The 57,671-nt window shown below is 65.7% G+C and carries 36 protein-coding genes (2 of these 36 running past the window's edge); 17 read left to right on the top strand and 19 right to left on the bottom strand.

Annotation, left to right across the window (positions count from 1 at the left end; genetic code table 11):
• Nucleotides 1-855, top strand: the 3' portion of a protein-coding gene (locus tag HWX07_RS33420; RefSeq protein WP_175879217.1) for a transglycosylase SLT domain-containing protein. It extends 372 nt beyond the left edge of the window; only the last 855 of its 1,227 coding nucleotides appear in the window; the start codon falls outside the window, past its left edge; the stop codon is at nt 853-855.
• 137 nt (nt 856-992) lie between these two features.
• Here the strand turns inward: HWX07_RS33420 and HWX07_RS33425 are convergent, their stop codons facing one another.
• Entirely contained in the window at nt 993-1,328 is a 336-nt protein-coding gene (locus tag HWX07_RS33425) for a hypothetical protein (protein ID WP_175879218.1), read from the bottom strand.
• Nucleotides 1,329-1,591: 263 nt separating this feature from the next.
• Nucleotides 1,592-2,338 carry a MipA/OmpV family protein gene (locus tag HWX07_RS33430; RefSeq protein WP_175879219.1) on the bottom strand — a complete coding sequence of 249 codons (747 nt, stop codon included), beginning with the start codon at nt 2,336-2,338 and terminating at the stop codon, nt 1,592-1,594.
• Between the two features lie 245 nt (nt 2,339-2,583).
• On the opposite strand from HWX07_RS33430, the gene HWX07_RS33435 reads away from it, so the two are divergent.
• Together HWX07_RS33435 and HWX07_RS33440 are read left to right on the top strand one after the other, a co-directional pair.
• The gene (locus HWX07_RS33435; RefSeq protein ID WP_011545135.1) at nt 2,584-3,309 is read left to right on the top strand and encodes a response regulator; all 726 of its coding nucleotides are present in this window, start codon (nt 2,584-2,586) and stop codon (nt 3,307-3,309) included.
• Nucleotides 3,310-4,695: an ATP-binding protein gene (locus tag HWX07_RS33440; protein ID WP_124467938.1), complete on the top strand. Its 1,386-nt coding sequence runs from the start codon at nt 3,310-3,312 to the stop codon at nt 4,693-4,695.
• 34 nt (nt 4,696-4,729) lie between these two features.
• Here HWX07_RS33440 and HWX07_RS33445 read toward each other — a convergent pair whose 3' ends face one another.
• The 6 genes from HWX07_RS33445 to HWX07_RS33470 all read right to left on the bottom strand — a co-directional run bounded on the left by HWX07_RS33445 (nt 4,730) and on the right by HWX07_RS33470 (nt 12,605).
• The gene (locus HWX07_RS33445) at nt 4,730-5,770 is read right to left on the bottom strand and encodes an iron ABC transporter permease (RefSeq protein ID WP_175879220.1); all 1,041 of its coding nucleotides are present in this window, start codon (nt 5,768-5,770) and stop codon (nt 4,730-4,732) included.
• A complete protein-coding gene (locus HWX07_RS33450) occupies nt 5,767-6,759 on the bottom strand; it encodes an ABC transporter substrate-binding protein (protein ID WP_175879221.1) in 993 nt (330 codons plus the stop codon). The genes HWX07_RS33445 and HWX07_RS33450 overlap by 4 nt, the downstream gene beginning before the upstream one ends.
• Entirely contained in the window at nt 6,756-7,541 is a 786-nt protein-coding gene (locus HWX07_RS33455) for an ABC transporter ATP-binding protein (protein ID WP_034174179.1), read from the bottom strand. The genes HWX07_RS33450 and HWX07_RS33455 overlap by 4 nt, the downstream gene beginning before the upstream one ends.
• A gap of 11 nt (nt 7,542-7,552) precedes the next feature.
• Entirely contained in the window at nt 7,553-9,652 is a 2,100-nt protein-coding gene (locus HWX07_RS33460) for a TonB-dependent siderophore receptor (protein ID WP_175879222.1), read from the bottom strand.
• 439 nt (nt 9,653-10,091) lie between these two features.
• Nucleotides 10,092-10,532 (bottom strand): nuclear transport factor 2 family protein, encoded by a 441-nt coding sequence (locus HWX07_RS33465; RefSeq protein ID WP_074800251.1) that lies wholly within the window; start codon nt 10,530-10,532, stop codon nt 10,092-10,094.
• Nucleotides 10,533-10,580: 48 nt separating this feature from the next.
• Nucleotides 10,581-12,605, bottom strand: a complete 2,025-nt coding sequence (locus tag HWX07_RS33470; RefSeq protein WP_175879223.1) for an NADPH-dependent 2,4-dienoyl-CoA reductase — start codon at nt 12,603-12,605, stop codon at nt 10,581-10,583.
• Between the two features lie 151 nt (nt 12,606-12,756).
• On the opposite strand from HWX07_RS33470, the gene HWX07_RS33475 reads away from it, so the two are divergent.
• On the top strand, nt 12,757-13,308 hold the full coding sequence (locus HWX07_RS33475) for a PadR family transcriptional regulator (RefSeq protein WP_012328275.1): 552 nt from the start codon (nt 12,757-12,759) through the stop codon (nt 13,306-13,308).
• Nucleotides 13,309-13,468: 160 nt separating this feature from the next.
• On the opposite strand, the gene HWX07_RS33480 is transcribed toward HWX07_RS33475, so the two are convergent.
• The 6 genes from HWX07_RS33480 to wecB form a co-directional block, all read right to left on the bottom strand.
• Nucleotides 13,469-14,449, bottom strand: coding sequence for an NADPH:quinone oxidoreductase family protein (locus HWX07_RS33480; RefSeq protein ID WP_034174594.1), 981 nt, complete (start codon nt 14,447-14,449; stop codon nt 13,469-13,471).
• 140 nt (nt 14,450-14,589) lie between these two features.
• Complete coding sequence (locus HWX07_RS33485) at nt 14,590-16,419, bottom strand: acyl-CoA dehydrogenase (RefSeq protein WP_175879224.1); 1,830 nt, start codon at nt 16,417-16,419, stop codon at nt 14,590-14,592.
• Nucleotides 16,420-16,528: 109 nt separating this feature from the next.
• Nucleotides 16,529-17,296, bottom strand: coding sequence for a class II aldolase/adducin family protein (locus tag HWX07_RS33490; RefSeq protein ID WP_175879225.1), 768 nt, complete (start codon nt 17,294-17,296; stop codon nt 16,529-16,531).
• Between the two features lie 72 nt (nt 17,297-17,368).
• Nucleotides 17,369-19,693, bottom strand: coding sequence for a xanthine dehydrogenase family protein molybdopterin-binding subunit (locus HWX07_RS33495; protein WP_175879226.1), 2,325 nt, complete (start codon nt 19,691-19,693; stop codon nt 17,369-17,371).
• Nucleotides 19,690-20,151: a (2Fe-2S)-binding protein gene (locus tag HWX07_RS33500; protein ID WP_012328270.1), complete on the bottom strand. Its 462-nt coding sequence runs from the start codon at nt 20,149-20,151 to the stop codon at nt 19,690-19,692. The genes HWX07_RS33495 and HWX07_RS33500 overlap by 4 nt, the downstream gene beginning before the upstream one ends.
• A 453-nt stretch (nt 20,152-20,604) precedes the next feature.
• A complete protein-coding gene (gene wecB, locus HWX07_RS33505) occupies nt 20,605-21,822 on the bottom strand; it encodes a UDP-N-acetylglucosamine 2-epimerase (non-hydrolyzing) (protein ID WP_175879227.1) in 1,218 nt (405 codons plus the stop codon).
• A gap of 1,179 nt (nt 21,823-23,001) precedes the next feature.
• Between wecB and HWX07_RS33510 the strand changes: the two genes are divergently transcribed.
• From HWX07_RS33510 to glmS, 7 genes are all read left to right on the top strand, one after another.
• Entirely contained in the window at nt 23,002-24,564 is a 1,563-nt protein-coding gene (locus tag HWX07_RS33510) for a glycosyltransferase (protein ID WP_175879228.1), read from the top strand.
• 3 nt (nt 24,565-24,567) lie between these two features.
• Complete coding sequence (locus HWX07_RS33515) at nt 24,568-25,563, top strand: polymer-forming cytoskeletal protein (RefSeq protein ID WP_175879229.1); 996 nt, start codon at nt 24,568-24,570, stop codon at nt 25,561-25,563.
• Nucleotides 25,564-25,573: 10 nt separating this feature from the next.
• Nucleotides 25,574-26,587, top strand: coding sequence for a YaiO family outer membrane beta-barrel protein (locus tag HWX07_RS33520; protein WP_012328267.1), 1,014 nt, complete (start codon nt 25,574-25,576; stop codon nt 26,585-26,587).
• A gap of 13 nt (nt 26,588-26,600) precedes the next feature.
• A complete protein-coding gene (locus tag HWX07_RS33525) occupies nt 26,601-27,371 on the top strand; it encodes a hypothetical protein (protein WP_175879230.1) in 771 nt (256 codons plus the stop codon).
• A gap of 334 nt (nt 27,372-27,705) precedes the next feature.
• Complete coding sequence (locus HWX07_RS33530; protein WP_175879231.1) at nt 27,706-29,847, top strand: polysaccharide deacetylase family protein; 2,142 nt, start codon at nt 27,706-27,708, stop codon at nt 29,845-29,847.
• A gap of 92 nt (nt 29,848-29,939) precedes the next feature.
• Nucleotides 29,940-31,028, top strand: a complete 1,089-nt coding sequence (locus tag HWX07_RS33535; protein ID WP_027813716.1) for a hypothetical protein — start codon at nt 29,940-29,942, stop codon at nt 31,026-31,028.
• Between the two features lie 49 nt (nt 31,029-31,077).
• On the top strand, nt 31,078-32,895 hold the full coding sequence (glmS, locus tag HWX07_RS33540; protein WP_175879232.1) for a glutamine--fructose-6-phosphate transaminase (isomerizing): 1,818 nt from the start codon (nt 31,078-31,080) through the stop codon (nt 32,893-32,895).
• A gap of 191 nt (nt 32,896-33,086) precedes the next feature.
• Here glmS and HWX07_RS33545 read toward each other — a convergent pair whose 3' ends face one another.
• Nucleotides 33,087-33,872, bottom strand: a complete 786-nt coding sequence (locus tag HWX07_RS33545; protein ID WP_012328264.1) for a helix-turn-helix transcriptional regulator — start codon at nt 33,870-33,872, stop codon at nt 33,087-33,089.
• Nucleotides 33,873-34,091: 219 nt separating this feature from the next.
• Between HWX07_RS33545 and HWX07_RS33550 the strand changes: the two genes are divergently transcribed.
• The 6 genes from HWX07_RS33550 to HWX07_RS33575 all read left to right on the top strand — a co-directional run bounded on the left by HWX07_RS33550 (nt 34,092) and on the right by HWX07_RS33575 (nt 45,980).
• On the top strand, nt 34,092-35,774 hold the full coding sequence (locus HWX07_RS33550; protein ID WP_175879233.1) for a cyclic peptide export ABC transporter: 1,683 nt from the start codon (nt 34,092-34,094) through the stop codon (nt 35,772-35,774).
• On the top strand, nt 35,771-36,601 hold the full coding sequence (locus HWX07_RS33555; protein WP_175879234.1) for an ATP-binding cassette domain-containing protein: 831 nt from the start codon (nt 35,771-35,773) through the stop codon (nt 36,599-36,601). Before HWX07_RS33550 ends, HWX07_RS33555 begins: the two co-directional genes overlap by 4 nt.
• Nucleotides 36,598-37,569, top strand: coding sequence for an iron-siderophore ABC transporter substrate-binding protein (locus tag HWX07_RS33560; RefSeq protein WP_175879235.1), 972 nt, complete (start codon nt 36,598-36,600; stop codon nt 37,567-37,569). Before HWX07_RS33555 ends, HWX07_RS33560 begins: the two co-directional genes overlap by 4 nt.
• Nucleotides 37,562-39,586 (top strand): Fe(3+)-hydroxamate ABC transporter permease FhuB, encoded by a 2,025-nt coding sequence (fhuB, locus tag HWX07_RS33565; RefSeq protein WP_244130064.1) that lies wholly within the window; start codon nt 37,562-37,564, stop codon nt 39,584-39,586. The genes HWX07_RS33560 and fhuB overlap by 8 nt, the downstream gene beginning before the upstream one ends.
• Nucleotides 39,587-39,766: 180 nt before the next feature.
• Entirely contained in the window at nt 39,767-41,941 is a 2,175-nt protein-coding gene (locus tag HWX07_RS33570) for a TonB-dependent siderophore receptor (protein WP_175879236.1), read from the top strand.
• Nucleotides 41,942-42,317: 376 nt separating this feature from the next.
• Nucleotides 42,318-45,980, top strand: coding sequence for a CheR family methyltransferase (locus HWX07_RS33575; RefSeq protein ID WP_175879237.1), 3,663 nt, complete (start codon nt 42,318-42,320; stop codon nt 45,978-45,980).
• Nucleotides 45,981-46,225: 245 nt separating this feature from the next.
• Here HWX07_RS33575 and HWX07_RS33580 read toward each other — a convergent pair.
• From HWX07_RS33580 to HWX07_RS33595, 4 genes are all read right to left on the bottom strand, one after another.
• Nucleotides 46,226-47,352 (bottom strand): IS3 family transposase gene (locus tag HWX07_RS33580; protein ID WP_175879238.1). Its coding sequence is split into 2 segments (ribosomal slippage): nt 46,226-47,094 and nt 47,094-47,352, totalling 1,128 coding nucleotides; the frame shifts between segments, so codons are not numbered across the junction.
• Between the two features lie 924 nt (nt 47,353-48,276).
• Nucleotides 48,277-50,037 (bottom strand): ShlB/FhaC/HecB family hemolysin secretion/activation protein, encoded by a 1,761-nt coding sequence (locus HWX07_RS33585; protein ID WP_175879239.1) that lies wholly within the window; start codon nt 50,035-50,037, stop codon nt 48,277-48,279.
• Between the two features lie 29 nt (nt 50,038-50,066).
• Nucleotides 50,067-50,504 (bottom strand): Imm6 family immunity protein, encoded by a 438-nt coding sequence (locus tag HWX07_RS33590; RefSeq protein ID WP_244130065.1) that lies wholly within the window; start codon nt 50,502-50,504, stop codon nt 50,067-50,069.
• Nucleotides 50,494-57,671, bottom strand: the 3' portion of a protein-coding gene (locus HWX07_RS33595) for a hemagglutinin repeat-containing protein (RefSeq protein ID WP_175879240.1). 2,842 nt of this gene lie beyond the right edge of the window; only the last 7,178 of its 10,020 coding nucleotides appear in the window; the start codon falls outside the window, past its right edge; the stop codon is at nt 50,494-50,496. The genes HWX07_RS33590 and HWX07_RS33595 overlap by 11 nt, the downstream gene beginning before the upstream one ends.

The raw sequence follows: 57,671 nt of genomic DNA on the forward strand, positions 1-57,671 counted from the left end.
ATCGGCGCGTACAACTCCGCGTCGCCCGACAAGCGCCTCGCCTATGCGCGCAAGGTCTATGATGCAATCCGGACCATGCCGGATTCGCCGGATACTCCCATGCCCATCCTTCCACCGTCCTTCACGCCGCCGCAACAGGCGCAGACGTACAACCCGTTCGCGAGCCTGAGCGTGTCGGCGCCGCCCGTCACGCGCGCACGCACGATCTCGCCGGCCTCGCCGCCGGCGCCGCCGCAGGGCGGCCCCGCCGGCCCGGCCGGTACGTACAACTTCGGATGGACGGTCACCGGCGCCGATCAGGCCAAGCCGACCCAGGTGTTCGACGACGGTGCGCGGGTCTACGTGCAGTTCAGCGACATGAAGCACGTGCCGGCGATCTTCACCGAGACGTCGGCCGGGCGCGTGCTGATGTCGTGGGAACTGCAGTTTCCCTATGCCGTCGTGACGCGTCCCGCGCAAACGTTGATCTTTCAGCTCGGGCCGTTCGAAGCGCGCGCGCAGCGCAGTTCGGCGGCGGCAGGCATGACCGCGCAGGCCGGGACGGCGGGCACGGCGACGGCCGGCGCATCGGCCCCGGCATCGAAGAAACCGGCCGGTGCGGCAGCGAATGCCGCGACGAACACGGCCGCCAACACGACAGCGAAACGCACGGCCTCGGCCGATGCGCTGTGGTACGTGAATACGCCGTCCACGTCGGGAACGGCGGCGGCCTCGCCTTCGACCGCGAATATTCCCGCCACGCTGCCGACGGCCATCACGTCGAATACGCCGCCACCCGCGCCGGCTCAAGCACCGGCCGCGGCCGTTCAGCCGTCGCGCGCCAGCGCCGACGCGCTGTGGTACATCTCGAAGTAACGCGTGTCCGATCGCACGCGTATCGCGGCGATCGTTTCCGTGCGGTCCGCGGCAGTTGGGACGCGCCGCGCTTCATGACATACCCGCGCAGATAGCGGGAGGTCGACGATTCCGGTGACGCAATCGTCACACGGCCGTCACCCGCGCCGCACCCAGATCACCTTGCCGTCTCGAATGCCGAGATTGCGGCGCTCCTGCCGGTAGTCCATCGTACCCGGCAACGACTTGCCGTCGCGCTCGAGCACGCGCCACAGGCAGCCGTCGAGCAGCGCGGTCGCATCGGCCTCGGTCTTGCCGACCAGCGCATCGTCCGGCGCGGCATCCGCCTTGCATGCCTGCGCGGCGCCCGTCTGCAGAGGGGGCCTGACCGTGCCGCCCGCGGTGGCGTTGGGGTGTTTCGTATCCATGTCCGCACATCCTGCAAAAGTTGCGCTCGCAACGAGTGCAACGAGCATCGCGATCGTGTTCTTCATCGGTTTCTCCCTGTCGCGGCCCGGCGGTCCATGTGCGGCACTCGTGCACGACCGGGCATCGCATGCGTGATCGATGCCGCGCGCTGCCGGCCGTTTCCTGACGGAGCCGGCCAGCGCATGGCGGCCTTTCGCGACCCGGCCGAGCCGCCTCGGCGCACCCGCGTCGCAGGCCCGGCCTGACGCCGAACCCGAGCGCATGTTACCGCACGCGGTTCGCGGCGATGGCGCGACACCGACGCATCGCATGGTCCCCCGCAATCCGTTCAGAACTTGTACGTCACGCCCGCGATGCCGTAGTAGTTGCTGCGCGACTGCACGATCGGGCTGTCGCCGGCGCGGCCGAGCAGCCGCGTCACGCCGCCGGTCGCGAGCACCGACCAGTGCCGCGACAGCGTCCAGTTCCACGCGACCGCCATCGATGCGCTGTCGATCCCGCCGCTCACCGAATACGGCCGGAACCGGCTCGTCATCGACTGCGTGTCGGTCACGCCGTAGAAGGTCTGCATGTAGCGTCCCGAGCCCGCATGCACGGTGCCCGTCACGATGATCTCGTGTTGCGACGTCTTGAGCACCGGTACCGCGAGATCCACGTGCCCCGACACGCCGCGCGACGTGTGCGTCACGGGGGTATCGATCGTGACGCTCAGCTCCGCCGCGTCGAAGAGCGTCACGCCGGCACGCACGCCGACCAGCACCGAACCCGGAATCCGCCCCATTCCCTTCAGGTAGTCGGAGCCCGGCAGGTCGAAGCGGTTCTCGTCCGCGCGGCCCGCGTCGTAGCTCACCGCCGCCGACACGAACGCCCCGTGCGGCAGGTCCAGCCGGTAGCCGGCACCCTCCGTGCTGTCGACGAAGAAGCCATTGCCGAACTTCGCGGAAAACGACGGCGCAACGACGCCGCGATACTGTTTGCTGCCCTGGTAGCGCGGTGCGAACCCGCCGCCGAGCGACAACGAATACTGGTTTTCCGCGTGAGCGGCGGCGGCGAGGGTCAGGCCGGCGAGCGGCATGCAATAGCGGTAGCGGCGAAGTAATGGGCGCACAATATTGAGATAAGGGTGACGAAGCCCGCAGTCTAGGTGCCGCCCCGCGCCGAGACTGTCCTGAATGTGCGGCGAATCTGTGCGCAATTGTGTTCGATTGTTCGAGATTGTCGCCCGGCTGCCCCGGCGGTCGATCGGCCGGATAGAATTCGCGTGCCGCGCCGCGTACCGGTCTGCCGGGTGGGAGATGGCGCGTGCATCCCGAGGAGTCCATGAACGAAGTTCCACTCAAATACCGTGTGCTGCTGATCGAGGACGACGATCGCCTCGCGCAGCTCGTCCGCGAATACCTCGACGGCTATGAATTCGCGGTGACGGTCGTGCGGCGCGGCGACCTCGCCGTCGCGGCGGTGCGCGAGCACCAGCCGGCCCTCGTGATACTCGACCTGATGCTGCCGAATCTCGACGGCATGGAAGTCTGCCGGCGCATCCGCGCGTTCACCAACGTCCCCGTGCTGATCCTGACCGCGCGGGCGGACGTGTACGACCAGGTCGCCGGGCTCGAGACGGGCGCCGACGACTACGTGACGAAGCCGATCGAGCCGCGCGTGCTCGTCGCGCGCGCCCGCGCGCTGTTGCGCCGCGCGCAGCCGGCCGCGGCGGAAGCGCCCGCGGTCGCGCCCGACGCGCTCGTCTTCGGCGAACTCGCCATTTCGCCGCCGAACCGCACCGTCACGTGGCGCGGCGAGCCGGTCGAGCTGAAGACCGCCGAATTCAACCTGCTGCTGATCCTCGCGCGCGCGGCCGGCACCGTGCTGAGCCGCGACGACATCCTGAAGCAGTTGCGCGGGATCGAATTCGACGGGCTCGACCGCTCGGTCGATTCCGGCATCTCGAAGCTGCGCCGCCGCTTCGAGGATGCGTCATCGGAGCCGCACAAGATCAAGACGATCTGGGGTCGCGGCTACCTGTTCAGCCCTTCTGCGTGGGACGAGTAAATGCTGCGCCCGTTGCTCCGGTTGTACCTCGTCGTGATCCTGTTCGTCGGCGCGTCGATCATCTTCATCCAGCTGTCGTTCGACCGGATCTTCTACGAGCGCGGCGCGCAGGCGCAGCGCGATTCGCTGACCACCTATTCGTTCGTGCTGAACGACTACCTCGAACGCCATCCGGGCGCGCAGCGCGAGCTCGCATTGCGCGAACTCGCGCTGCACGGCCGCGAAGGATTCGGCTTCATGTCGATGGCCGACGCGCGTGCGCAACTGAGCGGCGCGCCGTTGCGCGATCTCGATGCCGGCAGGATCGCGATCAGCTACAACGGCAAGGATTACTACATGCCGCTCGCGGACGGCTCGGTGCTGCATGCCCGCCCGATCGAGGCGCCCGACCTCGACATCCGGATTTATGCGTACATGCTGCTCGCGCTCGCGACGCTGTTCGCGGTGGTGCTGTGGATTCACTATCACTGGCGCGACATTCGCCGGCTGCAGGATGCCGCGCGCGCGTTCGGCGCCGGAATGCTGTCGACGCGCGTGAAGCTGTCCGGCAAGTCGAACATCTACGAGCTGTCGCAGCAGTTCAACGACATGGCCGCGCGTATCGAGGCATCGATCAAGCAGCAGCGCGAAATGATGCACGGCATCTCGCATGAACTGAAAACGCCGCTCGCCCGACTCGAATTCGGGCTCGCGCTGCTCGCCGACGCCGACGAGACGGGCCGGATGCGCGAGCGCCGCGACGCGCTGCGGCGCGACGTGCGCGAACTCGACGAGCTCGTCACCGAGCTGCTGACGATCGGCCGGCTCGAACAGGGGGCGAGCGAGCTGGCGCCGATGGAGGTGGTCGTCGATGCGCTGATCGACAGCGTCGCCGGGAACGTCGCGGACGACATCGCCGATCGCGGCATCGCGCTCGACGTGTCGACGCTCGACGCGCCCGCGACCCACGTCTGCGACCCGAAGCTCGTCGCCCGCGCGCTGCTGAACCTGATCCGCAACGGCGCCCGCTATGCGTCGCGCAAGGTCGTGCTGGCCGCGACCCGCGACCCGTCCGGCGCGCTCGTGCTGAGCGTCGACGACGATGGTCCCGGCATTCCGGCCGCCGAACGCGCCCGCGTGTTCGAGCCGTTCCAGCGGCTGGATTCGAGCCGCGACCGTCAGACCGGCGGCTTCGGGCTCGGCCTCGCGATCGTGCGGCGTGTCGCGCAGGTGCACGGCGGCGACGTCCGGCTCGAGGATTCGCCGCTCGGCGGCGCGCGCTTCGTGATCACGCTGCCCGTGCGCGCGCTGCCCGACAGCCTCTTCGACGTCGCGCAGCACGTGGAAAGCACGCATGCCGATGCGCGCCGCCGCAGCGGCACGGGCACGGTCGTCCCGCTTCGTTGAAACAGGCGGTGGGCACCGCCCCCCTCGCCTTCGCTCAACGCCGGCGCAGTAGCGCGACGAAGAACAGGCTGCCGAACAGTGCGGTCACGATGCCGATAGGCAGATCCTCCGGCGCCGCGAGCGTGCGCGCGGCGACATCGGCCCACACGAGCAGGATCGCGCCGGCCAGCGCGGCGACCGGCAGCAGCCGGCCGTGCTCCGCGCCGACCACGCGACGGCACAGATGCGGCGTCACGAGCCCGACGAAGCCGATCGCGCCGCTCACCGCGACCATCGCGCCCGTCGCGAACGACGCGACGACGAACACCTCGCGCCGCATCCGCGCGCTCGGCACGCCGAGCGACGCGGCGGCGACGTCGCCCGACATCAACGCATTCAGTTCGCGTCGGCGCGCATGGAGCGCGCCGCCGGCGAGCACCGCGCACACGGCCGGCACCGGCAGCAGGTCCCAGCGCGCGAGCCCGACGCCGCCGAGCATCCAGAACAGCACCGACGACGCAGCGCGCTGGTCGCCGAGATACAGCAGCAGGTTGCCGAACGCGGCCATCATGAACGACACCGACACGCCGGCGAGCAGCAGCCGGTCCGATTCGAGCCGGCCGCTCCGGTAAGCGAGCGCGACCACGCACGCGGTCGCCGCAAGCGCACCGGCAAACGCGGCGGCCGACAGCGTGAACGGGCCGAACGCCGCGCCGGCCACCACCGTGACCGCGATCGCGCCGAGCATCGCGCCCGCGCTCACGCCGAGCAGGTGCGGATCGGCCAGGCGGTTCGCGGTCGCCGCCTGCAACGCGACGCCGACCGTCGCCAGCGTCGCGCCGACGAGCGCGGCCAGCAGCGCACGCGGCATCCGGATCAGCCACACGATGCTGTCGTCGCCCGGTGCCGCCGCAAACGCATCGGCGCCGCCGAACGCCGACGCGACGTGCGCGGCGACGATCCGCACCGCGGCCGCCATCGCGATCGGCGCGGGACCGAACGCGGCCGACACGACGATCGACACGATCAGCAGCACGGCCAGCCCCGGCAGCACCACGCGCATGTCGAGCCGCGCCGCCTGCCCGCGCACGCTCATCGTGCCGCTCCGGCAAAGGCGGCCGGATACAGCGCGCGGGCCAGCGTCTCGACCGCCGCGACGTTCTCCGGGCCCGGCGTCGCGGCATCGTACGGAATCACGACGAAGCGCCGGTCGCGAATCGCGGCCACGCGCGCGAGCGCCGGCTGGCTCGACAGGAACTGCTGCTTCTGCGCGGCCGTGACCGCCGAATAGTCGACGATCACGATCACCTGCGGATCGCGCGCGACCACGCTTTCCCAGCTCACCTGCGTCCAGCTGCGCGGCAGGTCGTCCATCACGTTGCGCGCGCCCGCCGCCGCGAGCAACGCGGTCGGCATCGCGAGCCCGCCGGCCGTCATCGGCTTGTCCGTGCCGCTGTCGTACACGAACACGCGCAGCGGCGCCGGGCGCCCGATCGCGCGCGACACCGCCGCGAGCCGCGCGCGCATCCCGGCGACGACCTGCGCGGCGCGCGCATCGACACCGAAGATGCGACCGAGATTGGTCAGGTCGCGGAACACGTCGTCGAACGACGCGGCCGACTGCTTCATCACGTGCGAACACGATTCGGTCAACTCGTAGGTGCGGATGCCGAACGGCGCGAGCGTCGCCGGTGTCACCGGCCCGCCAACGTGCATCCCGTAGTTCCAGCCCGCGAGATAGAAGTCGGCGCGCGCGGCGGCCAGCACTTCCAGCGACGGATACTGGCTCGCCAGTTCGGGCACGCCGCGCAAGGCGTCGCGCACGCGCGCGGTGCCCGTCTTCCAGCCGCCGATGCCCGTATAGCCGACGAGCCGATCCTTCAGGCCGAGCGCGAGCATCATCTCGGTCAGGTTCACGTCGTTGCTCACCGCGCGCGTCGGCGCGCGCTCGAACGTCACGTCGCGATCGCAACTGCGCACGGTGACGGGATAGGCGAGCGCGTGCACGGCCGCGCCGCCGAGCGCGGCAACAGCGACCAGCCGGCGGGCGACGAAAGACAGGAGAGGAAACGGCATGGTGGTCATTCCGGATGAAGCGGCGTGATGCGCGGGCGGCCCGTGGCGGGATGGCGATCGACGAGCGCGGCGACGCCGAACACATCGCGCAGCAGCGCTTCGGTCAGCACGTCGTCCGGCATGCCGGATGCGACGACGCGGCCGTGCGCGAGCACATGGAGGCGGTCGCAATACGCGGCCGCGAGATTGAGGTCGTGAATCGTCGCGAGCGTCGCGATGCCGAGGCGGCGCACGCGCGCGAGCAGTTCAAGCTGGTGACGCAGATCGAGATGGTTGGTCGGTTCGTCGAGCAACAGCAATTCGGGCTGCTGCGCGAGTGCGCGGGCCAGCAGCGCGCGCTGCTTCTCGCCGCCCGACAGCGACGCGAAGCGCTGCGCGCGGCGTTCGACGAGGCCCACATCGTGCAGCGCGGATTCGACGATCCGGCGATCATCGGCCGACTCCGCATCGAACGCCCGCTTGTGCGGCGTGCGGCCCATGCCGACCAGCTCGTCGACCGTCAGCCCGAAATCGTCCGGCGTCTCCTGCTGCAGCACCGCGATGCGCTGTGCGACCGCGCGCGGCCGCATGCGCCACACGTCCTGCGCGTCGAGCGCGACGCGGCCCGCGTCGGGCCGCGCGTAGCGGAATACGCAGCGCAGCAGGCTCGTCTTGCCGCTGCCGTTCGGGCCGACCAGCCCGACGAACTCGCCTTCGGCCACCGTCAGCGTCACTGAATCGAGCACGTCGATCGCGCCGCCGGGAGACCAGCTCAAGCGCTCGATCTCGAGCATGTGTTTGACGGGACGCATGTCGTGCCGCCCTAGAAGCGCATCGTCGCGACGAGCTCCGCCGAGCGCGACGGGCCGAGCAGCCATTGCTCGCCGCCGTTCGACGTCGTCACCGCGTACATGCGGTTCGCGAGATTGCGCAGATACAGCGCGAGCTCGGTGCGCGACGTCGGCTGCCAGCGCAGCGACGCATCGAACACCGTATACGACGGCACCTGCACGCGATTCGCATCGTCGCCGTAGGTCGCGCCGACGTAACGCACGCCCGCATTCGCGTGCCAGCGCTCGGCGAATGCCCAGCCGAGCCACAGGTTCGCGGTCTGCTGCGGCACGTTGGACGGCACGTTGCCGGCCCGCGACACCGTCGCGCCGCCGACCGCCTGGTTGAATGCGTCGTAGCGCGCACGCAGCAGCGCGACGTTCGCATCGATCGTCCAGCCGTGCGACAGCCGCGCGCCGCCGGCCAACTCGACGCCGCGCGACGACTGCCGGCCGACCTGCTGGCGCAGCGCCGGATTGAACGGATCGGTGCTGAGCAGGTTGCGCTTCGTGATGTCGTACACCGCGACCGTCCAGTACGCGCGACCGTCGAGCAGCGTCTGCTTGAGCCCGGCTTCCCACTGTTCGCCGGTCGCGAGCCGTACGTTTATCTGCGACGCGGACAGCGTCACGAGCGAGCCGACGCCCTCCGCGCCCGTCGTGTACTGCGCATAGGCGGTAAACGTCGGCGCGATATCGAACACGAAACCGGTGCGCCAGCCGACGTTCGCGAACCGCTTGTCGAAGCCCGCGCCGGTCGCCGCCTGCTCGCGGCTGAATGCGATGTGGTCGTAGCGCAGGCCGCTCACCCACGCGAGCCGCGGCAGCACCTCGAGCCGGTTCTCCGCGAATACCGCCGCCTGCCGTGCGCGCGTGCTGAACTGCGGCACGGTCGGGTCCGGGCTCGTGAACACGCCGGGATCGAAGCCGTGCGCCGGTACCGTCGTTTCGCCGCCATACGGCGAATTGTTGGTACCGCTGAACGTGGTCTGGCTGAATTCCGTGCCGACGACGAAACGGTTCGCGCGACCGAACAGCATCCCGTCGAAACGCGCGCTCAGCCGATCGCCGATCTGCCGCTGATGGTGGCCGATGTCGAGATAGTCGCCGCGCGTGACGCGCGCGATCGCAGGATCGAGCACATACGACTCGGCGTTACGCCAGTGACGGTTCGATGTCAGGTAGTAGAGCTGGTTGTCGATCGTCACGCCGGGCGCGGGCCGGTAGCGGGCCGACAGGCGCGTCCACTGGTCGTAGTACGAAATCGTCGCATCGCCGACCGTGTAGTTCAGCTTGCGCAGCGACGGATCGGGCACGCCGTTCGGTGCCGGCACACCATAGTATGTCGCCGGCATCTGGCGCCCGTAGTCGTAGTCGAGCGTCAGCGTGAGCTGCGCGCTCACGTCGAATGTCAGCGCGCCGCCGATGGCCGTCGTATGGGTGTCGGCCCGCTCGGCGAGACCGTTCGCGCGTGCGTCGCTCGCATGGAAGCGGTACGACAGCCGCGGGCCGAGCGCGCCCGTCGTATCGAACGCGAAGCGCTTCGCGCCGTCGGGGCCGACGCCCACCTGCAGCGTCGTCTCGCGCGTGCGCCGCGGCCGCTTCGGCACCACGTTCACGACCCCGCCGATCGCCCCTTCGCCGTACAGCACCGATGCCGGCCCGCGCAGCACCTCGATGCGCGCGACCGACCACGTGTCGAACGGAAACGTGATCGTGCCGGCCGCCGGCATCAGCCGCACGCCGTCGAGCAGCGTCATCACCGATTCCTGCCCGCTGAAGCCGCGCACGCTCAGGGCGGTGCCGCCGGTGCCCGGTGCGATCGCGCTCGCAAAGCCGGCCGTGCGCGTGACCGCGTCGAGCACCGTGCGATCGCCGCGTGCGTCGATCGTATCGGCCGTGACGGTTTCGACGCTCGCAGGCGTGTCGAGACTGGCGAGCCCGAGCCGCGAGCCCGTTTCGAGCGGTTGCGTCAGCGGATCGGCCGGTGCGGATGAAGCAGACGATGCAGTGATGTTGATCGCCGGCAGCGCGTGCCGGTCGTCCTGCGTCGATGCGGCGGCTTCGGCTGCCAGCGCGCCGGTCGTGGCCATCGCGCAGCCCAGCAAGGTCGTGCAACTGCATGCCGCGCGCGTGCGCCAAGCGCCTGTGGTCCGGCGCGATGCGGCATGGCGCCGCTCCCCGCGCGCCGGGGTGTGTCCGGTTCTCGTCACGTCGTATCGATCTTCGTTGGATGTCGTCGCACGCGAGCGGCCCGGGCACCCGGCCGTCCGGCGACGAAAACGTCAGATGATACAATATATCAACTTGATCCGTCGGGATTTTGACAGCTTGAGTGGCCGCTCCGCGCGTCTACGGCGGGCAACCGAACTCCTCCCACGGATTGTCGGCTGCGGCTCGTTGCGTGCCATGAACGCATGAACGCCTGCAGCGCACGCGCGCTTGCCGCGCCTCATCGAAGCCGCGCACGACCGCACGCGCCGGGCCCGGCAACACGGCCGCAAGCCGGTTGCACGCCAGCCGCCACCCCGCTCACCCGCCGGTCTTGAACGCCGGCAACTGCTGCCCGAGCCGCGCGCCCATTTCAGCACCGAGCGCCTGCAACGCATTGAACGGCCGGATCATCACCTCGAATTCGACGATCCGGCCGTCGTCATCGAAGCGGATCATGTCGATCCCCTTCAGCGCCTTGTCGCCGATGGTCGCACCGAACTCCAGCACGACGCTCTTGCCGTCGTCGGTCGCGAACTGCCGGTGATACGTAAAGTTCTCGAGGATCGTGATCACCGTGCGCAGCGCCATCAGCAGCGCGGGCGCCGGCCCGTATGGCTTGAACGCCATCGGCGAACGGAACGTGGCGTCCGGATGGACGATCGATTCCAGCGCGCCGAAATCCTTGCGTTCGACCATCGCGTGCCATGCGTCGAGCGATTTCGCGACGGCGGGATGTACATTCAGCGGCGAGTGCGTCATCGCAGTCTCCAGTAACGTTGTTGGGTGGAACACAGAAACGAATCGGTATCAAAGGGTCGCGGCCAGCGTCGTGCCCTGGTGAATCGCGCGCTTCGCATCGAGTTCGGCGGCCTCGCATGCGCCGCCGATCAGATGCACGCGGCATCCGGCTGCCTGCAGTTGCTCCGCCAGTTCCCGCGACGGCTCCTGCCCCGCGCAGATCACCACGTTGTCCACCGGCAGCGTCTGCTCGACGCCGTCGATCGTCACGTGAAGACCTTCATCGTCGATGCGCCGGTACGTGACCGCCGACGACATCCCGACGCCGCGTGCCTTCAGCGCCGCGCGGTGAATCCAACCGGTGGTCTTGCCGAGCCCGTCGCCGACCTTCGACGCCTTGCGCTGCAGCAGATGCACGTGCCGCGCCGCCGGTTCGGGCCGCGCGTCGCCCAGCCCGCCGGCATTCGCATACGACCGGTCGACGCCCCATTCGCTGAAGAACCGGTTTGCGTCGACACGTTCGCCGCCGTCGCGGTGAACGAGATATTCGGCGACGTCGAAGCCGATGCCGCCCGCGCCAACGATCGCGACGCTGCGGCCGACGGCCTTGTCGTCGCGCAGCACGTCGAGATAGCCGAGCGCTTTCGGATGCCCGATACCGTCGATCGGCGGCGTGCGCGGCACGACGCCCGTCGCGATCACCACTTCGTCGAATTCGCCCTGCAGCAGCATCTCGGCGGTCGCGCGCGTGTTGACGTGCAGCGCGATGCCGCGCAATTCGATCTGCCGGCGGAAATAGCGCAGCGTCTCGTTGAACTCTTCCTTGCCGGGCACCTTCTTCGCGATGTTGAACTGGCCGCCGATCTCGGCGCCCGCTTCGTACAGCGTGACCGCATGACCGCGTTCGGCCGCCGTGACCGCGAAGCCGAGGCCGGCCGGCCCGGCGCCGACCACCGCGATCCGCTTGCGGCGCGGCGCGGGGTGGATCACGAGCTCGGTTTCATGGCACGCACGCGGATTCACGAGGCACGACGTGATCCTGCCGCTGAACGTATGGTCGAGGCACGCCTGGTTGCAGCCGATGCACGTGTTGATTTCGTCCGCGCGCCCTTCCCGCGCCTTGCGGACGAACTCGGCATCGGCGAGGAACGGCCGCGCCATCGACACCATGTCGCAATAGCCGTCGGCGAGCAGTTGCTCGGCGACTTCCGGCGTGTTGATCCGGTTGGTCGCGACGAGCGGGATGCCGACCTTGCCCATCAGTTGCCGCGTTACCCACGCATACGCGGCGCGCGGCACCTTGGTCGCGATGGTCGGAATGCGCGCCTCATGCCAGCCGATGCCGGTATTGAGGATCGTCGCGCCGGCCGCCTCGATCGCCTGCGCGAGCCGGATCACCTCGTCGAGCGTCGAGCCGCCTTCGACGAGATCGAGCATCGACAGCCGGTAGATGACGATGAAGTTCGTGCCGACACGCTCGCGCACACGCCGCACGATCTCTACCGCGAAGCGGATACGGTTCTCGTACGCGCCGCCCCATGCGTCGTCGCGATGGTTCGTGCGCGCGGCGATGAATTCGTTGATCAGGTAGCCCTCGGACCCCATGATCTCGACGCCGTCGTAGCCCGCATGCTGCGCGAGCGCCGCGCATCGCACGAAATCGGCGATCGTCTCGTCGACCTCGTCGCTCGTCAGCGCATGCGGCGTAAACCGGTTGATCGGCGCCTGCAGCGCACTGGGCGCCGCGAGCGCCGGGTGATACGCGTAGCGCCCGAAATGCAGGATCTGCAACGCGATCCTGCCGCCCTCCGCGTGCACCGCGCGCGTCACGACGCGATGGCGTTCGGCTTCCGCTTCGGTCGTCAGCATCGCGCCGCCGGGCGCCGGACGGCCGCGCTCGTTCGGCGCGAAACCGCCCGTGACGATCAGGCCGGCCTCGCCGCGCGCACGCTCCGCATAGAACGCGGCCATCCGCTCGAAACCGTTCGGCGCTTCCTCCAGGCCGACGTGCATCGACCCCATCAACACGCGGTTCCTGAGCGACGTGAACCCGAGTTCGAGCGGGGTCGTCAAATGCGGATAACGGGAAGCCATCGGGTGTCTCCATGTTTATGCAACAAGTTGCATTGATGGTAGCTCGTCAGCCTTGTTTATGCAACATGTTGCATAAAAGCACCCGCGTCGTTTGTGCTGCGGCCCCGATATGGCAAGATGCGGATCATTGCGCCGCCTCCTTCGATCCGACATGTCCCTGCCGCACGCGCTTCTCACCGCCCTCGCCGAACGCCCCGGTTCGGGGTCCGAGCTCGCCGATCGCTTCGATCGCTCGATCGGTTATTTCTGGCAGGCGACGCACCAGCAGATCTATCGCGAACTGGGGCGCCTGGAGGAAATGGGCTGGATCGAATCGCTGCCCGCCGAGTCCGGTCGCGGCCGCAAGCGTGCGTACCGAATCCTGCCGGCCGGCAAGAAGGAATTGCGACGCTGGATCGCCGAACCGGAAGATCCGACGCCGCTGCGCGAAGCGTTGATGGTGCGCCTGCGCGCGGAAGCCGTGCTCGGGCCGGCCGGCCTCGAGGACGAGATCCGGCGGCGCATCGCGCTGCATCAGGAGAAGCTGGATTTGTATCTGCAGATCGAGGCGCGTGACTTTGTGGCGGCCGGCGACCCGGCGGCCGGCGATTCACGCACGAAGCGCCTGCAGCATCTGGTGCTGCAGGCCGGCATCGCGAACGAGCGGTTCTGGGTCGAGTTTTCGCAGCATGCACTCGACACGCTGCGTTTGCCGAAGGATTGAATCGACTGACGAAGGCGGCGCGTTGTCCGTTTCACCGCCGATCGACATTGCGCGCCGGTGTAGTGAATCGCAACGCTCTACACCCGCTCGCGCGCCGCGCCCGCCGTCGTGAAAAACCCGCCGCCCGGCCTGCATCGAATCGCCGCGCGGCGAATCCGGATCACGCGTCCGGAAAAATCACCACCTTGCCCTTCACCTGCCGGTTCGCCATCCGCGCGATCGCGTCGGCCGCGCCGTCCAGCGACACGCGCTCGGTGATCGCGGGCCGCACCTTGCCGGCCGCGAACCATTCGGCGAGCAGCCGCATGTTCGCGGCATGCTGTGCCGGGTCGCGCCGCACCGCATCGCCCCAGAACACGCCGAGAATGTCGCGCTCCTTCAGCAGTGCAAGGTTCAACGCGATCTTCGGAATCTCGCCGGCCGCGAAACCGACCACGAGGAACCGGCCGCGCCACGCGGTCGCGCGCAGTGCCGCTTCGCTGTACGCGCCGCCCACCGGATCGTAGACGACGTCGGCGCCGCGCCCGCCGGTCAGTTCGTCCACGCGGCGGCGAAGGTCCTCGGTCGCGTAGTCGATCGTCTCGTCCGCGCCCGCTTCGCGGCACAGTGCGAGCTTGTCCGCGCTCGATGCCGCCGCGATCACGCGCGCGCCGAGCGCTTTCGCGATCTCGATCGCGGCGATCCCGACGCCGCCGGCCGCACCCAGCACGAGCAGCGTCTCGCCCGCCTGCAGGCGCGCACGCTGCTGCAACGCATGCAGCGACGTGCCGTACGCAAGCACGAGCGCCGCGCCCTGCTCGAACGTCATGCCCGGCGGCAGCGCGGCGAGCTGATGCACGTCGGCCACGCACTGCTCGGCGAACCCGCCGTGGCCCGTGAACGCCATCACCGAATCGCCGGGCCGCCACGCGGTGACGCCCGCACCGACCGCGTCGATCACGCCCGCAAACTCGGCGCCCGGCGAAAACGGCAGCGCCGGTTTCACCTGATACAAACCTTGAACGATCAGCGCGTCGGGAAAATTGAGCGACGCGGCCTTCACCTGGATCCGGACCTGCCCGGCGGCCGGTTCGGGAATCGCGACGTCCTCGATACGCAAGCGGTCGATCGGGCCGAATGCGGTACACAACAGGGCTTTCATGCGCTTCTCTCCTTGCGCGGCGTGGCCGTGCATCGGTACGGTGTGCGGGATATCCCCGCGCGGCCGGTTCACGATGAGCATACGATGGCCATCGGCCTCGGCAAGATCGTCGGTATTCCGGAATGTCGTTGAAGCCACGGTCAGAACCACGCGTCGCGCATGTCGAGCGTCGTCGTGTCGACGCTCGACAGCAGGTCGAGCTGCGCATCCACCTTCGGCAGTTCCCAGCGGAAGAAGTAACGGGCCGCCGCACGCTTGCCGTCATGGAAATCGCCGTCGTGCCCGTGCGCGGCGAGCGTCACGTCGAGCCACAGCCACGCGACGACGAGATGGCCGAACGCTTCGAGATACACGCTCGCGTTCGCGAGCCGTGTCTGCGGATCGCCGATCGCGCTCAACTGATGCGTCACATCGCACAGTCTCGCCCAACGCCGTGCCAACGCATCCGCCTGCTCGCACGCGCCGGCATCCAGTGCTCGCGCGCGCTCGACGGTCGCGCCGATCCCCGCATCGAGCGCGCGCAGCGACGCGCCGTCGTCCTGCGTCACCTTGCGGCCCAGCAGATCGAGCGCCTGGATGCCATGCGTGCCTTCGTGAATCGGATTCAGGCGGTTGTCGCGATAGAGCCGTTCGACCGCGTAGTCGCGCGTGTAGCCGTAGCCGCCATGCACCTGGATCGCGAGATCGTTCGCGGCAAGACACCACTGCGACGGCCAGCTCTTCGCGATCGGCGTCAGGATGTCGAGCAGGCGCGCGGCCTCGGCGCGCACCGCCGCATCGTCGTGCGCGCGCGCTTCGTCGACCAGCCTCGCGCAGTACAGGATCAACGCGAGCCCGCCTTCGACATAGGCCTTCTGCGCGAGCAGCATGCGCCGCACGTCCGGATGGTCGACGATTGGTGCCTGGGGCGCGGCCGCATCCTTGCCGGCCGGCCCGAGCGGGCGCCCTTGCGGACGGTTGCGCGCGTAGTCGAGCGCGTGCAGATAACCGGTGTAGCCGAGCGCCACCGCGCCCGCGCCGACCCCGATACGCGCCTCGTTCATCATATGGAACATGTGGGCGAGGCCATGATTCGGCCGGCCGACCAGATAACCGATCGCACCCGCGCGCCCTTCCGGCCGATAACGCGTGCCTTCGCCGAAATTCAGCAGGCAGTTGGTCGTGCCGCGATAGCCCATCTTGTGGTTCAGCCCGGCGAGCACGACGTCGTTGTGCTCGCCGTTCGCGTCGCCATCGGTACCGGTCAGGAACTTCGGCACGATGAACAACGAGATGCCGCGCGTGCCGGGCTGCAGCCGGCCATGTTCGTCGGGGATCTTCGCGAGCACGAGGTGAACGATGTTTTCCGCCAGCTCGTGCTCGCCGCCGGAAATCCACATCTTGTTGCCGGTCAGCCGGTAGCGCGGACCGAGCGGCGAATCGCCTTCGAAATCGGCGCGCGTCGCGATGTCGGACAGCGACGAGCCGGCTTGCGGTTCGGACAGGCACATCGTGCCGAGGAAGCGCCCTTCCAGCTCCGGGCGCGCGAACGCGTCGATCTGCGCGGCGCTGCCGTGCGCGACGAGCAGGTTCGCGTTGGCGACGGTCAGGAACGGATATGCGGCGGTCGCGATGTTCGCGGCCTGGAAGAACAGGAACGACGCGGCTTCGACCAGCTTCGGCAAGCGCATTCCGCCGAGCGCTTCGTCGTGACCCGCGGCGATCAGGCCGGCGTCCGCGAACGCGCGCACCGCCGGTTCGACTTCGGGAATCAGCGTCACGCGTTCGCCGTCGAACCGCGGCTCCTCGCGATCGCCGCGTGCCGCGTGCGGCGCGAACAGGTCTTCGGCGATCCGCTCGCTGGTGTCGAGCACCGCGTCGAAAGTCTCGCGACTGTGCTCCGCGTAGCGCGGCAGCGCGACGAGCGCTTCGGCGTCGAGCCAGTCATACAGCAGGAACGCGAGATCGCGTCGCGACATCAACAGACTCATCGTGCTGCCTCCCGGGGTGCCGGCCGTGTCAGCCGAATGATGGGTTGCGTGACTGCAAGCGCTGGCAGGAATTTAGCACGGTCGTTCGCAAACGACAACGACGCGCAAGCTAGTCCGCGTATCCGGGATTACGCCGATCGAGCCGGCGCAGCAATCCGGGCCAGACGAGCGCCCCGGCGCCCATCCCGCGCGTGACCGCGGCGATCTGCTGTTTGATGCCGTCGAGAATCGGCTGCGCGATCGGCAGCAGCGTCGAGCCGCCCGCCTGCGCGCGTACCTGGATCATGCAGGCCGTTTCGAAGAAGTACATCGCGACGAACGCATCGGCCGGCGTCGCACCGACGGTCAGCAACCCGTGGTTGCGCAACATCAGGTTCGTGTTGCCGCCGAGGTCGCGCACGAGGCGCGCCTTCTCGCCCTCGTTGAGCGCGATGCCCTCGTAGTCGTGATAACCGAGCGACGCCAGCACGCCGAGCGATTGCTGCGACAGCGGCAGCAAGCCCCCTTCCTGCGCCGAGACGGCCACGCCGTTGATCGAATGCGTGTGCATCACGCATTGCGCATCGTCTCGTGCCGCATGCACCGCGCTGTGGATCGTGAAGCCGGCCGGGTTGATCTCGTACGGCGATTCGGACACCTTGCGTCCGTCGAGATCCACCTTGACCAGCGACGACGCCGTGATCTCGTCGAACATCATCCCGTACGGGTTGATCAGGAAGTGGTGCTCGGGGCCCGGCACGCGCGCGGAAATATGAGTAAACACGAGATCGTCCCAGCCGAACAGCGCGGTGAGGCGGTACGCGGCCGCCAGGTTGACTCGTGTATCCCATTCGGCGGGAGAAATCGTCTGTTCCAGACTGACATCGGATGAGGTCACGTCATGCTCCTCGTTCAGGGCTCGAAGTGAGCCGGGCCACACGATGCGGCCCGGCGCGGGACAGATGCTGCGTCAACCGGCCTGCGATTTCGCGAGCTGATCGGCCACCGGCAGGCTGCGGATGCGCGTGCCGGTTGCCGCGAAGATCGCATTGGTCAGCGCCGGCGCGACGGGCGGCAGGCCCGGTTCGCCGACACCGCCAAGCGGCGTCGCGTAATCGTCCGGCGCGACGAGATGCACGCGGATTTCGCGCGGCGCCTCATTCATTCTCAGCACCTGGAAGCCGTTGAAGTTGCTCTGCTCCGGGCGGCCGTCCTTGAACGTGATCTCGCCGTGCAGCGCGATGCCGAGCCCCATCACCACCGCGCCCTCGAGCTGCGAACGCACGCGCTCCGGATTGACCTGCGGCCCGCAGTCGATCGCGATGTCGACGCGCGGCACCGAGATCTTCCCGTCCGCCTCGACCTGCACTTCACACACCGCGGCCGTGTACGACACGAAGCTGCGATGCGCGGCGATCCCGAGCCCGTGCCCCTTCGGCAGTTTGCGCCCCCACCCGGCTTCGCGCGCGACCGTCTCGACCACGCGCCGCAGTCGCCCCGTATCGACCGGATACAGCGCGGGGTCCTCGCCGTAGTTCACGTTTTTCACCGTGATGTGCGGCTCGAAACGCCGCGCGGGCCCGATCAGGTCGAGCAGGAAATCCTTCGGATCGCGGCCGGCCGCATGCGCGAGCTCCGACACGAAACTCTGGATGCCGAACGCATGCGGGATGTTGTACACCGAGCGGAACCAGCCGATCCGCGTGTGCGCTTGCGCGGCCGGATTCTCGATCCGCACGTTCGGAATCGCGAACGGCAGATCCGCGATGCCTTGCGCGAGCTCGCCCGGCTGCTCGTGCACGACGCCGGGCCGGAACGTCGACTGGATCGACGGCGCGACCGTGCGATGCTGCCACGCGACCACCTTCCCCGACGCATCGATTCCGGCGTCGAACGCTTCGAGCGACACGGCGTGGAAGTAGTCGTGCGCGATGTCGTCCTCGCGCGTGAAGGTCAGCTTCACGGGCGCGCCGGCCGCCTTCGACAGCAGCGCGGCTTCCACCACGTAGTCGGGCTTGGACTTGCGGCCGAACCCGCCGCCGAGCAGCGTCACGTTGACCGTCACGCGCTCCGTCGGCAAACCGAGCGCCTTCGCGATTTCGTCGCGCGTGGTCTGCGGCGCCTGCGTGCAGGTCCATACTTCGCAGCGGCCGTCGGCCACCCGCGCGACGGCCGCTGGCGGCTCCATCGTCGCGTGCGCGAGATGCGGAATGTAGTACGTCGCGCGCACGCGTTTCGCCGCGCCGGCGAGTGCCGCCGCCGCGTCGCCGTCGTTGCGGATCACGTCGCCCGGCTGCGCGGCGGCCGCTTCGAGCGCCTTGCGATATTCGGCCGAATCGTAGCCCGCGTTGGGTCCGTGCTTCCAGTCGATCTTCAACTGCGCGCGTGCCTGGATGGCCGTCCACGTATCGTGCGCAATCACGGCCACGCCGCCAAGCGGCTGGAAGCCGGAAGGCAGCGGCGTCGACGTCAGTTGCACGACCTTCACGACGCCCGGCAGCTTCTCGGCAGCCGATGCATCGAACGACGCCACCGTATCGCCGTAGACCGGCGGGCGCGCGACGACCGCGTACAGCATGCCGTCGAGCCGCGTATCGATCCCGTACTGCGCCCGGCCGCCGACGATGTCGCGTCCGTCGATCAGCGCCGTCTTGCCCTTGCCGATATAGCGGAATTCGGCCGGCGCCTTCAACGCCACGCTTTTCGTATCGGGCACCGGCAGCGCGGCGGCTTTCGTGGCCAGTTCGCCGAAGCCGAACTTGCGTCCGGTTTTCGTGTCGACGACCTCGTGCACCGTCGCCTTCACCTGTCGCACGTCGACACCCCACGTCGCTGCCGCGGCCTGCTCGAGCATCGTGCGCGCGGCCGCGCCCGCGCGGCGCAACGCGGCGAAGCTCTGGCGCAGGCTGCGCGAACCATCGGTGTTCTGGTTGCCGTAGCGAGGCTCGTCGCCCACCGCTTGCGCGACCTTCACGCGCGCCCAGTCCGCGCCGAGCTCGTCGGCCACCACGAGCGCCACGCTCGTGCGCACGCCTTGCCCCATCTCGGAGCGGATGCAGGTCACCGTGACGGTGCCGTCCGGTGCGATCGCCACGAACAGGTTCGGATCGTCGCGCAAGCCATGCGGCATCCCGGCGCCGCCATACTGCGGATTCGCACTGACGGGCGGCTGCACCGGCGCGGCCGCCTGTGCGAGCGACGGCACGCCGAACGCGAGCAACAGCCCGCCCGATGCGAAGCCCAGCAGCAGCGCGCGACGACTTGCGTTGTGCACGGAGAGGTCGGGCGCGCTCATGCGGCACCTCCGCGGCGCACGGCCAGCCGGATCGCCGCGCGAATGCGCGTATAGGTGCCGCAGCGGCAGATGTTGCCGGACATCGCATCGTCGATGTCGGCGTCGGTCGGATGGGGATTCGTCTTCAGCAGCGACGCGGCCTGCATGATCTGCCCGGACTGGCAGTAGCCGCATTGCGCGACGTTCAGTTCCTGCCACGCCTGCTGCAGCGGGTGCGTGAGGTCCGTCGACAAGCCTTCGATCGTCGTCACGCGCTTGCCGGCGGCGACGGCGACGGGCGTGATGCACGCGCGGATCGCCACGCCGTCGAGATGCACGGTGCACGCACCGCACAGCGCCATCCCGCAGCCGAACTTGGTGCCGGTGTGGCCGAGCACATCGCGCAGATACCAGAGCAACGGCATGTCGGGATTGCCGTCGAAGTGCTGCTCGCTACCGTTGACGGACAGCGTGATCATCGTTCACCTCCTGGTTGCGATACCCGCCGGGCAGGCATCGAGTGGGGATTCGAACGGCGCGGCGCATTCCGAACGATCAGGCAGGCGTGGCGCCGTTTCGTCGACCGTGTCGCATGCAGGCACGGCCGGGCTGATGCTGCGAACGATGCTGTCGGCCGGTTGCCCGCGCAACCTTTCAACGTCACGCCGGCCAGCCGCTCGTCCGCATGGATCGCCGTCCGCATTATCGAACCATTTCGGATTTGACGTCGGATCGACGCGATTCGGGAGTTTTAGGCAAACGGGGGAGAAAATATGGCGGGGAACGGGACGTGTCGACGGCGTGACTTTCGAATGCATCGGGACCGTGCGTTCCGGACCGCCCACGTGCAAACATCCGGCCGACCTCGCGGCCGGACCGGATGTTTGACGCCTGCGTCGAACGCGCCGGAAGGCGCTACCGCTCGCCCTTCTTCACGGCGAGCGCAGCGCCTGCAATCCGAGCGTGAGCGCGTTGAACGGCATTTCCGCGGCGCCCATCGAGAAACTCGTCGTCTTCGTGGGCACGCCGGGCGTGCGCATCAGCGCATGAACGATCCGCTCGCTCGCATGGCCGTCGCCGTACGGGTTGCTTGCGCGCGACATTTCCTCGTAAGCGCTCTCGCTGTCGAACAACCTCGACGCCTCCCACACGATCCGCTCCTGGTCGGTGCCGACGAGCCGCGCGGTGCCGGCCTGAATCGCTTCGGGCCGCTCGGTCGTCTCGCGCGTGACGAGCACCGGCTTGCCGAGCGCCGGCCCCTCTTCCTGAATGCCGCCCGAATCCGTGATGATGAAATACGCGCGCGACATCAGGAATACGAACGACAAATATTCCTGCGGCTCGATCAGATAGATGTTGGGGACGCCGCCGAGCCGTGCGCGTGCCGGCTCCCGCACGTTCGGGTTCAGATGCAGCGGATAGACGAATTGCGCATCGCGATAGCGGCTCGCCAGCGTGCACAGCGCGTCGCAGAAATGCCGGAACGGTTCGCCGAAACTCTCGCGGCGATGGCCTGTGATCAGCACGACGCGCCGCGACGGTTCAAGGAACGGGAAGTAGGCGGCGATCCTGGCCGACAGCTCGGTGGTGCGATCCAGCATGCGCTTGACCTCGTGCAACGCATCGATCACGGTATTGCCGGTCAGCGAAACCGCCCCGCCCGGCACGCCTTCGCTCAGCAGGTTGTCGCGCGCCTGCCCGGTGGGGGCGAAATGCCATGACGACACCGCATCGGTCACGCGGCGATTCAGTTCCTCCGGCCACGGCGACCAGATATCGCCGCTGCGCAAGCCGGCTTCCACGTGACCGACCGGCAGATAGCGATAGAACGCCGCCAGGCTCACCGCGAGCGTGGTAGTCGTATCGCCGTGCACCAGCACGATGTCCGGCCGCAATTCGTCGAAGACCATGCCGATCGCCTGCAGAATGCCGGTCGTCACGTCGGTCAGCGTCTGGCCTTGCCGCATCAGGTTGAGATCGTAGTCGGGCTTGATGTCGAACAGCGTCAGCACCTGATCGAGCATTTCGCGATGCTGCGCGGTCACGCACACCCGGGCGTCGACATCCGCCTGCGCCTTCAGCGCGCGCACCAGCGGCGCCATCTTGATGGCCTCCGGCCGAGTCCCGAACACAAGCAAGATCTTCTTCATCGTTATCCTCGTTTAGCCACTTCGCGCCTGGCGATCCGGCACGTGGCGCGAAGCATGTATTCGGGCGGCGCATCCCGTACTCGCACGCGATCAACACGCGGCGGTGTTGCGGGGCGAGCGCACCACCTCGTTCGCACGATCGAAGCCGCGCGAATCGTCGTACTACCGGCGTCCCGTCGTCCTGGATCGTTCACGTCATGAGCCGTTCCTCGCTGCGTCGAGCATCAGGTCCTCCCACTACAGCAATATTCAAACCAGCCGGCCCGCCTCCCGGCCCGCTTCGTTCCGCGGCCTTCGCGTGCAAACCTCACGTCGCGGAATGTTTCACAACTGCTACGGGCACGCGCATCGCCGGATCGGCGCGACAACGATAAACAGCCGGACGCGCGCACGATCCGTCTGACGACGTCGTCCGAGGAATCGTGCATGCATGTCGAGCGCACGCGACATGGCGAATGGCGTGCATCTTTCGACGCGCGTTGCGTCGTCTCGATTCGCCGCTTTCGTCTGTACAGCGTGCAGCGCGCACGCGACCGTCGTCCACCATCGCGCACACCGGATTTCCCTGGCACACGACGGTGCTTGCCTCACACGAATCGGTGCGCGGGAAATGTTGCGAATGTGTAACGCCACGCCCAAACCGGCAAATACATCGGACTCCCGTCCATTTGTCTCATGTGAAAGCGGCGTTCGTTCAGCGCGCCGGGCCGACGCGCACACGACGCACGACACACGACGGTCAGCCATGCCAAGCCGCACCGACAATGCGGCACGACAAGTTGGACCGCCCCGGTCGCCACGCAACATGTTCGAATGCGTGCGACCGCCCCCGCGGGGTCGAATGCGGCGCGCGCGCTGATTCGTCAGTGAATCAAAACACGCCGCCCGCGCGCCTTCCGCATTCGCCTGCGGCGCTCGCCCCCTTGTCGCGCGGGGCATGCCGGCAGATGGCGCACGCCTTGCTTAATGTCAGACAGGTGCGTCCCGAAGCACTCGCACGTCAGCAAACAGACGGGACGCCAAAGCAACGAAGCCGGGAGGCGACGCGACGCGTCCGTCCGGGGCACCGACAACCGCCCCTGTGCGACGAACGCGTCACCGCCTTCCATTGACAACCGCGCGATCCACGGAGCGCCTTCAGCTCTCATCGGTCGTCGTCGCGGGCACGGGGACCAGGACATGACGAAAACGCGGACGGCGTCACTCTGCGAGCAAGGCATCCTGCTGCTGATCGTGCTGACCTGCTCGCTGGTCGTGCGCGACACCGGATTGCGGGCGATTGCCGAACCGGCCCAATTCAGCGTGCCCGCCGCCAACACCGCGAACGCCGCGAACCTCGCGATCGCGATGGAGCGCACCGCGCTCGATAGCGTCACGCTTTCGCTCGCCGCACAGGCCTCGACCGACACGGACGCGTCGCTCGAACCGCCGCCCGCCACCGCGCCGGGCATCACGTTCGATCCCGAGCTGCTGCTGATGCCGTGCGTGGCGTACCTGTGGCTGTTCACGCTGCTGACGTGCGCGTATGCCGCGCGGCATTACGTATTCAGCCTCGACCGCCTGTTCAAGCCGCAACATGCGCCTTACCGGACGATGACCCACGGCGATTGGCCGCGGCTCACGGTATTCGTCGCCGCCCACAACGAGGAAACGGTCATCGTCGATTGCCTGATGGCGCTGCTGGCCACGACCTACCCGCGCGACCGGCTCACGATCATCCCGGTCAACGACCGCTCGACCGACAACACGCGTGCGCTGATCGACGAGGTCCGGGCACTCGCGCCCGAGCTGATCCAGCCGTTTCACCGCGAAACCGGCAAGCCGGGCAAGGCAGCCGCGCTGAAGGACGCGCTGCGGTTCATCCGCGGCGACATCATGGTGGTATTCGACGCCGACTACCTGCCTCGACCGGGGCTGCTGAAGGAACTCGTCGCGCCGTTCTTCGATCCGGAAGTCGGCGCGGTGATGGGCCGTGTCGTGCCGCAAAACGCCGACAGCAACCTGCTCGCGCGGCTGCTCGATCTCGAGCGCGCGGGCGGCTACCAGGTCAACCAGCAAGCCCGCAACAATCTCGACCTGGTGCCGCAGTACGGCGGCACGGTCGGCGGCATCCGCAAGGGTGCGCTCGATGCCGTGGGCGGCTGGTGCGACGACACGCTCGCCGAAGATACCGACATGACCTACCGCCTGCTGCTGAGCGACTGGCGTACGGTCTACCTCAACCACGCCGAATGTTATGAGGAAGTGCCGGAGCGCTGGGCCGTCCGCGCCCGGCAACTGACCCGCTGGGCGAAGGGCCACAACCAGACGATGCTGCGCTATCTGGTGCCGGTGCTGCGCAATCCGCTGATCTCGCGGCGCTGCCGGCTCGACGGCGCACTGCTGCTCGGCGTGTTCACGATGCCGGCGCTGCTCGCGATCGCGTGGAGCGCCGCGCTCGCGCTCTACCTGTTCAACGGCGTCAACTCGACCGCGCTCGGCCTGCTTCTGTCGCTGTTCGCGCTCTTCTCGTTCAGCACCTTCGGCAACTTCGGCGTGTTCTTCGAGATCGTCGTCGCCGCGCGGCTCGACGGCCGCGCGACACGCCTGCGGCTCGTGCCAATCAACGTCGTCGGCTTTTGCGTGACGATCGCGGCGGTCGTCTCCGCGCTCTGGGGACTCGCGCTCGATGCCGCGTTTCGCCGCGAACTGAAATGGGACAAGACCGAGCGTTTTCGCCGGCAGTTGAAACCGGAGCGATGAGCGATGACGACCTTCAATGTGATGGTGCCGGTGGCCGGCGTACTCGCCCTGCCGTTCCTGCCGATGCTGCATGAACTGATCCGGCGCAGCGACGTCGCGGCGCTACCGATCGGCGACGGGCCGTTCGTCGATCAGGCGCTGCTCGCCGCGCGCTGGCACGACGCGCTGCGCGCGCACGTGGCCGGCACGCCGCCGGCGGATGCGTCGGCCGCGCCGCCGTGGCAAACGCTCGGGCTGGCCGTGCAGCATGCGGACGCGATCCACGTCGCACGTGACGCGCATCGCGACGACGTGCTCTACGCCGATCGCACGATCACGCTCGACGAAGGTGCGCAGGCCGGGTACGCGTTCGCCGACGAGTACATCGACATCCATGCCGGTGCGACGATCGGCACGCTCGCGCATGCGCCGCTGATCGACGTCGACGACGCGGTACTGCGCGGCGTCGTGGTCGGCGACACGGTACGCCTGCGCGGCGCCGGCGGCTTCGCGTGCCTGTATGGCGAGCCGCTCGTCTTCGGCGCGGCGCCCGGCCCGCGACCCGCGGACACACCGGCCGCCCCGCGCCGCGCGATTTCGCTCACCCGCCACTTCGCATCGCTGCCGCATCGCTTCCTGCACGGCCGTTACCTGCTGCCGTGCGACGTTCGCCTGCCCGCGCACACGGTCGTGCAGGGCAACCTGATCGTCGAAGGCGCGCTCGTCCTCGGCGAAGGCTGCGTGCTGCGCGGCAGCGTCAAGGCGCATCGCGTCGAACTCGAACGTCATGCGTTGCTGCACGGCGCGGTATTCGCGCGCGACGACGTGTTGCTCGCCCACGCGAGCTGCATCGACGGCGTCGTGTCGGCCGGCGGTCTGCTGCGACTGACGGGGGCGCGCATCGGCGTCGCCGGTCATCCGGTCAGTGCGTGCGCGCGCGACGTCTCGGTCGTCAATCATGCCTGCGTGCATGGCGACCTCGTGGCGTGGCGCAGCGGCTGGTTCCATACATCCCGTTAAGGAGCGCCTCATGTCCGATCGCCCCAGCCATCGCGGCTCGCGCGTGCCGGTTGCCACCCTCGCGATGCTGTGCGGCGTCGCCTTCGGCGCGCCCGCGGCGCTGGCGGAGCAGCCTGACGATGCCGCCGCCACGCCGGCCGTGCAGCCTCCGGACCCCGCGACCGTCATCACGCCACGGATGCGCGACGAGTCGATGTTCGTGCGCGTGGACGCCGAAGGCCTGCCGGACGGCGTGCCGCTCGCCGAGTTCACGCCCGAGGATACGAACCGGCCGCCGCTGCCCGATGCAGTCGTCACGCATGTGCAGGCGCCGCAGGAATCGCACACCGAATTGACGCTCGGCTATTCGAACGCACACCTGACGCACGGCTACGGCGACTGGTACGGCGTGCATCTGCGCGGCGTCTACCAGGATGGCGGCCGTACCGTGCTAGGCGAACTGGCGCAACTACACCGCTTCGGCGAGAACACGCAGCTCGGCGCGCTGACCTACGTGCAGGACCTCGGCCCCGACTGGTTCGGCGGGATCGGCTTTTCCGGCACCACATCGGGCACGATCCTGCCGAGTGCGCGCGTCGACGTGTCGATCAACCGCAAGCTATTGTCCGATCGTTCGCTGGTCGTGTCGCTCGGCGCCGGCTACGCATGGAACCGCAGCGGCCACCGCGATCAGCTGTATCACGCCGGCGTGATCTGGTATGCACTGCCGAAGTGGATTTTCGAGGCGGGCGCGAACTATACGGTCGATTCACCCGGATCGGTGAAGGCGCCGGCGTACTACGGCGCCGTCACCTACGGCGAAGTCGGCAAGAGCGTGATCGTGCTGCGCGGCGGCGTCGGCCGCGAGGCGTATCAGGTCACCGGGTCCGGCACGCAGATCGCGGATTTCCGCAGCCACGAGATCACCGCGAAATGGCGCTACTGGTTCACGCGCAAGTGGGGAACGCAGCTCGAATTCGACTATTACCACAACCCTTACTACTCACGAATCGGCGGCGAGCTCAGCGTCTTCTATCGCTGGTAACCGGGCGGGCGCCATGCAGACGCATCCCGTCCGTCCTCCCGTCGATCGTTCGCTGCGCACCCACGCGCATCCGCAACGCTGGCTGACGTCGATCGCGCTGCTAACGCCCGCGCTGTACGCGTCGCTGTGGTTCGGCTTGCCGCTGGCATGGCGCTACTGGCGCGCGGTCATGGCGTGGGGCGCGCACCAGCTCGATCCGGCGCTTCACGTGATCGTGATCGGTTACCCGTCCGACGCACCGCGCGTGCCGCTGCTGTCGATCGACGTCGCGGCCCGCATGCCGGGCGGCATGCTGCTGGCCGCCACCGCCGCGCTCTGCGCGACCGGCTTCGCCGCATCGTTCATCCGGCGGGCAAGCTGGTTGCCTGTTGCATATCTGTTACGTATCGCGAGCTTCACCCAGCTGCTGATCTGCGCGTACTTCTGGCTCGCGCCCGGCACGTTTCCGTATGTCCCGCAATTGCACCTGCGCGACATGTTCGTGCTGCACGGCGCGGCGATCGCACTGATCCCGCTGGTGATGGCCGCGCTGTACTACCCGCTCGATTTCTCGCTGCTGCAAAAAGCCGTCGCGTCGCTGCTCGTGCTCGGCTACTTCGTGTTCGCGCTGCCGTTCGTGATGCTGCTGCATGCGACGATCATTCATCACGGCTCGCTGCTGTTCTTGCCGTTCTGCTATTTCCTGCTCGGCGGGCCGCTGCTGATCGGCCTGCTGGTCACGCTCTATACCTACTGCGCAAGCTGGCCCGGCGCACTGACGCGCGATCGCGATTCCGTCTGCTGATAGCGCGTCCAAACGCGCCGTATCAGCGATGAAACGAATCCGCCGCGTTTCCGGCCCTGCCGCCCGGCCCGCATCGCAGGAAGCCAGCAGGACCGGGCCTCCTGCGCCAATGGCACGTTGTTCGCTTCTTTCGATACGTCGCATCGAGTCCTCTCATCGGCGAAGGCAGCGCGGCACCCCGGCGCCCTGGCGCAATCCGTCCGCCGTCGACATGCACCGCTCGATACCCGACGAACCGGACAGCCGCACACACCTACGGGGCTGGATTGGTCGACCTCGCGGCACGCGCGTTCCGGCTGCCGCACGCCCCCATTCCTTGAGCGAGGAGCACACCATGTTGGCAAAGTCAGGCAAGTTCTTGCGGATCCTGTTCGCGCTGTTCGCGCTCGCGTTCGCATTCAGTCCGGGCGGCGTTCAGGCGGCCACCAACCAGCTTCTCCTGTTGGTGCCCGATACGCTGACGCTGCCCGATTCGCGCGTGTCCGCATGGCTCGACAGCGCGCAGGAAGAAGGGCTGCAGATCACGGTGATGACCGACAGCCAGTTCATGGCGGCCGGCGCGTCGCTGTCGCAGTATCCGGGCCTGATCCTGCCCGACCAGGTGCATACGACAGCCGCCGACGCGCTCGTGACGGCGATCCAGAACTACGCACTGAACGGCGGCAAGGTGATGCTCGTCTACGATTTCGGTGTACTGAATTCGGCCGGCTTCTACGTCAGCCCGAAATCGCGTTTCAGCAGCATGGCCGGTGTGGACTATGTGCTGTATGACCAATACGGCGGCAACATGATCGGCCTCGGCAACGTGACCGGCATGAGCAGCTGGCTGCGCACGCTCCAGGTGCCTCCCGGCAAGTCGATGGCATGGACCACGGCTTCGTCGAGCACCACGACCGCGACCGCGCTCGCTTCGACGAGCACCTCCTCGGGCACGTCGACGAACGCGTCGTCGGGCAGCGCGCAGTTCCTGGCCGCCAGCCCGTCGAACCCGGGCGGCCTCGCCAATTACAACCACGACGCATGGTTCAAGTACACGACGCCGCCCACGGGCAGCGGCGTGCTGAACGAAACGGCCCCGAAGCTGACCGGCACCGTGACCGGCAAGCTGAAGAAGACCACGACGTATACCGCCAATTCGCTCCTGAGCACGTCGACCGGCAAGACGGCCAACACGCTCGCGTCGACGCTGGCCACCACCAGCGACACGCTCGAAGGCATCTCCGGCTACGTGTACGGCTTCCTCACCTATCCGAGCTTCGTCACGCAGGGGACGTACACCGGCACGACGATCCTGACCTCGCCGACCTTCGGGCTGGTGTCCGGCTACAACACGTACGGCAACGGCGGCGTGCTGTTCGTCAACCTGCCGCTCGCCTACCTCGACGGCCAGACCGACGGCATGCTGATTCACGGCTACCTGCATTATTTCGGTACGCAGATGCTGAACCTGCCGTCGCTGTCGCCGCTGCCGAAGGCAATGGCCGGGCTCGTGTTCAACTGGCACTTCTGCGCGGGCGACCAGATCCAGCCGGCGCTGCAACTGAAGAACCTCGGCGTATGGAACAACGGACCGTTCTCGCTCGTGATCACGGCCGGCCCCGATGAAGCGACCTTCGGCGACGGCAACGGCGTCAACCTCGCGAACAACCCGACCGCGCAAAATCTCGTCAAGTATTTCCTGACCAAGGGCCATCGCGTCGGCAGCCACGGCGGCTGGATTCACGATTACTGGGGGGCGAATGCGAGCGAAACGAACGCGAGCACGTTCACGCAGTACCTCGTGATGAACCATCAGGCCGTCCAGGCCGCGACCGGCCAGCCGGACGTCGAGTACGCGGCGCCGGAAGGCAACACGCCGACCTGGTCGGTCAACTGGCTCGAAAGCAACGGCTTCAACGGCTACTACTTCACCGGCCACACCGGCTCGGCACCGACCCGCGCATACCGCAACGGCGCGCTGCTGAACCCCGGCCTGTGGGCGTACCCCGTGATGCCGTTCGGCAAGTACGCGACGTTCGAGGAGTTCCAGCAATACGCGGTGCCGACCGCCGACGTGAACAACTGGTACGCATCCCTGATGAACTTCGTCGTCGCGAACCGCACGAGCCGGCTGATCTACGCGCATCCGCTGGGCGCGTCGTCCTACACGTCGACGTTGTCCGCGATCTTCTCGCAAGCCAATACGCTGAAACTGGCGGGTCAGTTCAAGTGGTACACGATGAGTGACATCACGACCTTCGATCGCGCACGCCTGAACGTCACGTGGTCAGCCACCGACACGGGCAGCGGCTGGACGTTCGCCGCCAGCCATCCGACCAGCCTCGCGAACATGACGTGGCTGCTGCCGAAGAAGGGCTTCGCGCTGCCGGTCATCACGCAAGGCTTCGGCAGCGTCGTCATCACCGACTCGACGTACTGGCTCGTGACCGCGAACAGCGGCACCAGTCTCAAGTTCACCAGCGCCAAGGTGCACTGAGCCGCGACATCGACACCCCCGCCGGCGCGCGACGCGGCCAACGCCGCGCCCGGCGGGATTTGCGCAGGACCATCGCGCAGGAGCCCCCCATCATGAACCGGCCCGCGCTTTTCCCGGCCGCACGCGCACGCGTGGCGGCCACCGCCCGGCTATGCCGCCTCTGGTGCGTCGCCTGCTGTGTCGCCGCGTGCGGCGTCGCGCTGCAGGCGAGCGCCGCCGAACTCCAGCTCAACGGACTCTACCAACGCCCCGACGGTGCGATCACCGTGCGCCTGAACGGCGCCGGCATCGATCCTTACTTCGCGGCGAAGGCGTTGCTCGGCGCCGCCGATGCGGGGCTCGACGCCCATCAGGCCGCACTCGCCTGGATCGCGTGGCTGCTGCCGCGCCAGCGCCCGGACGGCGGGTTCGATCGCTACTGCGTGAAGAGCGGCCAGTACAGCTCATGCGCCGAAGCCGACGCCGACGATGCGATGATGGCGACCTGGATCGAACTGCTCGCCCGCTTCGCGCCGCCCGAGGGCCTGCCCGCCGCATGGGAACTCAGCCTCGATCGCGCGGCCGCGCACCTGGACGCGCTGCTCAGCAAGCCCGCGGGCGTCTATCAGATCTCGTCGACGCTGCACGTCGCGCTGCTGATGGACAACGTCGAGGTCCACAGCGCGTTCCAGGCGCTCGCCGCGTATTACGTCCGGCATGGCGACGCCACGCGCGCCGGCCCGTGGAGCCAGCGCGCCGACCGGCTCGCGTCCGCGATCCTGAAGGTGTTCTGGCGCGGCACGCAGTCCGGCTTTCGCGCGAGCACGCAGCGCATCAGCGACACGACGTTCTATCCAGCGAAAGTCGCGCAGGTCTTTCCGCTTCTTTCCGGCATTCAGGTTCCCCAGCAATCGAACGAGACGATCTACGCGCAGTGGATGCAGAAGTACGGCAAGACCTGGCTGCAACTCGCCAGCTCCGACTATCCGTGGGGCTTGATCGCACTGGTCGCATTCAAGATGAACGACATGAACACGGTCGCGTGCTGGCATGCACGATCGGGGCCGTACCGGCACGGCGCGCACTGGAATGTACTCGAGGAGGCGCTTTACCTGGCATTCGAAAGTCGGATGGCCGACCCGGTCGCACCCGCTCAATGCGGCTTCACGACGGCGGCGACAACGGAGACCGCGTCACGCTGATCCACGCGTGCGCACGGTCCGGGGAAATCTACAGGCAAGGAGACGTGTCATGTGTGGCATCGTCGGCGCGGTCGCGCAACGGGATATCGTCCCGATTCTGATCGAAGGTTTGCGCCGCCTCGAATATCGCGGCTACGATTCATGCGGGGTGGCGACCGTCGTCGACGGCCAGGCACGCCGCGAGCGCAGCATGTCGCGCGTCGCCGATCTCGACGCCCACGTGCGCAGTGCCGGCCTCGCCGGCAGCACCGGCATCGCGCACACGCGCTGGGCAACCCACGGCGCGCCCGCGACGTGCAACGCGCATCCGATCTTCTCGCGCGACGAAATCGCGCTGGTGCACAACGGCATCATCGAGAACCATGAAACGTTGCGCAAGCAACTTTCCGAAGAGCACTACGAATTCGACGGCCAGACCGACACCGAGGTGGTCGCGCATCTGATCCACAGCAAGTATCGCGGCGACCTGCTCGCCGCCGTGCGCGATGCGACCTCGCAACTGCACGGCGCCTACGCGATCGCGGTGTTCAGCAAGCACGAGCCGCAGCGGCTGATCGGCGCGCGGGCCGGCTCGCCGCTCGTCGTCGGCGTGAAGGACGGCGAATGCTTTCTCGCGTCCGACGCGCTCGCGCTCGCCGGCATCACCGACCGCTTCATCTTTCTCGAGGAAGGCGACATCGTCGAGTTGACGCCGGGCGGCGTGCGGGTACTCGATCGCACCGGCGCGCCGATCGAACGCGCGATACAAACCATTTCGTCCGCGCAGGATGTGGTCGAGCTCGGCCCCTACCGGCACTTCATGCAGAAGGAAATTTTCGAGCAGCCGCAGGCCGTGGCCGCGACGATCCCCGATGCCGGGCTGTTCGATCCCGCCGTATTCGGCCCGGACGCCGCGCGCGCGTTCGAGCAGATCGACAACGTGCTGATCCTCGCGTGCGGCACGAGCCACTACTCCGGCCTGACGGCACGCCGCTGGCTCGAGACGATCGCACGCATCCCCGCGCAGGTCGAGATTGCGAGCGAATACCGCTACAGCGACGCGCTCGCGACGCCGAATACGCTGGTGGTCAGCGTGTCGCAATCCGGCGAGACCGCCGACACGCTCGCCGCGCTCAAGTACGCGCAGGCGCTCGGCCACATCGACACGCTGGCGATCTGCAACGTCCCGACCAGCGCGATGATACGCCAGACCGGCCTGCGCTTCCTGACGCGGGCCGGCCCGGAAATCGGCGTCGCGTCGACCAAGGCGTTCACGACGCAACTCGTCGCGCTGTTCATTCTCGCGGTGACGCTCGGGCGGCTGCGCGGCTACGTCGACGACGCGCAACTCGCGCGCTATACGACGCAGTTGCGGCGCCTGCCCGGCGCGCTCGAAGACGTGCTGGGGCTGGAGTCGCAGATCGCGCGCTGGGCGGCGGAATTCTCGCGGCATGAAAACGCGCTGTTTCTCGGGCGCGGGCTGCACTACCCGATCGCGCTCGAAGGCGCGTTGAAGCTGAAGGAGATTTCGTATATCCACGCGGAAGCGTATCCGGCGGGCGAGCTGAAACACGGGCCGCTCGCGCTCGTCACGCACACGATGCCCGTTGCCACGATCGCGCCGAACGATGCGCTGCTCGAAAAGCTCAAGTCGAACATGCAGGAGGTGCGGGCACGCGGCGGGCAGCTTTACGTGTTCGCGGATGCCGATACGCGGATCGACAACGGCGAAGGCGTGTCGGTGCTGCGAATGCCGGATTACTACGGGTTGTTGTCGCCGATTCTGCACGTCGTGCCGTTGCAGTTGCTCGCGTATCACGCGGCGTGCTTGCGGGGCGCGGATATCGACAAGCCGAGGAATCTGGCGAAATCGGTGACAGTGGAGTGACGTGTCTGCGTAACCGGACGCAGCGGGCGTCGCGACCGTCGTATTCCGGGACGCCTTGATCAGCGCATCGAAGGCGCGTCCTTCTTCGGGAGTGTGTCGACACAGCGGCCGTTTCAACGTCGACGCAGTCGAATCGATCCGCCACGGACCGGCGTCGCGACGTCGCCGGGCCGGCCCGCGTCGTGCCTGGCTCAACTCGCCGCGAGATATCGCTGCGGCGATTCGCCCGTGATCCGTCGGAACATGACGATGAACGCGCTCGCGCTGCGATACCCGAGATCTTTCGCGACCCGCGCGACCGACTGGCCGAGCGCGAGCCGTGTCATCGCTTCCGCGACACGCATCTGCTGCCGCCAGGCCACGAACGTCAGCCCCGTCTCGGCATGCAGCCGGCGCGCGAGCGTACGGCCGCTCGCGCCGAATTGCTCACCCCAGAAGTCGAGCGTGAGATCGCTCGCGGGGTCGTTCATCATGTGCTCGCACAGCTTGAGCAGGCGCTCGTCGCGCGGCAGGGGCACACCCGGCTCGGCAAGGCTCGGCGTTTCCGCAAGCACTTTCATCAGCAACGACGCGGCGAGCCCGGCACGGCTCGTGGCCGTATAGGTATCGGCCCCGTCGACCACCGTGAGCGCGAGCTCCCGCAACAACGCCGACACGGCGATGACCGCCGGTTCTTCCCATGGCCACGGAAACACTTCGGGCTCCATATAGACGCTGCATAGCGCTGTGTCGCCCACCGCGTGCAGTTCGTGATCGACGTCCGACGGCAGCCACACCGCCCGCGACGGCGGGAGCGTCCAGGTGCGGGCCGGCGTGAGCACGCGAACGACGCCCTTGGCTGCAAAGACGAGCTGGCCATGGCGATGCTGATGCCAGGTCACGCGTTCGCCTTGACGGTAATTCACGAGGGTCGCGGCCACCTGGCGCGGCAACGGCACCCGCGCCAGCGGATAGCGCTTGAGCAGAAAGGCCTTCATCGGAGACGGTCGAAAGGAAGTGCGCCATGATATTTCAAATTCACCAAATTTTGTCAAAAAATCGATATCACGTGTCTACCTTTCGGCTGCCGGAGGCATTAATCTCCTTATCCATCAACGGACACGGCCGAATCCCGCCCTCTTTGTTTAATACGTCTCATTCTTATTCATGAGACACAGCATGTGCAGCCAGCACGTCCGCACGACCCTCGACGACTTATGCCTCTGATTGCCTCATTGATCCGCTACTCACGCTGGCTGCTGCCGGTCGCGCTGCTCGCGAGTCTCGCGAGCGGCTTCGCGAACGCGGCGCTCGTGGCACTCATCAATCAGGCGTTGCGGGCGTCGGGCGCACAACTGATGCATCTGGGCGCGCGCTTCGTGCTGCTCGCGGCGCTGGTGCTCGTGACGCGCATCGGCTCGCAGGCGCTGTTCATGTATCTCGGGCAGCGCGTGAAGGCGCACCTGCGCATGCAGACGATCGGACGCATTACCGCCGCGTCGTTCCGCGATCTGGAACGGTGCGGCGCCGCCCGCGCGATGGGCGCGCTGACCCAGGATCTCGACAGCATCGTCGTGTTCTTCGTGAACCTGCCCTCCATTGCGATGCAGGGCGCCGTGATCGTCGGTTGTCTCGCATACCTCGGCATGCTGTCGCTGCCGATCCTCGCCGTCGCGCTGGGCGTGCTCGGGGCAGGCACGCTCGGCACGCACCTGGTGAGCGCCCGCGCGCTGCGTCATCTGCGGGCATCGCGTGACCGCGAGGACAAACTGCTGAACCAGTTTCGTGCGTTGTTCGACGGCGCCAAGGAACTCAAGCTGCATCGCGCGCGCGCGGATGCGTTCGTCGGCGGCCAGCTCGCGCCGCACGTGGAAGCGGTGCGCGTGCAGCGCACGCGCGGCTATGTGCTGCACGCGCTCGCGGCAAGCTGGGGCAATTTGCTGCTGTTCGGCTTCGTCGGCCTGACGACTTTCGTGCTCGCGCATCTGTTCGGCGCCGACGCACACGTCATGTCGGGCTACGCGCTCGTGTTCCTGTATCTGATCATGCCGGTCGAAGGACTGCTCGCGGCGCTGCCGTCGCTCAGCGCCGCACGCGTTGCGTTCGAACGCATCGGCGCGCTCGAAGCGGCACTGCCTGCCGAACAAGGCAATCATGCCGATTCCGATACCGCCGCCACCGCCGCCGGTGGATTCTCGCGCGTCGCGTTCGAAGGCGTCGAACATCGCTACGTGCGCGAAAGCGACGACAGCCTGTTCACGCTCGGGCCCATCGACCTCACGTTCGACGCGGGCGAACTCGTGTATCTCGTCGGCGGCAACGGCAGCGGCAAGACCACGCTCGCGAAGCTGCTCGTCGGCCTGTACGCACCCGAGCGTGGGCGTGTGCTCGTCGACGGCGTCGCCGTGGACGACGCGACACGCGCCGCGTATCGGCAGCGTTTCTCGGTGGTCTTCAGCGATTTTCATCTGTTCGATTCGCTGCTCGGCCTGACCGGCGAACGCGAAGGGATCGCGCAGGCGCTGCTCGTCGCGCTGCAACTCGACCACAAGGTGCGCATCGAGCACGGCGCGTTCTCCACGCTCGCCCTCTCCCAAGGTCAGCGCAAACGCCTCGCGCTGCTGGTCGCGTTCCTGGAGGATCGGCCGTTCTATGTCTTCGACGAATGGGCAGCCGATCAGGACCCGACCTTCAAGGACGTGTTCTATCGCACGCTTTTGCCCGCGCTGAAGGCGAACGGCAAGACCGTGCTGGTCATCACGCACGACGATCGCTACTTCGATCTCGCCGACCGCCTCGTCAAGCTCGAGAACGGGCGAATCGCCGCGATTACCGCGAACACGGCCGGCGCGGACGATGCGCGGCGTACGGGCGGCGACGACATGGCGAGCGCCGCATGAGCGAAATCGTGCGCGACGACGCGGCCCGCGCCACCTGCGTCGATACCGGCAATGCCGCGACGTTCTCGCTCGAACGCGTGTCGTACGTCGCCAGCGGCCGTCCCCTGCTGCAATCGATCGATCTCGCGATCGAACCCGCATGCGTGACCGGGCTCGTCGGGCACAACGGTTCGGGCAAATCCACGCTCGTCAAATTGCTCGCCCGTCAGCTCACCCCCACTGCCGGCACGATTCGCTACGCGGGCCAGCCGCTCGCCGGCTGGGGCGCACGCCAGTTCGCGCGTCAGGTCGCATACTTGCCGCAGCAGACGCCGCCCACCGACGGCATGACCGTGCACGAACTGGTCGCCCTCGGGCGTTATCCGTGGCATGGCGCGCTCGGCCGCTTCGGGGAAGAAGACGCCGCGCACGTCGAGCGCGCGATGCGTGCCGCGGATGTGCTCCGTCACGCCGATCGTCCCGTCGACGTACTGTCGGGCGGCGAACGCCAGCGTGCATGGCTGGCGATGCTGGTCGCGCAGGACTGCCGCTGCATGCTGCTCGACGAACCGACGTCGGCGCTCGACCTCAATCATCAGCTCTCCGTGCTCGAACTCGTGCGCACGCTGTGCGCGACGACGGCGATGAGCGCCATCGTCGTTCTGCACGACGTGAACATGGCCGCGCGGTTCTGCGACCGTATCGTCGCGCTGCGCGAGGGCCGTCTGCTGATGCGCGAGCGCGCCGCCGACATCATGGATCCGGTGCGCCTCGAATCGATCTACGGCGTGCCGATGCGCGTGAGCGCCGATCCGGTCAGCGGGCGGCGTCTAGGGTTTCCAGCATGAGCCTGCGCGCTGCGAATCCGCGCCGGCGGCAACTGCTCGTCGCGCTCACTGCGCTCGCCGGCCTGGGCCCGCAGTTCTCCGCGCCCTGCGCCGCCGCGGTCGCACGGTCCCCGCACCGCATCGTGGTGCTCAACTGGGAACTGACGGAAACGCTGCTTGCGCTCGGGCGCGCGCCTGTCGGCATTCCGTTGCCCGACTGGTATGCGAGCGGCATCGTGACGCCGCCGTTGCCGCCCGGCGTCGCCGATGTCGGCCTGCTCTATCAGCCGAATTTCGAAGTGCTGCTCGCGCTCGCGCCCGATCTGATCATCGTCACGCCGGCGCATGCGGCATTGATGACGCCGCTACGACGCATCGCGCCGACGCTCACGCTAGGCGCGTACATGAGCGCCGCACGGCCTCTCGAGGTGCTCTGCGACGAGACGTCCGCGATGGCGCGCGCGATCGATGCGCCGCTACACGCCACCGAACTGATCGCCGCCACGCAACGGGAATTCGCGTCGGCGGCCGCGCGGATCGCGGATATCGGGCCTCACGCGGTGCGGGCCGTGATCGTCACCGAAGCACTCGACGAACGACATCTTCGCGTCTATGGCACCGGTAGCCTGTTCGACGACGTGCTCGCGCGCATCGGTGTCGCCAATGCGGCCCATCCTCGCGGCGCGGCGAGCCGCGCGGTCTCCGCGCCATGGCGTACCTCCGTAACCGGTTCCGCCACCGTCGCGCTGGAACGCCTGTTCGATGTTCCGCACGCGGACATTCTGCTAATCGGTCCGCTGCGCGCGGACGTGCGTGCCGCGCTGAACCAGAGCCCGTTGTGGCGTGCGCTGCCTGCCGTGCGCGAGAAACGCGTCGCAGTACTGCCGGTGATCGCGGCCTTTGGCGGACTCGTGTCGATGCGCCGCTTCGCCGCGGCCGTCTCGAGCGCCCTCGCCACACTGGAGCACGGCGGAGGCGGCCTTGCGTAACCTCGTGCTGACCGCACGCGCCGTGCGGACGAGCGATCGGCGCCTCGCACTGATCGGCGCCTTGGCCGTACTCGCCGCGTGCCTCACCGCCGTGGACGTGTATCGCGCGCTGGCGGGCGCATCCTTCTGGCGCGCGCTCGCGGCCAACGCCGACACGCAGGACGTGGGGGTCTTGCTCGTCCACTACAGCCTGCTGCCGCGCGTCGCGATGACGCTGCTGTGCGGCGCCGCACTCGGTCTCGCGGGCGCGCTGATGCAACAGGTGCTGCGCAATCCCCTCGCGGAACCCATGACGCTCGGGGTATTCCCCGGCGCGTATCTCACGCTGTCTGTCGCGACGATCTGGATGCCCGGCTGGTTGGCCATGGGTCGAAGCACGCTGGCGCTCGCGGGCGGCGCGGCCGCGATGCTCGTCGTGTTCGCGCTGGCATGGGCGCAACGTATGTCGCCGCTCGGCGTGATCCTCGGCGGCATGGTGGTGAACCTGTACTGCGGCGCAATCAGTCTCGCGATCTCGGTGGTGCATTTCGACAGGCTTGCCGGCTTGCAGATCTGGGGCGGCGGCGCGCTCGACCAGAGCGGCTGGCAACCGACGCTGCATCTGGGCATGCAGCTCGCCGCCTGCGCGGGCGGCGCCGCACTGCTCTATCGTCCGCTGAGCCTGTTCGATGCAGGCGACACGACGGCGCGCCATCTCGGTGTCGCGGTCGGATGGGTGCGCGGCGCCGCGTTGTTCGTCGCGGTCGCGCTCACGGCGTTCGTGGTCGCCGAGGTGGGCGTCATCGGCTTCATCGGCCTGGCCGCGCCGTTGCTGGCCCGCCTGGCCGGCGCGCGGCAGCTGCGCGCGCGGCTCGTGTGGTCCCCGCTCACCGGTGCGGCGCTGCTGTGGCTCACCGATGAAATCGTGCGCACGGCCACGCGGGCCGACCTGTTTTCCGCGCACGTGATCGCGACCGGAAGCGCGACCGTGATCGTCGGCGTGCCGCTGCTCGTCGCGTTGCTGCCGCGTTTGCGCACGCGGCCCGATGCGCATGCTGCGGCAGGGCCCCGGCATGATCGTCGCGCGCCGCGTGCGATGGCGCCGGCATGGGCCATGCTGCTACCGCTCGCATGCCTGCTGTCGCTGGCGGTCTCCCGCGGCCCCACCGGCGCGAGCGTCGCAACGCTCACGCAAATCGACGGCCTGCTGTTCTGGCGCGTCCCGCACCTCGTCGCGGCGCTGGCGGCGGGCGCTCTGCTCGCAGTCGCGGGAACACTGCTGCAACGCATGAGCGCGAATCCGATGGCGAGTCCCGACGTGCTCGGTGTAGGCGCCGGCGGCATGTTCGGCATGGTCGCCGTGCTGTTCACGAGTCACCGCCTCGTCCCCGCCGCGCTGGCGGCAGGCTGCGTGGCCGGCACGTTCGCGACGTTGGTGCTGCTCGTCTGGTTCGGACGGCGCGCGCGATTCGCGCCCGAGCGCCTGCTGCTCGTCGGGCTGTCGATCAGCGCGCTATTCAACGCGGTAGTCGGTGCGCTGATGTCGAGCGGCGACCCGCGCGCGGGCGTACTCGTCGATCTGCTGATCGGCTCCACCTACTACGTCGCGCCCGGCATCGCATGGAGCGCCGCGGCACTGGCGCTGCTCGCGCTCGCCGTTGCGCCGTTGACCGGACGCTGGCTTGCCGCTCTCGCGCTCGGTACGGACGTCGCCGCGAGCGTCGGCGTGCCCGTGGGTCGCGCGCGCTTCGCGTTGCTGCTGCTGGCGGCCATGTCGACGGCGGCGGCTACCGTGATTGTCGGGCCGTTGTCGTTCGTCGGGTTGATCGCGCCGCATATCGCACGGTTTTCCGGCGCGCGCCGCCCCGTGCCGCAGCTGTATCTGGCCGCAACGCTCGGCGCGCTGCTGATGGTCACGGCGGACTGGCTCGGGCGGCAGATCGCCTTTCCGCAGGAAATCGCGACCGGTCTCGTCGCCACGTTGCTCGGCGGCCCGTGGCTCATCGCGCTCGTGATGCTGCGCGGGTTGCGACGGTAATCGCATCACGGGTCGCCGGATCCGGCACGAGATCGGTCCGGCGGTGATTCGGCAGTGCATTGATTCAAAGATGGACGAGGCCGTCAGATGCCCGTCGACAACGATCGTCCCCCCCATTTTTCAACCCGCCGCTGGCGGGAGGAAGCAGTTCGACGTTTTTCAACATCGGGATGATCAACCATGACAACGAGAATAGACCACCCGCGCGCGCGGCGCGCGGCGACGGGACGATGCAGCGGTGCCCCGCTCGCCTTTTCGGCACTGTGCCTCGCCTCCTCGTGGGCGAACGCGCAAGGCACGCCCGCTCCGGTCGGCGACATGCTCCCCGTCTTGACGGTGGTGGGCACGCGGGACGCCGATGCGACCACCGAAGGCAGCGGCAACTACGCGTCGAAGTGGGCCACCATCGGCGGAAAAGTCGCGCAATCGATCAAGGAGACGCCGAACTCGGTCTCGGTGCTCACGCGCGAGCGGATGGACGATCAGAACATCACGACCATCCAGCAGGCGTTGCGCTCCGTGACCGGCGTCAGTTCGATCGACTACGGCGACGGTACCGCGTACTTCCGCGCGCGCGGTTCGCAGCTCGGCATCGAATTCGACGGGGTCCCGACGCTGAGCGGCCTGCAGTACCAGTTGCAATTCGATCTGGCGATGTACGACCGCGTCGAAATCCTGCGCGGCCCGGCAGGCTCGATCGATGGCATGGGCGAGCCGGGCGGCGTCGTCAATCTCGTGCGCAAGCGCCCTCAGGATCAGTTCCACGTCGCCACGGAAACGCAGGTCGATTCGTTCGGCAGCGTGCGCCAGATGATCGACGTCACCGGGCCGCTGAACAAGGACGGCACGCTGCGCGGACGCGCCGTTCTCGTGGGCAGCACCGGCACGCAATCGATAGAGCGCACACGCAGCAAGGAGGTGATGGCCTATGGTGCGCTCGATTGGGACCTCGCGCCGCGCACGACGCTGTCGCTGTCGGGCGGCTATCAGGTCTCGCCGATTTCCGGCATCGACTACGGTGCGGGCGGCGTGCTGAACAGCACGCGTACCGCGCTCACCGGGCGCGTGCCGAGCGACTATACGCGGAACTTCAGCCCGAGCTGGAACTACGCGTACACCTCGTTGCAAGAGGTCGACGCCAACCTCGTGCACCGGTTCGACAGCGCGTGGCAAGCCTCGACCACGCTGTTCTACCGCCACGAACTCTCCAAGGCCTACTACGCGTACTCCGGCCCCGGCGCGACCGCAAATGGCCTCGCGCGCTTCGGAGACCAGCGGCAGCGCACGAGCTACGACTGGTTCGGCGCGGACACCAACGTATCCGGCCCGGTCCGACTCTGGGGGCAAACGCATACGCTGACCATCGGCGCGAACTACGCCGTGATGACATCGGGCGCGCAATCGGGTTACCGCGCGTTGAGCGGCCCGTACGGCGGCGCCTACGGTCTCTACGATCCCAATGCGGTGCCCGCCGTGGACGTACCGTACACGTTCGGCACCAATCACCGCACCGTGCAATACGGCGTCTATGCGCAGGCGCGGATCAAGCTCGCCACGCCGCTGACGCTCGTGCTCGGCGGCCGCGAGGCGTTCCTGCAGGATCGCACGCAGTCGACGTTGCCGAGCGTCGCGGACTGGACGACCAACGCGCAGATCAATCATCGCTTCCTGCCGTCCGCCGGCCTGCTGTGGGACATCGTGCCGTCGCTGACGGCCTATGCCAACTATGCGCGTTTCCTCGATGCGCAAACGCAAGGCACGTACTCGGGGCCGGGCCTGCCGCCCCGCTCGGGAGAGCAGTACGAAGTGGGCATAAAAAGCAGCCTGCTCGATGGCCGCCTGAACGCAAACGCTGCGTTGTTCCGCATCAACGACGACAACCGCGCCGTTGCCGATCCCGCCCATCAGTTCTATTACGTATCCGCAGGCAAGGCCCGCAATCAGGGGATCGAGCTCGAACTCACCGGCCAGCCGACGCCGGACTGGAACCTCTATGCTGGCTACACGTATCTGAACGCGCACTACGAGAACGACTCGCCCGATCTCACCGACGGCACGGATCCGAAGCATCTGTTCAAGCTTTGGACCCGATATACGCTCTCGCAGGGTCCGTTGCGCGGATTCTCGATCGGCGGCGGCATGCTCGCGCAAACGCGTATCTCGCGCGGCGTCGAACAGGGTGGCTATGCGGTGTTCGACGCACAAGCGGGATATCGTTTCAACAAGCACGTGATGGCGTCGTTGCAGTTGAATAACGTGTTCAATCGCAGGTACTACATTCGCCCGCCCAGCACCTATTACAGCGTATTCGGCGACGCGCGCAACGTGATGTTGACGGTGCGCTCGGACTTCTAGGTGCCGCCGCGCGACGAATACGTCGCGCGTGTCGGCAGTCGCGGTGCTCGGCGAGACCATGTCGGCGGGACCGCTTTCTCGAATCCAACGCGCCCTATTTCCTCGGACTGCGTCGGTCCGCCCGACGGCTCGCGGATGCAGTTGCATGTCAGCATGGGTCCGATCGGACGATAATTCAGAAGCTCTATCGGTAAAGCCTGACCTGTGGACAGCTCGTCGGGTATTCTGCTGCGCCCCCGCGCAACGGCCGCGACAGAAGGAACCCGCCACCATGGGCGGCGTCGGCATACAGGTATGCCCTACTTGCGTTGTTGAAGTGTGGCGGCAGCGACGATAGACTCCGTTCCACGTTACCAGCACAAACAGGAGAACGGCCGTGGGGTCGATTTCATCAGAGCAGCTGCGGGTGGTTGTACTAGGTGGCTCCGCCGGCAGCCTGGACTCGCTGCGCGCGATCGTCGCGACGCTGCCCCGCGACCCCGGATTCGCCGCACTCGTGATCACGCACCTGGATCCGAGCGAGGAAAGTCGGCTGGCCGATATCCTGCAGGCGGATGCGCACATGCCGGTCGAAAGACTCGTCCACCTTCGGAAAATCGAACACGACCGCATATACGTACTACCCGAGAACGCCGGCGTGATCGCCCTGGACGGCCATTTCCGGCTCACGCGCCGGCAGGCTGGACTGAATCTACCGATCGATACGTGCCTTGCTTCGCTCGCGCAGGACCCCGACGTGAACGGCGCGGTGGTGATTCTTTCCGGCACCGGGCAGGACGGCGCGGCCGGACTGGTTGACCTGAAGGCGTCCGGCGGTTTCGCGATTGCCCAGCAGCCGCAGACTGCCCGTCACAAGAGCATGCCCACGGCGGCAATCGACACCGGTCTGATCGACGAGGTGCTGCCGCCAGAAGAGATCGCCGCGTGTCTGACGCAGCGCTTCGGTGACCAATCCCGCAGCGACGAGACAAACGACTCGCAGACGTCCGAAAACGACGCGCTCGCTACCGCAATTTCCATTGTTCAGCAGAGAACGGGCATCAATCTCAGCTACGTCAAGGACGTCAATTTGCGCCGCCGGTTTCTACGCCGCGTACTCTTGCAGAAAGACCGGGACGTGGACGCCTATCTCCAACTGCTGCGTAGCGATGCGCGCGAAGCCGAGGCGCTGCGGGACGACATCCTCATCGGCGTGACCGCCTTCTTCCGCGATGCCGAGTTCGTCAACGTGCTGCGCCAGTCCGTCATCCCTGCGCTTCTGGAACTGAAGCGCGATCCCATCCGTATATGGGTGCCGGCCTGCTCGACAGGCGAGGAGGTCTACACCATTGCCACGCTGTTGAGGGAGGCACTCGATCGCGAGGCACCGCACCGCCGCGTACAGATCTTCGGCACCGACATCAACGAGACCTCGATCGAGATTGCGCGAGCCGGGCGCTACAGCCTGACGTCGATCGAGGACATGCCGGAGGCGTTTCGCGAGTCCACCTTCGCCGCCACTTCGGGCGGCTATGTCGTGCGCAAGTCGATACGCGACATGTGCGTGTTCGCCCGACACAACGTACTCACGCATGCGCCATTCTCCGGCATGGACCTGATCAGTTGCCGGAACCTGCTGATCTATCTGCGCAAGGAAGCCCAGCAGCACGTGCTGGAGGTGCTGCACTACGCGTGCCGACCGAATGGCTTTATGCTGCTCGGTCGCGCCGAAGCAGTCTCCGGGGCGGACGGCTTTGAACACGCCGGCGCTCCGCACCTGTACCGCAAGGTGCCGGCCGCCAAGCGCCAGCAAGGGGCATTTCCGATCGATGCATTGCGGCCGTGGGCGAGCCAAGGCACCGCGCCATCGGTACGCAGGGCGCAGCAACCGGACCCGATTCTGGAAGCAGCGAATCGCGCCGCGCTGGAGCGCTATTCGCCGCCCGGTTTCGTGGTCGACGACAAGGGCGACGTCGTGCATTTCCGGGGCGACGTCTCGGGCTTTGTCGCGCCTGCAAGCGGCGAAGCCTCGCTCGCTCTACCGCGGCTGTTGCAGCCCGAACTGAACGTGACGGTGCGCACTGCGCTGATCGAGGCCAAGCGGACGAACCAGCCCGTACGACGCGAACGGGTTGCGCTCGGCGACCAGCACTTCGCACTGGAAGTCTTGCCGCTCACAGCCGACGATCTGGTGCCGCATTTCCTGGTCACCATGGAGCGTTTGCCCGACCTTGCGCCCGGCCGGCATGGCGCGAGCACAGGCGCGGGCGCGACGGGCGCCAGGGTTCAGGAACTGGAGCGCACGGTGACCACCCTGTCGGACGAACTCGAAGCGACGCAGGCGCAGCTCAAGACCGTCGTTGCCGAATTTGAATCCGCCAACGAGGAGTTGCGCACTGCCAATGAGGAAATGCTCAGCACCAACGAGGAGTTGCAGAGCGCCAACGAGGAATTGATGTTGGCCAAGCAGGAACTCGAGTCGACCAACCAGGAGCTGGCTTCGCTGAATGACGAGCTGAATTCGCGCAATCAGCAATTGGATCGAGCCAACGACGACTTGAGCAACCTCGTCGAAGGGATCCCGCTGCCGGTCGTGGTACTCGATAGACAGTTGCGCTTGCGGCATTTTTCGCCGCAGGCTCAAACGCTGTTCGGGCTGTCGGACGACAGTGTCGGCCAGCCGATGGCGCAGCAAAACAGCCTTTTCTCCGCAGCCGATCTCGAGCGGGTGGTACAGTCCGCCGTCCAGGGGTTGGCCGATGTGGAGCACGAGTATCAGGACAGCGAGGGCCGCTGGTGGTTGGTCAACGTGCGTGCCTATCGGACCGCGGACGATCGCATCGACGGCGCCGTGCTCGCTTTCCAGGACATCGATGCGCTAAAGCGCGCGCTCGGGACCGCACAGTCCGCCAGGGACGAGGCCGAGCGAGCCAATACGGCCAAAGACAACTTCCTCGCCCTCGTGTCGCACGAACTACGCTCGCCACTGAACGTGATTTCGGGTTGGGCAGCGGTACTGATGACGGCACGCGAGCGCGGTGTGTCGACGGACGAGGAAATGAGCCAGCGCGCGGTGACGACCATCCTGCGTCACTGCCAGTTGCAGGCCGAATTGATCGACGACCTGCTGGATGTCTCGCGTATCTCCTCGGGTCGTTTTTCGCTCGACACCAAACCGGTCGATTTTGCCGCGGCCGTCCGTACGGTCGTGGAAAGCAATCGGCCTGCCGCGGAAAAAAAACAGATCACTCTGGTCAGCGCTGGTCTGCAAGGGCGAGCCATCGTCAGCGGCGATGCGCGTCGTCTCCAGCAGGTTGCGTCCAACCTGCTCGGCAACGCACTGAAGTTCACGCCGGACGGCGGCCGCGTCGAGGTCGCGTTGACGCAACTCGGCACGTTGGTCGAACTCTCGGTCACGGACAACGGCATCGGGGTGAAGGCCGAGCTGCTGCCGCGCCTGTTTGATCGCTTCATGCAGTCCGACATCACGCGCACCCGAAATTACGGCGGCCTCGGCCTTGGTCTGTCAATCGTCAAGCATCTGGTCTCGGCGCATGGTGGTACGGTGACCGCCAGCAGCGAAGGCGAAGGCCGCGGCACGCGCTTGACGGTGCGCCTGCCACTGATGCTCGAGACCGTCGTCGAACGAGACATCGTTGTGCCCGCATCAGGCGGTTCGGCGCGTATGGATGGCCTATCGGTTCTGCTGGTCGACGACGACGTGCCGGCTCAGGAGGCATTGGCACAGTTGCTGCGCGGTCTGGGCGCACAAGTGCAGACGGCCAACGGTGCGCAAGAAGCGCTCGCCTGTCTCGCGGCGGGTTCATTCGACATCCTGATAAGCGACCTGGCCATGCCTGGCGCAGATGGCCATGCACTGTTGCGCGGCGTTCGCGCGTGCGAAGGCGATCGACGACGCATCTACGCCCTCGCGCTGACGGGGCTCGCTTCGATACACGATCGAGACGCCGCGATCGAAGCGGGCTTTGACGACCATCTACCCAAGCCGGTAAACCTTCAGTTGCTGATCGAGAAACTGTCACTCGGGCGGGGTCGATAAGCGGACCGAGCAAGCCATGCAATTCGACATGTGCCAGCCGGCGCTGTCCACGCAACGCACCCGGTCTTCGACGAAAGATCTCGAAACCGAAGCGGAATGCTGGCAATGGTCATCAGCATCGGCATCATACCGGCTGCACCCAGACGCCCCATTTCCTCGAAGACTTGCTCGGCAACCGGCGAACCCTGGCGTAGAGCGGCGCCGAATGCGCGCTGCGTCCGACAGGAGGTGACCTGCCCCCGGCGTTAGTCCGAACTGCAGTTAGAGTCCGAGGTTAAAAACTGCTGCTTTGCATCGTGCGCCCGAGCGAACTGCACCGGCGTCAGATAGCCGAGTGAACTATGAGGCCGCTCGGTGTTGTACTCGATACGCCATTCCTCAATCAGCTGCTTGGCGTGGCGCATTGAGACGAACCAGTGCTCGTTCAGGCATTCATCGCGGAACCGCCCGTTGAAGCTCTCGATATAGGCATTTTCCACCGGCTTGCCAGGCCGAATGAACGACAGCGTGACGCCGGCTTCGTAGGCCCATGCATCCAGCACCTTACCAGCGAACTCCGGCCCGTTGTCGACCGTGATGGATGCGGGTAAGCCTCGCATCTCCTTGAGCCGCTCGAGCACTTGCTGCACGCGTAGGCCCGGTAATAAAGTATCGACCTCGATGGTCAAGCACTCGCGCGTGTAGTCGTCGACCACGTTCAGGCATCGAGACCGCCGACCATAGGCCAGCCCATCAGAAACGAAGTCCATCGACCAGCTCTGATTGGGGCCCGTTGGTAACGGCAGCGGCACACGATCGACAGCCGCAATACGCTTGCGTCGTCGCTTGCGCACGCTCAGTCCCGCCTTGCTGTACAGGCGCCAGATGCGCTTGTGGTTGGCAAAGCAGCCATCCCGCTGCAACAGCACGTGAATCCGGCGATAGCCATATCGGCGCTTCTGCGCGGCGATGGCCATCATCCGGCCAGTCAGCGCTTCGTCGTCAACTCGGCGACGTGATTCGTAGTGGAACAGCGAGCGCGAAATCCCTACCAGCCCCCAGGCCCGGGTAACACCCATGGCGCGTTCGGTCATCAAGATGCGGACCGCTTCGCGCTTGGCCTGCGGGCTTGCTACTTTCGGGCCAACAGGTCCTTCAGCGCGGCGTTGTCGAGCATTGATTCGGCCAATAGGCGCTTGAGCTTGTTGTTCTCCTGCTCCAGTTCCTTCAAGCGCTGCGCTTCGCAGACCGTCATCCCGCCGAACTTCGCTTTCCAGTTGTAGTAGGTCGCTTCCGATATGCCGTACTTGCAGCACAGCTCCGCCGGCTTCAGGCCAGCCTCGGCTTCCTTCAAGATGCCGATGATTTGCTCTTCGGTGAATCGCTTTTTCATTGCCGTTCCTCTCTGGAACGGACTCTACACCGTCACCGTACTAAACGCCGGGAGCAGGTCACTTGTATTCACAATCCCATTCAAATGTCCTTTCGACTCCTTCCTCATATCTCGAGACGATGCCCTTGAGCCCTCATCCCAAGCTGTCATCCGCTGGACATTAGCCAAACGCTATGCAGGTAATATTCACATGGCCGAACACTTCCTCGCTGGTGTCGCGGTGACCGGTTCGTCCAAGCCTTCTTTGTCGATGTGACGTATTGCCGTCCGACATGTACGACGCTCATAGTCTAGGAAAACATCATAGTCTTGCCCGGCCACTGGTGAAAACGTCACTGGGGGCGCATTGCAATAGGTCGTCCCACCGTACTGTCCCATGTACGTGCTCATCGACAGCAATAACGTAACCGGCTTTCCAGCGGGCACCACATATTCCCTGATGAGATCTTTCGAGAAGAGGCCGTCAACGCGCATGGATTCACGCGGACTCGGTGGCATTCCGATTACGACGCTACGCGACGAATATTTCCATGCTGAAATGAAGCCGTCATTTGCCTTCACTGCGCCTGGGTCGGATACTGAACCAGCGCAACTACCTTCCCAGAATGTCACACTTTTTTCCGGGCCGTTGGACGAAAGAACCCGCATCCTCGCTGACACTTCAGGATCGTACGCGGGCGTCTCCACATCGACATAGTGATGCGGCGGTATGATGTAAGCGCACGCACTCAGGAACACAGCGCTGGGTATCGCGAGAACTACGCCTCGCATCATCGATTTATGCATGATCATCTAATTAAGTAAGCCATCACCATGTAGTGCATGCTTTCCACGGCCCCCGGTCTAGCGCGTCCTCGCCCACACTCTGCTCCCTCGCTCGTGCCCTACGTTTAGCCCGCGCCCCGTCTCGCATCTCGCTTTCCCTTAAAACTGCGCTGTCACCTGAAAGCCAACCGTCACACGTGCGGTCGGAAATCCAGACGGCTTGTAGACCGGTGTACCGGTAAATAAGTCGTAACCGTATCCACCAAACCGCGTCGCAACGCTACCCTTCACGCCGATCACTGCACCGGCCAACTGCGTTCCGACCAATACAACCGGCTGCGGTCCCCATACACGGCCGTAATCCAGTCCGGCATAAATCGCTTGTCCGGTCTGCCCGATAGGCATTTGCAGTTCGTTGCGCCAATAGAGGCCACGCGCCGCCGCCAACATCGTTTCACCATCGAACCCGCGTACCGTGTAGCGGCTGCCAATGGTCAGGTCATCGATGTAATACAGCGTATTACCCGTGTACTGACCATGAACGCTGGTCACGTATCGGAACGACTGCTTGGCGATCACGAACGGCACCGACAGATTCGCATCCAGTACCGCCATTCTGTAGCGGTAGGTCGGGCCACCATCGGCCGCGAGTATGTCGTCACGCGCGCCGAGACCGCCTACGCCCTGACGATAGGCGAGCGTGCCGTCGAACTGCGCCCCGTCGAAGTAGTAACGATCGGTCAGGCCGAATTCGATAACCGTGTTGTTGCGACGCTGCTGCGTGATTTCCGTATCTTCGATGAAGCTTTCGCCAAAGCGGCGCGACAGGCGCACGTACCCCCCAAACACGTCGTTCTGACTGCGCAACAGCACGCGCGCCAGTTTGAAATCAAGCGTCTTCGAATTGCCGCTCGCAACAAACGTCTGATTCACGCCGGCAATCTGTTGATAGTACGTGTTCGTGTACGCCGCGATCGTTGCGGTCCAGTAGCCCCACGGAATCGAGTAGAAACCATTCCAACCGTGTGACCCGAGGCGCTTGTCGCCGAATTCAAGGTCTTGACTCACGCCGACGTTAAACACGTCATTCAGGCCAAGCGGGTTGTCGATGCCAATCGACAGATTGCCCTGGAGTCTGCCCGTCGCGCGCGTGCCCGAATTGTCGATCGACGCTACGACGGTCCACGGCTTGCCGCGCTTCACATCTAGCACTACGTCGCTCTCGCCCGGCTGATCAGCGGGAACAATTTGCATCGATACGTCCTGACTGGTAACGCGCTTCATCTGCTCCAGACCTTGCTCAAGGTCGCGCAGATTCAGCACTTCGCCGTCGCCGGTCGGGAACGCTGTTTTCCACGTGCCGCGTAATTTTTCGTCAGCGAAGCGCACGTGTCGAATCACGCCCGGAATCAGGGCGAGCTTCAGCGTGCCGGTCTTTAAGTCTTGTTCCGGCAGCAATACGCGCGTCGTGATGTAACCTCGTGCCAAGATTTCCCGAGACAAGCCTTTAACGATCATATCGACGCCTTGCTTACCGACACACTGGCCCGCGTAGTGAGCGAGCCATTCGCGCGCGAACGCAAAGCGATCCATCGGCAGCCCTGAGGCGCCGGCCGACTTCGCAGTGTCGGCCAACGAATCCGGGACGTCGAGAGCGAAACGGTCGATACGAAAACACGGCTGTTCGCTCGGCAACTGCGGGTACGTTTCGGCGCGCGGCACTTCCGACCGCACGGAAGGGGACCGCACCGCCGCGTCACGTTGCTGCGCGTCGCGTTGCTGCTGCGCTTGCCGGTCTTGTTCCGCGTTCGCGCGCGCTGCGGCAGCTTGGTCGGCAGATGTTGGGGCCTGCTGCGCGTGAACCCCGAGCGATAGCAAGGCTGTGATCGGAAAGGCAGCCAACCCCGTATATATTTTCATTGTCGATCGAGTGTCGCGTTGCGTTCTATTTAGATAAATTCAGATAATCCATACGGGGCACCGTATTCGACAATCGACTCCAAAATATTCGATCCAGCCTCGGAAATTATCTCTGACATATATTTCGATTTACCCGAATTTACGTATGCAATGTGCGCAACATGACCAATTATCATGGTCATAAATACAAGCGCATTCAGACCAACAGGGTCGCCCCTAAATATGGACTCCTGCATCCATGGATTCTCAGTTTCATCTGCATCAAGGTAGAACGCCAAGCTTTCCGGGGTGATGGGTTTGCCATCCAGCCAGTCTTTACAAGAAACCAAGGCACGCTCGCACACTTTAAAACTCTCCGGATGCGATGCCTTGATCGTCTCATTTGCGCGGTTTGCCATCGCAAGCAGTGAAAGAACTCGCTTCTTCCACGGCATAGCCATCAGCTTATTTACGATATCAGTTAACAATTTTTCCTCCGCGAATCACAATGGTTGTACGTCCTGGCATTGCATTTCCGCCAACCGCAGAAATCCTCACCGTCAAATCTGGATACCGATTACTAAATTGCTGAACCACACCACTCAAATCCGAAGACCCTGCCAATCCGGCAGTGCATTTATTGCAAACGCCGCTCATATTTGAAATCTGCACATCAAGGGTCTTTCCGGCCAAATCAGTGCCCTTCAATCCACTCGAATCAATTTGCTGTGCCACTCCATTAAAGAGATCTTCCTCAGCATGACGCGTAAACAGAGGGTTTTGATATGGGGACTTGATAGGACGGTCCGCACCGTAAACTTCATCCAAGCTTGGCAATCCGGCTTGAGAACGAATAGAAGGCGACAAGCCTTCAAGCACTTCGCCCTGCATTCCAGGAATATCTGTTCGCGCAACAGCCAGTGTATTACCTTCTGGAACCGAGTACTTAGCCCGAAGTGCATCAATGTCTGCGCTTGTCGCTTGGGGGAATGAGTTACTTCCCGCACCATTTGTACCTTGTGGATTGCTGGATGACGCGCTCTGACTCGATGCTTGACCTTGGTTCGAATCATCGGTCGATCCACCGCCATTCGACAGAATAGCGTTAGATGGCGCGCCGCGCGAGCCCGTCAGTGCGGCGTTTGCCGCCTGTTCCCCAGCTGAAGTAGCCAACGCGGTGCCTGGATTTATCGGCGGTTCTCCACCACCAGCCACACTTGTGACAACTGAGACACCTGCGTTAATGCCGTTCGCAATCTGCGCGGCGGGGGGCAACCCCATGATGTGCCTCGCATTGGCCTGCACCATTCCGACAATCTGGCCTACGCCAGAGCTAATGGCATTGCTACCCGTCTGACGCGCAGACTGGATGGCCTTGTATAGGTCAATCACCTGCTGCGCAAGGCTCGCTGATTCCTTGTTTGCCGCCTTGTTCTTCGTATCCAGCGCCTGGTTGTACAGGTCGACGTTCGACGCCATCGCCGCGCCCGATGAGCCACCGACCAACGCGCCGCCAACGCCCGCCAAAACATTACCCGCCACATTACCGACCAGCGTCGAGCCGGTTGCTCCGGCAATCGAATCGCTGACGGCCTCAGTCTGCGGTGCGAGCTTCGATGACAGGCCCGCACCGGCCGCGCCCCCGACCGTCGAAAACACGCTACCGCCGCCGAGCCCGCCAATCAACGCGCCGCCCGCCGTTTGCATCAGTGCGCGCGAATCCCCGCCTTCAGACCATGATTTCGCATCGGACAGCGCTTGCGACGCGGTGGCTGCATATGCCTCAGCGGTATCGGTGTCACCAGCCTGCATCGCAGCCTTCGCTGCCGCCGTCGCATCCTTCGCGGTGGAAAGGGCGGCGTCGCGTTTCATATCTGCATACGCGCCGATGCCTTGCGATACCACCTGGCCGGCCGCTTGCGCCGCGTTCATCGTGTCGGCTTGCTTATCCAACAGATTCTGTACGTCCGGCGTCTTCGATACCGCTCCGTTCAGATTCGACGTATCTCGGCTCAGGTTCGCTACATCCTGCGTCTGGCTCGCCGCATTCGTAATATTGATCGTGCCCGCACTGACGCCGCTACGGGTGGTAGCGTTCTCGCCGCCGCTGTCGGACTGTGAAATCATTGGCGTCACACCGCCCGAGCCACTGACCGATCCCGGCCCGATCGCCTTGCCGGTAACACCGACACCTACGCCCGCGCTGAAGCCGTTGCTGTCGGCCGCATAGTGCGAGTGATTTTCGATATCGCTGTAAGTCAGCGAACCCGTCGTCAAGGTGTTCTTAGCCGCATCGGCCGTACTGCCGATATACGCGCCCTTCAAATCGGTGTTGCCCTTGACGGTCACATCGAATCCGCCACTACCGGCTTGAATGCCAGCCTGTTCGTTCACGCCGGCATAGTTGCCGTCCGCATGCCCGTTCTGCGCGCTGAAACTCGCGCTTCCGCCACCCATCGTACTGACGCTGAGACCACCACCGGCGCTGCTTTGATGTGCCGTGCTATACGTTGTGTCCTGTACGCTCTGCACGTTCAGGTTGCCGCCCACGTCCGCTTTAACGGTGCCGCCGCTCACGTTCGAACCGATTACGTTCGTATCGCCGCCGCTGAGAAGCGTCACGTTGTTCGCGCCGGTGATATGCGAATTGTTCTGCATCGCGGCATCGCTGTTGCCGTCGCCATGCGCGCGCGACATCGCCGCAGACACCCCGATGCCGTTCGAACCAATCGATACGCCGACGCTCGCGCTTGATGACGAATTCGAGCTGCGCGTTGAATCGGTGTTCGTCGTGTTCTGAAGGTCAATCTGATTCTTCGCGACCAGCAGCACATCGTTGCCCGACACGTTCGAACCAGCCACCGTAATATTGCCGCTGCCCGGCGTGCCGTTGCCTGTCGCAATCAGGGAAGTGGTGCCGCCGGCCTTAACGTTCGATCCCCGCTGCGTTGTTTGGTTCTCAGACGTATCGAGTCGGCTATGGCTCGAACCGACGCTGACTTGAACGCCGATGCTCGGCGCACCGCCGCCCGCAAGTGCACCGCCGGTCAGCCCGGCTACACCCATCGCAGCATCGCCAGCCGCCGCAATCGCATGCAGGGCCGTCGCACGGCTGTCACCCGCACCGCTTTTTGCCGCCTGCGCCTGTTGATATGCACCGTTGATCGCATCGCCGATGCTGCCCGACAGGCCGAGCGTGACGCCGCTGCTGCTGGTTGTCTCGCTATGCGTCTTGTTGCTGGTATCCGTTGCAGAATCGATCACGACGTTCGCGGCGCTGCCCGTCAAGTTCTTTCCGGCAATCAGGTCGCTACCCGTCACATGCAGGGTATCACCGGCATTGACAGTCAGGTTGCCGTTGAGCGACCCCACCGTGCTCGCGTTGTTCGTGACGGACGAAGCGTGATCCGTATCGGTCTTCTTCTGCGTGCCGATACTCACGCTCAGGCCGCTTGTACCGATACCCGAATGCGTTTCGCGATAGTAGCTGTCCTGCGTAACCGTATCCTTGGACGTCGTGATATTGACGTTGTTCGTCGCGGCAAGGCTCACATCGTTCGTGCCGACGACCGTGCTGCCCTGAACGGTCAGGTCGCGGCCCGACTGAATGTTGACGGTATTGCCCGATACCGTGCTGCCGACGCCGACGTTCGCATGCGTTTCCGTCATCGCAGCGGTCTTCGTGCTGCTGACGAAGCTACCGCGACTGACCTGTACATCCTGATACTTGTCGTGTTCCTCGCGGGCTTCGTTCACCGTGATGTTGCCCGTTGCAACGATGCTCGCCGCACCGGTCGCGTTCTCAACACCATTCGTCATGCCAGCGGTCAGGGACGAGCCCGTGAGCGTCACATTACCTTTCGACGCATCGGTGCTCGCGGCCCCGAGCGCAGCATTGCCGCCCGCCGTGAATTGCGTACCGACGGCGTGTTCGTCGTAATTGTGGTCGACTTCCTTACGCGTCTTGCTGTCAGCCGCGACGTTATCGAGCTTCGCGGTATCCGTGACCGTCGTTGCCATCAGGTTGCCGCCTGCGAGCACCGACAGATCCTTACCGGCGATAACTGTCGCGCCCTTGAACGTCGTATCGTTACCGCTTTGCATCCCCAAGCTGCCGCCTGCGGTGACGCCGCTCGTTACGTTCGTCGTCTTCGATTCTTCCCAATGATGCTGATCGTTCAGATACATCGATTGGTTCGTCGTGGACTGAACCGTATCGACGTTGATATCCCGGCCAGCCGTGACCAGCGCATCGCCGCCGGCCGACAGATTCGCACCATGCAGCGTGAGGTCGCGACTAGCCTCAACGGACAAGTCGCCCGTTGCCGCGATCGTGCCTTGCTGGCCAATCAAACTGGTGCTGACCTTGCTCGCACCTGATGCGCCAGTCGCGCCCACGGTATCAACCAGCGTCGTGTTGACGATATCCCGCCCCGCCGACACCGCTACGCGGTTACCGGTGATCATGCCCGACGAATTCACGACATCGTTGGACGCAACGACCTGCGTCGTACCGTTCGTCGCGCTACTCGAAATCGTGCCACCCCGGTTCAGGATATCGGTCGCAGTGAGCACGGTCTTTGTGCCGCCCTTGATGACGCCCGAATTGGTCGTGCTGCCGACCGTATGAATTTCTACGTCATCGGCAGCGATCAAGGCACCGGTCGGTTGCAGGTCGTTCGCATGGGTTTGCGACATGTAGACCACCGGGGCCAGCACGTGTGTCGTGCTGCCATCGGGCAGGGTCACGGTCTGGTCAACGAGCCAAACGATATCGCTCGTCAGTGCGTCCATTTGCGCGGCGGTCAGCGCCATACCGGGCACTAAACCGAACGACTTCGCGTAGTTCGCGCCGTTCGTCATCAGCCCACGGTATTCATCTTCGGCGCTTGCGTAACCCGGTAGGAAAGTACGTCCCGTCAGCTGCGTAATCTGATTGCGCACCATCTGCTGCTCATACATGCCATCGCCCAGACGCTTCTCGATGCTCGTGGGGTTCAGATTCAACTGGCCGAGCATGTAGTCGCTCGAGATGAAATTCGTATAGCTCGTCAGGCGCGGATCGGTAACGACCAGATAGGGTTGGCCCGGCGCGGGATGAATCGAATACATGCCGCTGGTCGGCAACGTGATCGACAACGCACCGGTTGCACTGGCGACCGATTGCAAGGCCGGGACCATGGTCGATCCGCTGGCCGTGCCGACCTTGGTCAATTGGCCGCCCGATGCGCCCGCCACCGTAGCAGGCGTGCTGCCTGACACGCCGCCGTTGTTCTGGTTCGCGCCGAGCGTGCCGCCCGTTGCGCCAGTCGCGGAATTTTGCGCGGCGACGTTCTGGTTATTGACGTTCTGCGCGTCGATCGTCACCGACTGATTCGCGATGATCGTGCCGCCTGTACCGCCAATCGCGACCGGCGTATGGATAACCGGAGGCTCAACGATCGTGCCGCGATCCTGCGTCGTGTCTTCGTTCCACGCGTACATCGACACGATATTGTCGGTTTGGTACTGGTACAGCGTCCGACCAACGTTGTTCACAACCGTACCGCCGTAGCTACCGCTGCCAACGGACCCGTTCTGCTGAGTGCTGCCGATTTGAATCGACTTGCCGGCGGTGATTGCACTGTAATTGTTGTTGACGGTGCCGACGTTCGCCATCGTGATAGTGCCGCCCGCGACGAGCTGTGCCTGCGGCGCCTGGCTCGTTACCTTGTCTTGCTGGGTCGTCGACGTCGTATCGCGCCAGATTTCGACACGCTGATAGCCGTTGTGACCGTCGCTGCGCGTCGTGTATTCCGTATCCGGGACGTAGTTGACGTGCGGGTCGTATGCGTCCCAATAGTTGACCGTAACCGACCCGTCGGCGTTGGTCGTCAGAGTGTTGTAGTAAATCGTCTGCTGCTTGCCGTTCACGGTCACGACCAGCACCTTGTCGGTCGCGTTCGGTCCGGACGTTTCCGATACGATCTGCGAAGGGCTATAGCTTGAAGTGAGCGCCGTTTTATAGCCGTTTACCCACATCGCCTGTGAACAGCCGCCGTTCGGGTCCGCATTCATCGTCGCGCACACAATGTATTTCTGGCGCTTGGTTTGGTGCGATGTGGTCGTCCCGGTCGTTTCTGTCGTGACCGTCGGCGCGGGGCGCGAATTGGTGAACGTGCCGGCCGCAAGTTCGATGTTGCCTTGCGCTTCGATCGTGGATTGATCGTTCAGCACGTTTTGCGTCCGGTTCGCGAGCAAGCCGTTCGCGTCGCGCTGACCGTTCGCCGCGATATTGATATCGCCGACACTGAACAGGTTCGCGCCGCCCGTGTTCGACAGTTGATTCGATGCGTACAGATTCAACTGATTGGCGGCAGCAACGACAGCGGCGGCACCCGAATTGGTGATCGTCGCCGCATTCGCCGTGACGTTGCTGCCGATCACGGTCCCGGTGTTGTTCAGCGTCGTGCTGTTGGTCGTGACCGTATCGCCTTCAATGCGGCCGGCGTTATCGATCGTGCCGCCATTCGCGTTGACCGTCGTGCTGGCAGAGTTCAAATCCGCGCCGCTCTGGTTCTCGACGTTCGCAGCATTCACCGTGAGCGCACCATTCGCATCCATCACGCCTTGGTTCGTCAACTTGCCCGACGTGGTGAAACTCAGATCACCATTCGCGTGCAACTTGTTCGCGGCCGTCTGCGTGTAGTCGCCCGTAAGCGAAACCGAACCGTTGCGGCCGGCAACAATCGAACCGTCGCCCGTCAGCGTACCCGCTGTCAGCGACAAATCCTGATCGCTGCCGATCGCACCTCCCGAATTCGACAAAGTACCTGTTTGAATCGCAATGCTGCCGCCGCTGCCGGCGTCGTTGCCGATCTTGCCGGACGTGTCGTCAATCGATGCAGCGGCCAACGACAGGACGCCGTTTGCATGCACAGATCCGTTTTGGTTGGACAGCACCGCGTTCGCGCCGTTGAATGTCAGGTTGTTCGCCGCCGACAGCACGCCGCCGGCATTGTTCGCGTTGCCGGCAACGTTCAACGTCAAGTCGTGGCCGGCCAGTGTCTGACCGCCTTGCGCATTCGTGAGCGTTTGCGCGGTCAACGTCACATCGCCGTTGCCGCCGATCGTGCCGGCACCCGCTTTACCCGATGCATCGGTGTTCGTGATCGATGCGCCGCCGTCAATCGTCGTCGCGCCCGTGCCGATATTTGCAATCCGCCCGTCACTATTATCGATGCTCGATCCGGACAATTGGAGCGTCGCGGTTGCGCCGTTCGCTTCGATTTGCCCGCCGCTATTGAGCACCGCGTCAAGCGCTGCGACCTTGAGGTTACCGTTCGATTGAATCAGGCCGGCCGCATTTCCGAGCTGGCCGTTCGATTGCACCAACAGCGATTGTGCTGCCAGCAAAGAACCGTTTGAATTGTCGACCGTGCCGCCCGAAACCGACACGTCACCATTGCCACCGATCGTGCCGCCTGCCGTGTTGGTCAACGCGTTCGTCGTCGTGACGGACAGCGCATCCGTGCCGAGCGCCTTAACGGCACCGCCGTCGTTTGCCAAGCTGTCGGCCGAGATCGTCAGCGCGTGGTTCGACTCGATCGCACCGGTTTTGTTGTTGATCGCGCCTTGAGATTTGATCGTTATGCTGTCGGCCCCGATGTATCCAG

Source organism: Burkholderia sp. BCC0097 (genome assembly GCF_902832985.1).
In the GTDB taxonomy this organism is placed as follows: Bacteria; Pseudomonadota; Gammaproteobacteria; order Burkholderiales; family Burkholderiaceae; genus Burkholderia; species Burkholderia orbicola.

Coding starts and splice junctions, on each gene's coding strand:
- HWX07_RS33470 (WP_175879223.1), bottom strand. CDS start 12,605: ATGGCTTCCCGTTATCCGCATTTGACGACCCCGCTCGAACTCGGGTTC.
- HWX07_RS33445 (WP_175879220.1), bottom strand. CDS start 5,770: ATGAGCGTGCGCGGGCAGGCGGCGCGGCTCGACATGCGCGTGGTGCTG.
- HWX07_RS33425 (WP_175879218.1), bottom strand. CDS start 1,328: ATGAAGAACACGATCGCGATGCTCGTTGCACTCGTTGCGAGCGCAACT.
- glmS (WP_175879232.1), top strand. CDS start 31,078: ATGTGTGGCATCGTCGGCGCGGTCGCGCAACGGGATATCGTCCCGATT.
- HWX07_RS33585 (WP_175879239.1), bottom strand. CDS start 50,037: ATGAAAATATATACGGGGTTGGCTGCCTTTCCGATCACAGCCTTGCTA.
- HWX07_RS33525 (WP_175879230.1), top strand. CDS start 26,601: ATGCAGACGCATCCCGTCCGTCCTCCCGTCGATCGTTCGCTGCGCACC.
- HWX07_RS33515 (WP_175879229.1), top strand. CDS start 24,568: ATGACGACCTTCAATGTGATGGTGCCGGTGGCCGGCGTACTCGCCCTG.
- HWX07_RS33480 (WP_034174594.1), bottom strand. CDS start 14,449: ATGAAAGCCCTGTTGTGTACCGCATTCGGCCCGATCGACCGCTTGCGT.
- HWX07_RS33555 (WP_175879234.1), top strand. CDS start 35,771: ATGAGCGAAATCGTGCGCGACGACGCGGCCCGCGCCACCTGCGTCGAT.
- HWX07_RS33435 (WP_011545135.1), top strand. CDS start 2,584: ATGAACGAAGTTCCACTCAAATACCGTGTGCTGCTGATCGAGGACGAC.
- HWX07_RS33550 (WP_175879233.1), top strand. CDS start 34,092: ATGCCTCTGATTGCCTCATTGATCCGCTACTCACGCTGGCTGCTGCCG.
- HWX07_RS33465 (WP_074800251.1), bottom strand. CDS start 10,532: ATGACGCACTCGCCGCTGAATGTACATCCCGCCGTCGCGAAATCGCTC.
- HWX07_RS33495 (WP_175879226.1), bottom strand. CDS start 19,693: ATGAGCGCGCCCGACCTCTCCGTGCACAACGCAAGTCGTCGCGCGCTG.
- HWX07_RS33455 (WP_034174179.1), bottom strand. CDS start 7,541: ATGCGTCCCGTCAAACACATGCTCGAGATCGAGCGCTTGAGCTGGTCT.
- HWX07_RS33475 (WP_012328275.1), top strand. CDS start 12,757: ATGTCCCTGCCGCACGCGCTTCTCACCGCCCTCGCCGAACGCCCCGGT.
- HWX07_RS33520 (WP_012328267.1), top strand. CDS start 25,574: ATGTCCGATCGCCCCAGCCATCGCGGCTCGCGCGTGCCGGTTGCCACC.
- wecB (WP_175879227.1), bottom strand. CDS start 21,822: ATGAAGAAGATCTTGCTTGTGTTCGGGACTCGGCCGGAGGCCATCAAG.
- HWX07_RS33430 (WP_175879219.1), bottom strand. CDS start 2,338: ATGCCGCTCGCCGGCCTGACCCTCGCCGCCGCCGCTCACGCGGAAAAC.
- HWX07_RS33560 (WP_175879235.1), top strand. CDS start 36,598: ATGAGCCTGCGCGCTGCGAATCCGCGCCGGCGGCAACTGCTCGTCGCG.
- HWX07_RS33450 (WP_175879221.1), bottom strand. CDS start 6,759: ATGACCACCATGCCGTTTCCTCTCCTGTCTTTCGTCGCCCGCCGGCTG.
- HWX07_RS33530 (WP_175879231.1), top strand. CDS start 27,706: ATGTTGGCAAAGTCAGGCAAGTTCTTGCGGATCCTGTTCGCGCTGTTC.
- HWX07_RS33500 (WP_012328270.1), bottom strand. CDS start 20,151: ATGATCACGCTGTCCGTCAACGGTAGCGAGCAGCACTTCGACGGCAAT.
- HWX07_RS33485 (WP_175879224.1), bottom strand. CDS start 16,419: ATGAGTCTGTTGATGTCGCGACGCGATCTCGCGTTCCTGCTGTATGAC.
- HWX07_RS33510 (WP_175879228.1), top strand. CDS start 23,002: ATGACGAAAACGCGGACGGCGTCACTCTGCGAGCAAGGCATCCTGCTG.
- HWX07_RS33570 (WP_175879236.1), top strand. CDS start 39,767: ATGACAACGAGAATAGACCACCCGCGCGCGCGGCGCGCGGCGACGGGA.
- HWX07_RS33440 (WP_124467938.1), top strand. CDS start 3,310: ATGCTGCGCCCGTTGCTCCGGTTGTACCTCGTCGTGATCCTGTTCGTC.
- HWX07_RS33535 (WP_027813716.1), top strand. CDS start 29,940: ATGAACCGGCCCGCGCTTTTCCCGGCCGCACGCGCACGCGTGGCGGCC.
- HWX07_RS33460 (WP_175879222.1), bottom strand. CDS start 9,652: ATGGCCACGACCGGCGCGCTGGCAGCCGAAGCCGCCGCATCGACGCAG.
- HWX07_RS33545 (WP_012328264.1), bottom strand. CDS start 33,872: ATGAAGGCCTTTCTGCTCAAGCGCTATCCGCTGGCGCGGGTGCCGTTG.